51 protein-coding genes and 1 pseudogene (2 of these 52 cut by a window edge) are annotated in these 57,671 nt (G+C 40.2%); 26 read left to right on the top strand and 26 right to left on the bottom strand.

The annotated features are described in order from the left end of the window. Positions 1-660, top strand: partial view of a crotonase/enoyl-CoA hydratase family protein gene (locus tag ABIS04_RS16815; protein ID WP_350431795.1) — the 3' portion only. It extends 147 nt beyond the left edge of the window; the window shows 660 of its 807 coding nt (coding positions 148-807); the start codon falls outside the window, past its left edge; the stop codon is at positions 658-660. A 35-nt stretch (positions 661-695) separates the two neighbouring features. Here the strand turns inward: ABIS04_RS16815 and ABIS04_RS16810 are convergent, their stop codons facing one another. Together ABIS04_RS16810 and rapA are read right to left on the bottom strand one after the other, a co-directional pair. Next, positions 696-1,568 carry a DUF3530 family protein gene (locus tag ABIS04_RS16810; protein WP_350431794.1) on the bottom strand — a complete coding sequence of 291 codons (873 nt, stop codon included), beginning with the start codon at positions 1,566-1,568 and terminating at the stop codon, positions 696-698. A 121-nt stretch (positions 1,569-1,689) separates the two neighbouring features. Next, a complete protein-coding gene (gene rapA / locus ABIS04_RS16805; protein WP_350431793.1) occupies positions 1,690-4,596 on the bottom strand; it encodes an RNA polymerase-associated protein RapA in 2,907 nt (968 codons plus the stop codon). Positions 4,597-4,923: 327 nt separating this feature from the next. On the opposite strand from rapA, the gene ABIS04_RS16800 reads away from it, so the two are divergent. From ABIS04_RS16800 to ABIS04_RS16790, 3 genes are all read left to right on the top strand, one after another. Next, complete coding sequence (locus ABIS04_RS16800) at positions 4,924-6,318, top strand: PhoH family protein (protein WP_140235173.1); 1,395 nt, start codon at positions 4,924-4,926, stop codon at positions 6,316-6,318. 291 nt (positions 6,319-6,609) lie between these two features. Continuing rightward, on the top strand, positions 6,610-10,335 hold the full coding sequence (locus ABIS04_RS16795) for a response regulator (protein ID WP_350431792.1): 3,726 nt from the start codon (positions 6,610-6,612) through the stop codon (positions 10,333-10,335). A 71-nt stretch (positions 10,336-10,406) separates the two neighbouring features. Then, positions 10,407-12,803: a zinc-dependent metalloprotease gene (locus tag ABIS04_RS16790; protein ID WP_350431791.1), complete on the top strand. Its 2,397-nt coding sequence runs from the start codon at positions 10,407-10,409 to the stop codon at positions 12,801-12,803. A gap of 125 nt (positions 12,804-12,928) precedes the next feature. Here the strand turns inward: ABIS04_RS16790 and ABIS04_RS16785 are convergent, their stop codons facing one another. Next, complete coding sequence (locus tag ABIS04_RS16785) at positions 12,929-14,746, bottom strand: protein kinase (RefSeq protein WP_350433465.1); 1,818 nt, start codon at positions 14,744-14,746, stop codon at positions 12,929-12,931. Between the two features lie 296 nt (positions 14,747-15,042). On the opposite strand from ABIS04_RS16785, the gene ABIS04_RS16780 reads away from it, so the two are divergent. Together ABIS04_RS16780 and ABIS04_RS16775 are read left to right on the top strand one after the other, a co-directional pair. Further along, the gene (locus tag ABIS04_RS16780) at positions 15,043-15,390 is read left to right on the top strand and encodes a hypothetical protein (protein WP_137225182.1); all 348 of its coding nucleotides are present in this window, start codon (positions 15,043-15,045) and stop codon (positions 15,388-15,390) included. A 98-nt stretch (positions 15,391-15,488) separates the two neighbouring features. Further along, positions 15,489-16,148: a thiopurine S-methyltransferase gene (locus tag ABIS04_RS16775; protein WP_350431790.1), complete on the top strand. Its 660-nt coding sequence runs from the start codon at positions 15,489-15,491 to the stop codon at positions 16,146-16,148. 77 nt (positions 16,149-16,225) lie between these two features. On the opposite strand, the gene ABIS04_RS16770 is transcribed toward ABIS04_RS16775, so the two are convergent. Continuing rightward, positions 16,226-16,483, bottom strand: coding sequence for a hypothetical protein (locus ABIS04_RS16770; RefSeq protein ID WP_350431789.1), 258 nt, complete (start codon positions 16,481-16,483; stop codon positions 16,226-16,228). Positions 16,484-16,640: 157 nt separating this feature from the next. Here ABIS04_RS16770 and ABIS04_RS16765 point away from each other — a divergent pair, with 157 nt between their 5' ends. Together ABIS04_RS16765 and ABIS04_RS16760 are read left to right on the top strand one after the other, a co-directional pair. Next, positions 16,641-17,519, top strand: coding sequence for a radical SAM protein (locus ABIS04_RS16765; RefSeq protein WP_350431788.1), 879 nt, complete (start codon positions 16,641-16,643; stop codon positions 17,517-17,519). Positions 17,520-17,631: 112 nt separating this feature from the next. Beyond that, positions 17,632-18,606, top strand: coding sequence for a nucleoside hydrolase (locus ABIS04_RS16760; protein WP_350431787.1), 975 nt, complete (start codon positions 17,632-17,634; stop codon positions 18,604-18,606). Positions 18,607-18,775: 169 nt separating this feature from the next. Here the strand turns inward: ABIS04_RS16760 and ABIS04_RS16755 are convergent, their stop codons facing one another. Further along, positions 18,776-19,609 (bottom strand): mechanosensitive ion channel family protein, encoded by an 834-nt coding sequence (locus tag ABIS04_RS16755; RefSeq protein WP_137225196.1) that lies wholly within the window; start codon positions 19,607-19,609, stop codon positions 18,776-18,778. A gap of 357 nt (positions 19,610-19,966) precedes the next feature. Between ABIS04_RS16755 and ABIS04_RS16750 the strand changes: the two genes are divergently transcribed. Together ABIS04_RS16750 and udp are read left to right on the top strand one after the other, a co-directional pair. Next, positions 19,967-21,142 (top strand): type III PLP-dependent enzyme, encoded by a 1,176-nt coding sequence (locus ABIS04_RS16750; RefSeq protein ID WP_137225198.1) that lies wholly within the window; start codon positions 19,967-19,969, stop codon positions 21,140-21,142. Positions 21,143-21,474: 332 nt separating this feature from the next. Next, complete coding sequence (gene udp, locus ABIS04_RS16745; RefSeq protein WP_137225200.1) at positions 21,475-22,233, top strand: uridine phosphorylase; 759 nt, start codon at positions 21,475-21,477, stop codon at positions 22,231-22,233. A 128-nt stretch (positions 22,234-22,361) separates the two neighbouring features. Here udp and ABIS04_RS16740 read toward each other — a convergent pair whose 3' ends face one another. Then, the gene (locus tag ABIS04_RS16740; protein WP_350431786.1) at positions 22,362-23,114 is read right to left on the bottom strand and encodes an outer membrane protein OmpK; all 753 of its coding nucleotides are present in this window, start codon (positions 23,112-23,114) and stop codon (positions 22,362-22,364) included. 462 nt (positions 23,115-23,576) lie between these two features. Here ABIS04_RS16740 and ABIS04_RS16735 point away from each other — a divergent pair, with 462 nt between their 5' ends. From ABIS04_RS16735 to ABIS04_RS16725, 3 genes are all read left to right on the top strand, one after another. Beyond that, positions 23,577-24,038, top strand: coding sequence for an NfeD family protein (locus ABIS04_RS16735; RefSeq protein ID WP_137225204.1), 462 nt, complete (start codon positions 23,577-23,579; stop codon positions 24,036-24,038). 123 nt (positions 24,039-24,161) lie between these two features. Continuing rightward, positions 24,162-25,091, top strand: a complete 930-nt coding sequence (locus tag ABIS04_RS16730) for a slipin family protein (protein ID WP_137225206.1) — start codon at positions 24,162-24,164, stop codon at positions 25,089-25,091. Continuing rightward, the gene (locus tag ABIS04_RS16725; RefSeq protein WP_137225208.1) at positions 25,091-26,029 is read left to right on the top strand and encodes an SPFH domain-containing protein; all 939 of its coding nucleotides are present in this window, start codon (positions 25,091-25,093) and stop codon (positions 26,027-26,029) included. The genes ABIS04_RS16730 and ABIS04_RS16725 overlap by 1 nt, the downstream gene beginning before the upstream one ends. A gap of 97 nt (positions 26,030-26,126) precedes the next feature. Here ABIS04_RS16725 and ABIS04_RS16720 read toward each other — a convergent pair whose 3' ends face one another. Then, complete coding sequence (locus ABIS04_RS16720; protein WP_350431785.1) at positions 26,127-26,999, bottom strand: LysR family transcriptional regulator; 873 nt, start codon at positions 26,997-26,999, stop codon at positions 26,127-26,129. 353 nt (positions 27,000-27,352) lie between these two features. Here ABIS04_RS16720 and uvrD point away from each other — a divergent pair, with 353 nt between their 5' ends. From uvrD to ABIS04_RS16700, 4 genes are all read left to right on the top strand, one after another. Beyond that, a complete protein-coding gene (gene uvrD, locus ABIS04_RS16715) occupies positions 27,353-29,536 on the top strand; it encodes a DNA helicase II (RefSeq protein ID WP_137225212.1) in 2,184 nt (727 codons plus the stop codon). A 37-nt stretch (positions 29,537-29,573) separates the two neighbouring features. After that, the gene (gene ubiA / locus ABIS04_RS16710; protein ID WP_350431783.1) at positions 29,574-30,434 is read left to right on the top strand and encodes a 4-hydroxybenzoate octaprenyltransferase; all 861 of its coding nucleotides are present in this window, start codon (positions 29,574-29,576) and stop codon (positions 30,432-30,434) included. A gap of 33 nt (positions 30,435-30,467) precedes the next feature. Beyond that, complete coding sequence (locus tag ABIS04_RS16705) at positions 30,468-31,385, top strand: alpha/beta hydrolase-fold protein (RefSeq protein WP_350431782.1); 918 nt, start codon at positions 30,468-30,470, stop codon at positions 31,383-31,385. Between the two features lie 231 nt (positions 31,386-31,616). Further along, positions 31,617-32,636: a hypothetical protein gene (locus ABIS04_RS16700; protein WP_350431781.1), complete on the top strand. Its 1,020-nt coding sequence runs from the start codon at positions 31,617-31,619 to the stop codon at positions 32,634-32,636. A 95-nt stretch (positions 32,637-32,731) separates the two neighbouring features. Here ABIS04_RS16700 and ABIS04_RS16695 read toward each other — a convergent pair whose 3' ends face one another. The 3 genes from ABIS04_RS16695 to ubiD form a co-directional block, all read right to left on the bottom strand. Then, entirely contained in the window at positions 32,732-33,310 is a 579-nt protein-coding gene (locus tag ABIS04_RS16695; protein ID WP_137225220.1) for a nucleoside triphosphate pyrophosphohydrolase family protein, read from the bottom strand. A 128-nt stretch (positions 33,311-33,438) separates the two neighbouring features. Next, positions 33,439-34,137 (bottom strand): NAD(P)H-flavin reductase, encoded by a 699-nt coding sequence (gene fre, locus ABIS04_RS16690; RefSeq protein WP_350431780.1) that lies wholly within the window; start codon positions 34,135-34,137, stop codon positions 33,439-33,441. Positions 34,138-34,215: 78 nt separating this feature from the next. Then, on the bottom strand, positions 34,216-35,697 hold the full coding sequence (gene ubiD, locus ABIS04_RS16685; RefSeq protein WP_350431779.1) for a 4-hydroxy-3-polyprenylbenzoate decarboxylase: 1,482 nt from the start codon (positions 35,695-35,697) through the stop codon (positions 34,216-34,218). A gap of 158 nt (positions 35,698-35,855) precedes the next feature. Between ubiD and ABIS04_RS16680 the strand changes: the two genes are divergently transcribed. Then, positions 35,856-36,449, top strand: a complete 594-nt coding sequence (locus ABIS04_RS16680) for a hypothetical protein (RefSeq protein ID WP_350431778.1) — start codon at positions 35,856-35,858, stop codon at positions 36,447-36,449. Here ABIS04_RS16680 and ABIS04_RS16675 read toward each other — a convergent pair. Next, positions 36,446-37,744: a diguanylate cyclase domain-containing protein gene (locus tag ABIS04_RS16675; RefSeq protein WP_350431777.1), complete on the bottom strand. Its 1,299-nt coding sequence runs from the start codon at positions 37,742-37,744 to the stop codon at positions 36,446-36,448. The two genes, ABIS04_RS16680 and ABIS04_RS16675, sit on opposite strands and share 4 nt — an antisense overlap. Positions 37,745-37,747: 3 nt before the next feature. After that, the gene (locus ABIS04_RS16670) at positions 37,748-38,731 is read right to left on the bottom strand and encodes an ABC transporter substrate-binding protein (protein ID WP_175405866.1); all 984 of its coding nucleotides are present in this window, start codon (positions 38,729-38,731) and stop codon (positions 37,748-37,750) included. A gap of 866 nt (positions 38,732-39,597) precedes the next feature. Between ABIS04_RS16670 and ABIS04_RS16665 the strand changes: the two genes are divergently transcribed. Then, positions 39,598-42,063, top strand: coding sequence for an EAL domain-containing protein (locus ABIS04_RS16665; RefSeq protein WP_350431776.1), 2,466 nt, complete (start codon positions 39,598-39,600; stop codon positions 42,061-42,063). A 910-nt stretch (positions 42,064-42,973) separates the two neighbouring features. Here the strand turns inward: ABIS04_RS16665 and ABIS04_RS16660 are convergent. The 14 genes and pseudogenes from ABIS04_RS16660 to ABIS04_RS16595 all read right to left on the bottom strand — a co-directional run bounded on the left by ABIS04_RS16660 (position 42,974) and on the right by ABIS04_RS16595 (position 54,080). Continuing rightward, positions 42,974-43,225, bottom strand: a complete 252-nt coding sequence (locus ABIS04_RS16660) for a transposase (RefSeq protein WP_137225234.1) — start codon at positions 43,223-43,225, stop codon at positions 42,974-42,976. A 19-nt stretch (positions 43,226-43,244) separates the two neighbouring features. Further along, entirely contained in the window at positions 43,245-43,397 is a 153-nt protein-coding gene (locus ABIS04_RS16655) for a hypothetical protein (RefSeq protein ID WP_167496051.1), read from the bottom strand. A 933-nt stretch (positions 43,398-44,330) separates the two neighbouring features. Beyond that, positions 44,331-45,695, bottom strand: a complete 1,365-nt coding sequence (gene mgtE, locus ABIS04_RS16650) for a magnesium transporter (protein WP_137225236.1) — start codon at positions 45,693-45,695, stop codon at positions 44,331-44,333. A gap of 498 nt (positions 45,696-46,193) precedes the next feature. Beyond that, on the bottom strand, positions 46,194-46,469 hold the full coding sequence (locus ABIS04_RS16645) for an HPr family phosphocarrier protein (protein WP_137225238.1): 276 nt from the start codon (positions 46,467-46,469) through the stop codon (positions 46,194-46,196). A 20-nt stretch (positions 46,470-46,489) separates the two neighbouring features. Then, positions 46,490-47,353, bottom strand: coding sequence for an RNase adapter RapZ (gene rapZ, locus ABIS04_RS16640; RefSeq protein ID WP_137225241.1), 864 nt, complete (start codon positions 47,351-47,353; stop codon positions 46,490-46,492). Further along, a complete protein-coding gene (gene ptsN, locus ABIS04_RS16635) occupies positions 47,350-47,793 on the bottom strand; it encodes a PTS IIA-like nitrogen regulatory protein PtsN (RefSeq protein ID WP_137225243.1) in 444 nt (147 codons plus the stop codon). Before ptsN ends, rapZ begins: the two co-directional genes overlap by 4 nt. A gap of 2 nt (positions 47,794-47,795) precedes the next feature. Then, positions 47,796-48,050, bottom strand: a pseudogene (hpf, locus tag ABIS04_RS16630) (ribosome hibernation-promoting factor, HPF/YfiA family). Beyond that, on the bottom strand, positions 48,047-49,531 hold the full coding sequence (locus tag ABIS04_RS16625) for an RNA polymerase factor sigma-54 (RefSeq protein WP_137225245.1): 1,485 nt from the start codon (positions 49,529-49,531) through the stop codon (positions 48,047-48,049). The pseudogene hpf and the gene ABIS04_RS16625 overlap by 4 nt, the downstream one beginning before the upstream one ends. Before the next feature lie 142 nt (positions 49,532-49,673). Continuing rightward, positions 49,674-50,405, bottom strand: a complete 732-nt coding sequence (lptB, locus tag ABIS04_RS16620; RefSeq protein ID WP_137225247.1) for an LPS export ABC transporter ATP-binding protein — start codon at positions 50,403-50,405, stop codon at positions 49,674-49,676. After that, positions 50,402-50,983, bottom strand: coding sequence for a lipopolysaccharide transport periplasmic protein LptA (gene lptA / locus ABIS04_RS16615; protein ID WP_137225249.1), 582 nt, complete (start codon positions 50,981-50,983; stop codon positions 50,402-50,404). The genes lptB and lptA overlap by 4 nt, the downstream gene beginning before the upstream one ends. Further along, on the bottom strand, positions 50,970-51,530 hold the full coding sequence (lptC, locus tag ABIS04_RS16610) for an LPS export ABC transporter periplasmic protein LptC (protein WP_137225251.1): 561 nt from the start codon (positions 51,528-51,530) through the stop codon (positions 50,970-50,972). Before lptC ends, lptA begins: the two co-directional genes overlap by 14 nt. Then, a complete protein-coding gene (gene kdsC, locus ABIS04_RS16605) occupies positions 51,527-52,093 on the bottom strand; it encodes a 3-deoxy-manno-octulosonate-8-phosphatase KdsC (protein ID WP_137225253.1) in 567 nt (188 codons plus the stop codon). Before kdsC ends, lptC begins: the two co-directional genes overlap by 4 nt. 2 nt (positions 52,094-52,095) lie before the next feature. Next, positions 52,096-53,073 (bottom strand): KpsF/GutQ family sugar-phosphate isomerase, encoded by a 978-nt coding sequence (locus ABIS04_RS16600; protein ID WP_140235153.1) that lies wholly within the window; start codon positions 53,071-53,073, stop codon positions 52,096-52,098. A gap of 44 nt (positions 53,074-53,117) precedes the next feature. Beyond that, the gene (locus ABIS04_RS16595) at positions 53,118-54,080 is read right to left on the bottom strand and encodes a calcium/sodium antiporter (RefSeq protein ID WP_137225257.1); all 963 of its coding nucleotides are present in this window, start codon (positions 54,078-54,080) and stop codon (positions 53,118-53,120) included. A gap of 188 nt (positions 54,081-54,268) precedes the next feature. Between ABIS04_RS16595 and ABIS04_RS16590 the strand changes: the two genes are divergently transcribed. The 7 genes in view from ABIS04_RS16590 to murA are tightly spaced (at most 41 nt apart) and all read left to right on the top strand, a layout consistent with a single transcriptional unit that may run on beyond the window. Further along, positions 54,269-55,093: an ATP-binding cassette domain-containing protein gene (locus ABIS04_RS16590; RefSeq protein ID WP_137225259.1), complete on the top strand. Its 825-nt coding sequence runs from the start codon at positions 54,269-54,271 to the stop codon at positions 55,091-55,093. Continuing rightward, complete coding sequence (mlaE, locus tag ABIS04_RS16585) at positions 55,080-55,865, top strand: lipid asymmetry maintenance ABC transporter permease subunit MlaE (protein ID WP_137225261.1); 786 nt, start codon at positions 55,080-55,082, stop codon at positions 55,863-55,865. The genes ABIS04_RS16590 and mlaE overlap by 14 nt, the downstream gene beginning before the upstream one ends. A 41-nt stretch (positions 55,866-55,906) precedes the next feature. After that, positions 55,907-56,380 carry an outer membrane lipid asymmetry maintenance protein MlaD gene (gene mlaD / locus ABIS04_RS16580; protein WP_137225263.1) on the top strand — a complete coding sequence of 158 codons (474 nt, stop codon included), beginning with the start codon at positions 55,907-55,909 and terminating at the stop codon, positions 56,378-56,380. Positions 56,381-56,390: 10 nt separating this feature from the next. Further along, positions 56,391-57,059, top strand: coding sequence for a phospholipid-binding protein MlaC (locus ABIS04_RS16575; protein ID WP_137225265.1), 669 nt, complete (start codon positions 56,391-56,393; stop codon positions 57,057-57,059). Continuing rightward, a complete protein-coding gene (locus ABIS04_RS16570; protein WP_137225267.1) occupies positions 57,056-57,349 on the top strand; it encodes a lipid asymmetry maintenance protein MlaB in 294 nt (97 codons plus the stop codon). The genes ABIS04_RS16575 and ABIS04_RS16570 overlap by 4 nt, the downstream gene beginning before the upstream one ends. Positions 57,350-57,382: 33 nt before the next feature. After that, the gene (locus tag ABIS04_RS16565) at positions 57,383-57,634 is read left to right on the top strand and encodes a BolA family protein (RefSeq protein ID WP_140235151.1); all 252 of its coding nucleotides are present in this window, start codon (positions 57,383-57,385) and stop codon (positions 57,632-57,634) included. A 15-nt stretch (positions 57,635-57,649) separates the two neighbouring features. Continuing rightward, a protein-coding gene (gene murA / locus ABIS04_RS16560) for a UDP-N-acetylglucosamine 1-carboxyvinyltransferase (protein WP_350431774.1) crosses the window boundary here: on the top strand, positions 57,650-57,671 show its beginning. 1,238 nt of this gene lie beyond the right edge of the window; 22 of the gene's 1,260 nt are visible here — the first part of the coding sequence; its start codon is at positions 57,650-57,652; the stop codon falls past the right edge of the window.

Below are 57,671 nucleotides of genomic sequence, written 5' to 3'. Positions count from 1 at the left end.
AATGCCGTCATTTTATCCGGAGCCGATGGGAATTTTTGTTCAGGTTTAGACGTAAAGAGTGTGGCCAAATCCCCAGTTAATGCCCTAAAACTGTTATTCAAGTGGTTGCCTGGCAATGCAAACTTAGCTCAACGGGTATCTTTGGGGTGGCAACGTTTACCTATTCCGGTCATTGCGGTGTTAGATGGGTGTTGTTATGGCGGTGGCACTCAAATCGCATTAGGTGCTGATATTCGTATTGCATCGCCAAACTGTAAATTGTCAATAATGGAAGCCAAGTGGGGGTTGGTGCCCGATATGGCGGGGTTAGTTGCGTTAAGGCAAGTCATGTCAAAAGACCAAGCATTGATACTGACTTATACTGCGGATATTTTAACAGCGGATCAAGCGCTTGAATTGGGCTTAATCACTGAAATCAGTGAGACAGCCTATGAGAGTGCGACTGTGCTGGCGCAAAAAATAATTCGAACTTCACCGGATGCCAATGCAGCAATTAAACGCAGTATTAATCAGAGTTGGACCGCTTCTGTGCGCAGCTTATTGGCCCGTGAGTCACTGAGCCAAGTTAGGTTGTTATTAGGTAAAAACCGTGTGATAGCGGCAATAAGACAAACTAAGAATCCAGATAAAGCCTATCGTTCTCGTCAATCTTGGTGGTAAACAAACGGCTTAGCGCTATGACATAGACGCATACATTATCTACCGATAACCGTTCTGGAAAAGCCTTCGATTTGATTGAGGGCTTCTTCCCACCCGCTCGGACTGCTTAAATCTAAGCTCATTTGGTATTGGCGGTAATATCGAGCCGGTTTAACTTGATTATAATTAAGCCGAGTTGATGCCTGTTCAATTGAATTTGGATTTGCATCGGAAGATTGAATATCGAGAATGGGGATAGACATTGTGACTAATTGTTCAGCAATTGATTTACGCTGACTTTGTAGGTCAATTAAATGCTCAAATTCACGATAAGGATTGACGATAACTAACACATCAGGCGTAGGAATTTTTTTGTCATAAAGAAGATTGGTGACCATACCGGCACTATCATCAATCACAATCAGGATGTTTCCACCAGGGAATAAACTGATGGTTGAGGTTAATTGATTCAGTGCTTCACTCAAACTACTTTGTTGAAAGTTTCTCAGTTCAAGTAACTGAGATGAATCATATTTTGGCGTACTTTTATTACTACTTAATTGCAGTTGTTCAGTACCTGCTTTAGTAATTTCTTCAGGCTTTGTTGCATAGTTAGGGCGGTATAGTCCTTTTGCCGGCGTTAAGCTAATACTCGCCCAGCCACGTTGATTAATATTAGTTCTTAGGTAACTGGCTAAGCCTGCAGCATCTGCATCGGTATCAGAAGCGGCAATAATAACGGCGGAACCAAAGTGTTTTTTACTCTCCCAAGACCTAACGAGAACTTCAGTTTGCTTACCATCAATAGAGATAAATTTGATTTCATCAGTAGGCAGGTAAGCATAGGGTTGCTGTGCTTTTACGCTAGGCATGGTGGCCAATATGCTTATTGTTACGATTAATAACTGACTAAGTCGTCCTAATTGCACCCTAACCCCTAAGTGAAATGCATCATAATGTGATTAGCTTAATGTATAACGATGACTAAAAACAATGCCCTGATATACAGGGCATTATTTATTCAACATTATTCACATTTCTTGTTAGCTATTATACGTGGCTGACAAGTACCATACGAATTGCATCAAGCTGTAATTGACTGTTGTCCATGTAGCCTGTTAACTCAGCCATTTGATTACGAATATATTCTAGTTCGTCTTCACGAATGTTCGGGTTTACTGCTTTTAAGGCTTCAAGTCGTTCCAATTCGCTAGTTAATTGTTGAGTCATTTTGGCGCGAGCCTCCACGACTAACTGCGTTAGCGATTGTTTTGCATATTCTTCACCTTTAGCCAATAACGGGTGCAAAATAGGTTGAGAGGCGTTTACAAGCTTGCTGGCGATATGACGGTTAACTGCACTGAGCTGTTTATCAAAACTGGCATAATCGACTTTATCAGCCATATTTAACCCGTTTTTATCCAGCAATACTCGAATAGGCGTTGGTGGTAAATAACGGTATAACTGAGTCGATTTTGGTGCAGAGGCATCGGCCATGTAAATCAACTCTAAAAACAAAGTACCAGCAGGTAGCGCCTTATTTTTTAGAATCGCCACACTAGTGGTGCCTGTTTCTGAACCCGTGATTAAATCTAAACCGGTTTGTACCAAAGGATGTTCTTGGGTGATAAATGCAATGTCATCACGAGACAAAGCCGTTTCACGATCAAACGTTACAGTAATACCGTCTTCATTTAACCCAGGATAAGTAGGGAACATCATGTGTTCACTAGGGCGCAGGATAATCGAATTTTCACCACGATCTTCTTGATCTACACCAATAATGTCCCATAAACGAATGACTGAACCGATGAGATGAGTATCGTTATCGCTTTCTGACAAACGTTTAATTAAGGCATCGGCACGTTCGCCGCCGTGAGAGTTTATCTCTAACAGTTTATCTCGGCCTTGCTCCATTGCCTGTTTGAGTTCTTTGTAGCGATGCTGGGTATGATTCAACAGTTGAGTCATCAGATCTTCATCAGCATTACACAGTACGTTAATCAGTTCGTCAGCAAATTCGTTAAACAACACATGGCCACTTGGGCAGGTGAGTTCGAACGCATTGAGTCCTTGATGATACCAACGCATTAATCTTTCTTGAGCGGTATCGCGCAGATAAGGTAAATGAATTTGAATGTCGTTTTGTTGGCCAATGCGATCTAAACGCCCTATCCGCTGTTCTAATAAGTCAGGGTTCAGTGGTAAATCGAATAATACTAAGTGGCTCGCAAACTGGAAGTTACGCCCTTCAGAGCCAATTTCAGAACAAATTAATGCCTGGGCTCCACCTTCTTCTTGAGCAAAATAAGCACCTGCTTTATCGCGCTCAATAATTGACATGTCTTCATGGAATACCGTTGCTTGAATACCTTCGCGGGTACGTAGTGCTTCTTCAAGGCTTAACGCTGTTTCTGCTTGGCTGGCAATAATCAGTACTTTTTTACTGCGATGAGACTTTAAAAACTCAATTAACCAATCCACTCGTGGATCAAATTTCCACCAACTAGCACTGTCGCTTTCAAAGGCTTGATACAGTTTTTCAGGGCTTAATGCCTGTGCAGCTTTTGCCAACGGTGGTTTAGATCCACCCATCATGCTGTTAACACGATCTGCGGTAATATATTGATCAGGCATTTCTTGTGGGTATGTATTAAAGAAACGCTTCGGAAAGCCTTTTACTGATGCGCGACTATTACGATATAGCACTCGGCCTGTACCGTGACGATCGAGTAGTTCTTGAAGTAATTCTTGGCGTGCAGCCTGCTGTGCTTCGGCATCTACATCTTTTGACTGGATCAAGCGAATGCTTGGTTCTATGTCTTTTTCACTAAGCAACTCGGTTAAACTGTTAATGGCACTGTCGGGTAACTTTTTATCCTGACTCAATGCTTCAGCTGCTTCTGCCACATCTTTGTAGCTTGCTTCTTCAGCTAAAAAGGCATCGTAATCATAAAAACGATCCGGATCGAGTAAACGTAAACGGGCAAAGTGACTTTGATGACCGAGTTGATCTGGTGTAGCTGTTAATAGCAATACACCAGGGACCACTTTACTTAAGGCATCAACGATTTGATAAGCTCGACTTGGTGCATCTTCAGACCATTCTAAATGATGTGCTTCGTCGACAACCATTAAGTCCCAATCAGCATCTAAAGCTTGTTCAAGACGTTTTTTCTTTCGCAATAAATCAAGTGAGCAAATGATCAATTGTTCGGTGTAAAACGGGTTGTCATTGTCGGCATAGGCTTCTACACAACGATCTTCATCAAACACGGAGAAACGCAGGTTAAAGCGGCGCAACATTTCAACTAACCACTGGTGGCGTAAGGTGTCAGGCACTATCACTAAAATCCGTTCTGCACGACCAGTCAGTAACTGTTGATGAATAATTAAGCCTGCTTCAATAGTTTTACCTAGACCAACTTCATCAGCAAGTAATACTCGTGGCGCATAACGACGACCAACTTCGTGAGCAATCCATTGTTGATGGGCAATCAAACCGACGCGCGGGCCTTGTTGGCCGAGTAAATCTGAGGTGGCTAATTTGTGGCGCAATAACTGACATTGATAACGCACACCAAAGCGTTCTAAGCGGTCAATTTGTCCAGCAAATAAACGATCTTGTGGCTTGTTAAAGCGAATATTGTGGCTCAGCATTGTCTCACGAAGACTGACTTTTTCTTGAGTTTCGCTATGGATACCATGATAAATCACCAATTGATTTTTTTCTTCAAGCTCTTCAATGGTAATACTCCAACCTTCACCGCTTTCGACAGTGTCACCTGGGTTAAAGATAACCCGAGTTAAGGGAGCTTCACTGCGGGAAAACATCCGGTTTTCTCCAGTGGCAGGAAATAGCAGCGTAACCATGCGGCCTTCAACTTGAACGACTGTCCCTAATCCGAGTTCTGACTCGGTATCACTAATCCAGCGTTGACCTAAGGCAAACGGCATTTTCTACTCTCATTTATTTCGTGAAACAAAAAAAGGGGGCGTATGTTAAACCAAACCCATCCAGATTGAAATTCTAGCATTGATTTATCGTTCACATGGTCGTTTTTACACCATATTGACATGTGAATGTCACATTGACCCCATAGTGTGAAACAAAGGCGATGAAGATGGCATTGAATTTTGTTCGACTTGTGCCATATTTTATTGAGCAAAGCATTGCTAAATGCAATGGCTTGTTATCAATAGAGACTTTGTTTATCCCTTTAATGTTATACGTGTAGCTAAGAGATACTGACATCTAATCATTGAGAGCACTCTGGAGGCGCCATGCAACAAAACGACAAAAAGTTGTTTGTACTGGATACCAACGTGTTACTACATGAACCTTTAGCGATATATTCGTTTAAAGAACATGACGTAATTATTCCCATGACTGTGTTAGAAGAACTCGACAGTATTAAGGATCGTAAACGGGATGTGAGTCGCGATGCACGAGTCGCCATACGAGGATTAGAAGATATTCTTGGTGGCCCCACAACACCAGAGCAAATCTTAAAAGGCGTTGCACTACCGACACACCAAGAACATTCTGAAGTCTCTGGCCATTTGTCGATTTTCCCAGATCACCAAATTGACTTTATTATCGGCTCCCTGCCTGGTGATAATAACGATAACCGCATCATCAACACCGCCCTACATTTACAAAAAATCCATTTTCCTCGTACCGTAGTGTTAGTCACTAAAGACATTAATATGCGCTTAAAAGCCAAAGGTGCAGGTATTGAGCGAGTAGAAGATTATCGTACCGATCAACTGATTGATGATGTGCGTTTTCTTGCCAAAGGCTTTTATCAATTCCCCGGTGATTTTTGGCAAAATGTTGACAAGGTATCAACTGACCGCAAAGGTTTGCATACCGTTCATCAAGTGCCACTGGAGCATCTTGGTAATGAAAAATTCTATCTTAACCAGTATTTGATTGATGATAGTTCTGACTTTTGTGGTCGTGTTATGAGTACAACGGATCAACATTTAGAGATGATCGATCGCGGACGTGATCGTTTATTGCATCATGACGCATGGGGCGTTACCCCTAAGAATATTTATCAAGGTATGGCGCTCGATGCTTTGCTAGACCCTGATATTGAACTGATTATTCTGACCGGTCCTGCTGGGTGTGGTAAAACACTATTAGCCATGGCTGCAGCATTAGAGTTGGTAGTTGAACGTAAGTTGTATGACAAAATCATTGTTACTCGTAACACACCCGAAATTGCAGAATCGATAGGTTTTTTACCGGGTAGCGAAGAGGAAAAAATGACCCCTTGGCTCGCTGCGATTACTGATACGTTAGAAGTGCTGCATAAAAATGATGTTAACCCTACTGGCAGTGTTAATTACATTATGGAAAAAGCTAACATTCAGTTTAAGTCGATAAACTTTATGCGTGGCCGTTCTATTCAAAATTCCGTGGTCATTTTAGATGAATGCCAAAACTTAACCGCATCACAAATTAAAACCATGATCACTCGTATGGGTGAGGGCACTAAGTTGATTTGTAGCGGTAACTTAGCCCAAATTGATTCAACCTACCTAACGGCTGTAACTTCTGGATTAACCTATATAGTGGAGCGTTTTAAAGACTTTGAAGGCAGTGCCAACATTTATCTTAATGGGGTGGTGCGTTCTCGGTTAGCAGAATTTGCTGAGGAACATTTGTAGTATGTTCACTGCCTAAGCGAGTACGCACAAGGGCATATATATCCCGTTACATAAATAAGGTTACATTGCGTAACCTTATTTATTATTCATTGACTAGAATAAGTTTGTATCTTGGTTTTATGTATCTTGCTTTTACATATTAGGCAGGTTGGACAAGTGCCTTTGATTCTATTAATACATGTGCTTGAGCTTATCTTCCTGATATCATAATCATTACTGTTTTTACTGCCGATTTTTTTTGGTGTTAATTGTTCGACAGCGAGTTTGTTTTACGCTGTATCAAGGGTGTTAATGAAACCGACTGAGCCAGATTTACAACTAAAATCTCCTATTCAACGCAATTATAACCGTGCGGTGTTTTACACCTATATTGGGGTTATTGTGATGGCTCTTTTGTCGGCAGGCATAATGTTCGAACGCCAAAAAGAACAGCAAATTCAACAGCGTGAAGAGCAAGTGGCTCGTCATGTGATGCAAATCGATTTATTGCTTGAGTCAAGTATTCGTGCGGTGAAAAGTTTGCGTGATGTGGCTGTTGACCATTTACGTTTAGGTGAATTGGTTCGTAAAGACAGATTGCCTGAGTATGAAAAATTTAACGAAGATGGTCAATATTTTACCCTTGAGCCCAACTACGCCAAAAGTGGCATTCCGTTTACCAACATGGGGCGGATTACTGGAGCTGGCTCATTAGATAACCGCAGCGAGAGTTTCTATCAAGAGCTAGAAATGTTGTTTGAGCTGTCATTGTCTTTTCCTGTCGCTAAAGAAGCAGCGCCCAAAGCCTCGTCGATTTATTATATTTCTAAGCGTCGAATGATGTCGTTTTATCCTTGGGAAGATAACGATCTGCGTTTTAGAGATGAACTGCTTAATAAAAAACAGTTTCAGTTAGCAACGCCTTCAATGAACCCGCAACGTAGCGTATTTTGGAGCGAAGCATATATTGATTCTGCTCATCAAGGCTTGATTACCACGCTTGGCTTACCTGTCTATTTAGAGGACGAGTTTATTGGTGCGATTAATTTAGACATGACCTTGTCGTCATTGGATAAACAAATTCGTACCTATTTTAAAATGCCGGGTACAGTGATTTTGCTTGATCAGCAAAATAATATCTTATCCCACAGCGATTTTGATTCCAGTGAAATGAATAAGGTGTATCACATTAGCCAGCGTATTCCGGCAGAGTTACATTCATTATCTGAATCTGAATTGTTCGATGCCCATGACGGCATGTTACGTAACGGTTATTATATTCATAGTGTTGCGCTACATAACGCGCCTTGGCGGTTACTGTATCTACAAGATGAAGATGATTTATTTAAGGATTCGTGGGACAAGCTACAACTGAGCTTTGTATTAGTGGTTTTGGCCTTATCACTGCTAGTGACCATTGTGCATTGGCAGACTCGCCGTGCGTTCGTCAGCCCTGCTTCACGCTTGTTAACGCATCTAGAGGCGTGTTCACAAACACCTATTCGACCACCAGAAAAAATTACCCGTGGTTGGGAGCCTTGGTTTGCGTTAGTTAGCCGTATTTTTGAAGAGAACCTCCAATATACACATCATCTTGCTGAGCAGAATAAACGCCTCGACAACTTAGTTGCCCGGCGTACTCAACGATTGCGTGAAACCACTGAGCGCCGCGAACGAGAATTTGCGCTATTACGTTCATTGATCGATTCGATCCCAGAAGCCATTGTGTTTAAAGATAAAGAAGGTAAATACTTGGGCTGCAATAAGTCAGCAGAAAGAATGCTGGGTTATAACGAAAATGAGATTATTGGCTTAACGTCATCAGAAGTCGTGAGTCCAGAAAAAGGTGAACGCATTGGTGAAGAAGACAAGAAAGTACTGACCCAACAACATTCGTTACGCTATCAAGAACGGGTGAATGTTGAAGGTAAAGTGGTATTGCTTGATACCTTTAAACTGCCTTTTTACAATCGCCGTGGTGAACTCTTAGGCTTAATTTCTGTATGGCGAGATATCACTCGAGAATTCGATGCCGCAGAACAATTACGTTTATCTGAGCAGCGTTACCACCTTGCTATGGATGCAGTAGAAGATGGTTTATGGGATTGGTATATCGATTCAGAGCAAATTATTTGTAATCCCGCTTTTTATTCCATGTTGGGTTATCAAGCCAATGAGTTTCCACCGTTAATAGAATCATTTGATGAATTGTGTCATCCAGATGATCGTGATCGGATGCAAGAATATCGTTCTCAATATGTTCACGATCCAGTAGGAACATATGAGATAGAATTTAGAATGCGCGGGAAAAATGGCGAGTATTATTGGGTACTATCTCGTGGCCGAGCGGTCGAATTTTCTGATGACGGTAGCAGTAAGCGGATGCTCGGTACTCATAAAGATATTACCCGCCAGAAAAGTAACGAAGTGGCCTTACTTGAAGCTAAGCAAGAAGCTGAATTAGCCAACATGTATAAAAGCGAATTTTTGGCCAATATGAGCCATGAAATTCGCACTCCAATGAACGCTATTATTGGTATGGTGCAATTGGCTCAGCGGACTAACTTAACCGCACAACAACAGGATTATCTTAGTAAAGCTGGGTTTTCAGCACAATCCTTGCTGCGAATTATCAATGATATTTTGGATTTTTCTAAAATTGAAGCTGGCAAATTAGAGTTAGAGCGTGTTGCATTTCCACTCGACAAAGTGCTTGATCATGTTATTGATATTAATGCTATTAAAGCGCAAGAAAAAGGCGTTGAGCTACTGCTTTATGCCCCAGTAACAGCAGGGTTGATCTTAAATGGTGATCCACTGCGTTTAGGCCAAGTATTGGTTAATTTATTGTCTAACGCTGTCAAGTTTACCCAAATTGGTGAAGTTGAACTTGGCTGCGAAGATGTGGGTGAGCGCGATGACCGCATTACCCTGAAATTCTGGGTACGTGATACTGGTATTGGTATTAATAAAGATCATCAAGCCATGTTGTTTGATGCATTTTCCCAAGCCGATGGTTCAACTACGCGTAAATATGGCGGCACAGGTTTAGGCCTGTCAATTAGTAAGCATTTGGTGTCAATGATGGGCGGCACCATGCACGTTGAGTCGCAGCCGGATGCTGGGAGTACCTTTAGTTTTACGATTAGTTTTGAAATTGCAGAAGAACAAGTGGTCGAGCCGTTAGTGGTGCCAGATCAATTAAATAATCTCACCACACTAGTGGTTGATGACAATCCAAGCGCATTACAAATTTATTCTACATTGATGAAAGACTTTAGCTTTGGTGTGAACACCGCTGACAGTGGTCCAAAAGCACTGGCGATGTTACGTAACAAACCAGTAGATCTATTGTTGTTAGATTGGATGATGCCAGAAATGAATGGCTGCGAAGTGATTAAAGCTATTGATGAGATGGTTAAAGATGGCAGTTTAGCCAAACGTCCTATCATTATCTTAATGACCGCTTATGCCGCAGGGCCGTTAGATAATGAACTAGAGCGAACATCCGTTCACGCTGTGTTACAAAAGCCATTTAAAGCGTCGGCATTATTTGATGAAATTATTAGTGCCTTTGCCAAAGCACCTAAACTAAATGTTATGCCAGTTGTTGTTGAAGCTGAACCCACAAAGGCATCTGGTTTAGTCCTACTGGTTGAAGATAATTTTATTAATCAACAAGTGGCAGCTGAATTACTGAAAAGTGCAGGATATGAAGTGGTGATAGCCGATAATGGCCAAATCGCATTAGATTTGATTGATACTAAACCGTTTGATGCGGTGTTAATGGACATTCAAATGCCGGTAATGGATGGCTTAACCGCCACCGCTGAACTACGCAAACGTTACAATACTGAACAGATGCCAATTATAGCCATGACTGCGCATGCCATGTCGGGTGATAAAGAAAAAAGCTTAGCCGCAGGCATGAATGCACACATTACTAAGCCAATTGTGCTTACTGAATTATTTGAAACGTTGTCTTATTGGATTACCTATAAAAATAATCATAAAGACAGTAATACTCCAGATAGCTGAATCCTGAATTTTTAGGCGGTTTGGTTATAGTATTTATCGATAATAGGATATTAACAACAGGGAGATTAATTATGATCCGCCGTAGTATTTCATTGGCATTGTTGCTGGTAATTACGCCCGCAACATTACTTTCTAATGCAGCATTAGCCGCAAGCGATCCAGCCCAAAAAATAATTAACAATGCTGAAGCAGCCAAAGGCTTTATTAATCTGTTTTATGACACAAAATCCGCAAACTTATACCTGCAAGCCAATAAGCTTAACCAACCATTTTTATTACTTACAAGTTTACCTCATGGTGTCGGTTCAAATGATATAGGCTTGGATCGTGGCCAGTTAGGCCAAACTCGAATGGTACAGTTTGAGCAACACGGTCCCTACTTAATGTTGAAGCAGCTTAATACTCAGTATCGAGCGACCAGCAATAATGTTGCAGAGCGTCAAGCGGTAACACAGGCCTTTGCCGAGTCGATTTTATGGCAGGGTAAATTGGTCGAAGGTAAAACGGCAATAGTCGCAATTAACGATTTAGTGATTAATGATTTACATGGAGTTTCTGCGGTATTAGCGGCAACCAAGCAAGGTCAGTACAGTTTAGATCGTAATCGTTCGGTTATTTTACCGCTAGGAATTAAATCCTTTGAACGTAATGCCGACATAGATGTTAATTTAACATTTAACGCTGACAAAGCGGGCAAGCAAGTTGCAGAGGTCACCCCTGACGGTACAGCTATGTCTGTTCGTGTGCGTTATTCGTTTGTACAACTTCCCGACGACGGCTATGAGCCTCGCAGTTATCATCCCATGAGCGGTTATCTTTCCGATCAGTATGCCGATTATTCTACCTCGGTTGATCAACCACTGACTCAGCGTCATTTATTGCGCCATAGATTAGAAAAAGTGACTCCAGGTGACGCCCCCAGTAAAGTGGTTAACCCTATTGTGTATTATCTTGACCCAGGGGTGCCAGAACCTATTCGTAGTGCATTATTAGCAGGGGCTCGCTGGTGGGAAAGTGCATTTACCGATGCGGGCTTTATTGATGGCTTTAAAGTTGAATTATTACCCGAGGGCGCAGACCCTCAAGATATGCGTTACAACATGATCCAATGGGTACATCGTGCCACGAGAGGCTGGTCATATGGCGCTGCAGTTACCGATCCTCGTACTGGTGAAATCATTAAAGGCAATGTCACGCTAGGTAGCTTAAGAGTTCGACAGGATCATCTTATCGCTCGCGGACTGACGGCTGGTTGGCCAGACAGAAAAGCCGCAGATGATGCAGCGATGGGGTTATCACTTGCACGTATTCGTCAACTGGCGGCGCATGAGGTTGGCCATACGTTAGGGCTAGATCATAATTTTGCCGCCTCAACAAACGATAATGCTTCAGTGATGGATTATCCACATCCTTATGCCAGTATTGAAAGTGATTATATCGATATTAGTCATCCATATCGTGAAGGCATTGGCGAGTGGGACAAATACACTATCGCCTATGGTTATGGCGATGCTAAGCAGGCTGATGCATTGTTAACATCGACCATAAGCAAGGGCTTTCGTTATATTGGCGAATCCGACTCACGTAGTGCAAGCGCCAGTAATGCGTATGCCAGTTTATGGGATCGCGGTAATGATGCTGTCGCAGAATTAGTGCGCTTAGAAACGGTGCGCCGTAAAGCCATTGACGATTTCAATTCAGATGCCTTATTGGCAGGTGAACCTAATGGTGAACTAGCCGATGTGTTTGTGCCTATTTACATGCTTACACGTTTTCAAATAACCGCCGCCGCAAAATGGATTGGAGGCACGGATTATAGCTACCAACAAGTTGGCGCAGGCGTTCGTTGGAATTATGTTCGTCCTAAAATGCAACTTGCTGCAGTTGATGCCCTTCTGGCAAGTTTGCAAACTGAAAGCTTGTTGGTGCCCAATAATGTGTTACAAGCTTTAGTGCCTAAAGCAGGAAATTATCGTAAAACTCGCGAAAGCTTTGGCTCTAATTTAGGGGTAATTACTGATCCTGTCGCGATGGGTGAAGTGATGAGTCGTCATATTGTGTCACAGTTATTAGCTCCAGAGCGTTTAAACAGAGTCAGTCAGGAATATATGGAAGACAGTCAGCAGCTGTCGGTGGTTAAATTAATCGATAAACTTGCTGCTGCCACCTTATATCAAGATTTACCCAGTGGCCAAGGTCTAGCATTGCAAATGCGAGTCAACACTGTGGTTGTTGATAGCTTATTAGCGGCTTATCATAATCCTACAACGGCTCCTGAAGTAAAAGCACAGTTGGCTGCAAGAGTTGATTATATTATTAAGCAACTTAAACGCCGCAGTAATCGTGGTAGTGATTATCAATCAGCACATTATGATTGGTTGTTCCAAGGCATTACCAAAGGCATGGATGATGCAACTTATCGATTAATCACCAAACCGATTGAAATGCCACCCGGTTCACCAATATAAATGCAACTTATGTTCAGCTCATTAGATTGAAAATACGCGACCTTAATAGGTCGCGTATTACTTTGTATCGAACAGCGGGCATCGTTATCATTTGAGCATTGGAAGGACTGTATTTCTATCTTGGTTTATCTTGGTTCACTACTCATGATTTTAGGATTTTTTGGATAAAAATGATCTGCTTTGCGATCGATATGATTAAATTGGCGGGTGTTTTTGTAAGGCAACTTCATAAATCCTGAAATGCCATAACCTTGAATTTTATTCGCGTGAGCAATAATGCGATCCAAACTCGCTCTAAATGAAGCCTGTTTACGTGGGTTTAATAAACGTAAGTAACTGTGAATTTTTAAGTGATTAGGTAGAGCTTCAAAAATAATACAACCGGTGTGATGGATTTGATTTAACGAAGCCAGTTCAGTCATTATTTCTGCTGGGAGTTCTAGGTTTTCTTCCGGATCCTTACCATCTTCAAAATATGAATGTAAGCGAGATTTATCTTCTAAATTGGGTACATCACCGACTTCAAATGGCAGTTGTAACTCACCGGTTATTTCATATTGGTGTTCAGTACTTTTTCGTTCGAGATGTAATGTGTCTTTGGCATTAAAGAAGCAAGCTTTAAATACCCCAATTCGTTTAATGCCCCGTGCCATAGTGACCATATTATTAACCGCTAATATTAACGGTGCTTTACTGTCTGGATCGTAAATCGCTAAGTTTGAGTCAATAAACACCCCTGACTCTCGCCAATGGATCACCAGTCCGCCGACGATAGGGTATTGTGCCAAACGACCTACTGCGGCAATAAAGCCTTTTTCCGTGTCAGCCATACCCACCATAAAATTACGGTAATATTTTTCTAGTTGCACATCATCCATTTTGGCGATGGGATCTTGAGTGTTGTGCTCTTTTAAAAATGATTTACGCGAGCTGTAACTCACGGTTTCGACGGTTTTAGATCGCGGTTGCGCCCACACTGGAATGTCGGGTTTCAATGGTGAGGTATGCAGAATAGGTAAATGCATCCTATGGCTGTGCCGAAAGCTTTTAAGAAAATAATCACCAGCAAGGTTACGTTTTTCAACATCATCACTGAGCATTGCGTCGAGTGTTCTTGCCAACTCAATGGGTAAGCCGATGCTGGTGGCTGGAATGACTTTTGTGCCGAAACGACTGATTTGTCCAGATGCAAGTGCATATAAGGTAGCAGCAGCACCTTGCTCGTCAAATCTTGGGCTTGATAACGCACCGCTCAGTTGTTCATCACCAATAAAATACACATCGCCCATACGCGCATTAGTGTGTTGTTGATCGCTTGATAATAAAGACATGACATTGTCATCAACTGCGCGGTTGTGTTCATCTCGTTGAGCAAATACTGCCGACCCCCAATCGATCAATGATAACTTGTCGGCATCAATATCATAAACTAAGTTGGAGGGTTTAATATCGCCATGTACTAAAGGTTTTCCCTTGCGAAGATAATATAGAATATTCGCCAATTGCCTCGCTATACTCACTATCATTACTGGTGGTAAAGCGCCTAATCGTTGGCAAATTTTGTCGAGATCTTCACCTTGAGCTCGCTCCATCACTAAAATACCTTGCTTACCAACGCGCTCAAATTTAATTGCTTCTGGGATGTTAGGGTGCTTCACTTGATTAAGCATGTAGGCTTCTTCTTCAAGCCTATCCTGGACACTTTGGGGTAAATTAATTCTGGAAAATTTAAACACATGTGATTGGTTAAATTCATTGATACCCGCAAATACAAAACCATAGGCTCCTTTACCAATAAATTCTATTTGTTGATATCCCAGCTTACTTAACTGCTGCTTACACAAGCGGATCCAAGCTTTATGCTTACGTGCATCATTGGCACTTAGCAAGTAGATAGACTGCTCTTGATTGATATAAAAGTGTTGCAGCTGCGGTGTTTGCAAAGGTAAGTCTCCGTTTGTTAAGCTCATTAAACCTTGATTAACCTTACTGCGGCAAGCGCTTCTTATTTAAAATAAACCATTTTATTCATGCATCAACGTGATTTATTTAAATTTGATATCTGTTTCGCTAAAAATCACCCTAATATCTCTTTCTAATCAGCACATATTATAAGCAAATGATAGCTTCCTATCGAAAAAAATCTGATATGTAAACCTTGACCTATATCAAATCAAAATGAATCAACACTCGGTACTATGACAGTAAGAGTTATTTAATGGTTTAACCAGAGGTTATTATGCCCAATGTCAATAAAGCTGATTTAATTCCGCTATTTAGGTTCCCGCGGCAGCGAATTTTACAATCAATGGAAGTGACCCATTGCCCACATGCGGTGTTTTTTAACAGTAGTGATGAAGAATGCATTACTTGTCATCAAGGGGAAGAATGTTTATGGATTAATCGTAATGATGAAATGGTTGCTCTTGAGATGAAATCTGTTGATGAGTTAAAACAGCAATTATTAATTGCTGTAGATTATATCGATTCTAATTTAAGTCCGCATCATATGTCACGTCGACAGTGTCAATGTGAAAATTGTCGTTGGTTAAGGCTGGTACAAATGACCTTGGACGGTAAAGCCTAGTCGGCTAAACAGCAAATCTTTATCGGAGGTTGCATCCATTTTTTTTAGTCTTTAAAGTAGCTTGTATCTCAATAGCAATTAGACTGAAGAATAGCATTATGGAACCCAGCTTTTGGCATGAAAAATGGCAATTACAACAAATCGGTTTTCATTTAAACCAAGTGAACCCTTTTTTAGTAAAATATTGGCCGCAGTTAGGCTTAACTGAAAATAGCGAGGTGTTCGTTCCTCTATGTGGTAAATCGTTAGACATGTTTTATTTGGCCGAACAACGTCACACTGTGTTGGGCTGTGAATTAAGCGCTATTGCTGTTGAAGATTTTTTTACAGATAATGAACTTGCTTATCAAGTGACTCATATTGATGATCACGCGGTATTTTCTGCCGATCAAGTTGCCTTATATCAAGGTGATATCTTTACTTTACCTTCCAGTTTAACATCCTCTATTAGTGGTTTTTACGATCGTGCGGCGTTGATTGCGTGGCCTGAAGAAATGCGTCAACAGTATGTTCACGCGCTAGCTGCGCTGGTTCCTGCTAACGTGAGAGGATTATTAATTACCCTTGATTACCCACAAGAAACCCTAAAAGGCCCACCATTTGCTGTCAGCCCAACTTGGATTGAAACCTATCTAACGCCATATTTTAACGTCGAATTACTTGAATGTGTCGATGTGTTGGCTGATAACCCAAGGTTTGTGAATAAACAAGTTCCTTGGCTTAATGAAGCTGTTTATAAATTAACTCGAAAGTCATAAATTGAATCTAAAGCTTACTGAGGAAATAAGTAGGTTTTTATAAAAATATCATAAGGTTGAATGGATTTTTTAGACTTCTAATGAGATTCTCTAAGGGTTATTTTGGGGCGTAAATCGACTTCTCCGTCGGCATAAATAGCAGCAATATCATCTTGCTGGCAAATGACGGCTACTGGCCCTTTAAGCATATGGCGAACAAACAATAATCGATACCCATAGCGATGCAAGTCATATAATGCGAGTTTTTGATCTGCTGTGGTTAAATCCCAATACTCATCATGATGAAGTACATCCTTGTTCCGTCGATTATTTATTTGGTATGCAACTTGAATCATAAGTCTTTTCACCTAAATCTTTTGAATTGTATATTTATTGTTAACTACATGACTATAACAATAATACTTTTGAATGATAGTTTTTTGAACATTTTTTGTAGTAAAAAAAATCGAATTTCGTTAACTAACTCACATTATCATCAATTTGGACACTCGGATGCTTAATTACATTGAACCAGTATTTCGCCCTCCTTCAGAGGGGAAGTCATTAATTTTACAGGTTAGCAATGGCTGCAGCTGGAATCAGTGTAGTTTTTGTAGTATGTACACCCAACCGCAAAAGCAGTTTAGAGCACAGAAACTTGATAAAATTGAAGATGATATTATTACTGCTGCAGCTTCTGGTTATCCGTTTCGTCGTGTTTTTTTAGCTGACGGTGATGCAATGACATTACCCTTTAATCGTTTGAAAGCTATTTGCGAATTGATTAATACTCATCTGCCTCATGTCACTCGGATCAGCAGTTATTGTTTGCCGCGCAATCTTAATAATAAAACCGTTGAGCAACTTTCTGAATTACAAAAAATGGGTTTATCCATTTTGTATATTGGCTGTGAAAGCGGTGATGATGAAGTGCTTGGACGAATTAAAAAAGGCGAAACGTTCGTCTCATCTTTAGCTGCGCTACAGAAGATTAGCCAAGCAGGCATAAAATCATCAGTGATGATTTTAATGGGATTAGGTGGTGTGCAGCTATCTCATCAACATGCGATAGCTTCAGCTGAATTAATGAATGCGGCTCAGCCCGATTATTTATCAACATTGGTGGTGACGTTACCATTGGGAACAGAGCGAATGGACAGTGTTTTTGATGGTAAGTTTGTATTGCCAGATCAAACCGGTTTACTGACAGAGATGCACACTTTATTGAGCCACCTTGAACTCGATAAAACGATCTTTCGTTCTGATCACGCATCAAATTACCTAGTGTTAAAAGGTGTGTTAGGTAAAGATAAACCAGCATTAGTCGCTCAAGTAGAACATGCATTACAAGGCATTATCCCACTAAGGCAAGAATGGCAACGCGGCTTATAGTCACGTTTGTAATGAACTTAAAATTTATTTTTTAATCAGTGGCTTAAACTAACTCACACTATAAAATCCGATAGAGTATCAATTTATTTAATTGAGTAGGACAGTGATCCCCATGAAAACTAAAATTATATTAGATACCGACCCCGGCATTGATGACGTATTTGCCATTTTGTTTGCCGAAGCGCATCCAGGTATTGAGCTAAAAGCCATCACAACTGTTTATGGCAATGCAACCATCGAAAATGCGACCCGTAATGCCCTCTATATTAAGCAAAAATATCAATTAAAAGCCGATGTCGTTATTGGTGCGAGTAAGCCCATTATTCGACCTCCAGTAGGACCCACTGTGGTGGTTCATGGTGAAGGGGGTCTTGGTGATGTGATTGTACCTGCAAATGTTGAGGGCAAAGCAGATCCTCGTCCTGCATATCAATACATAATCGATGCTGTTAAGGCTGAGCCTGGTGAAATCACTTTGGTGGCTATTGGTCCGTTAACTAACCTTGCTCTAGCACTTCAGGCTGACCCCAGCATTGTCGATTTGGTTAAAGACGTCGTTATTATGGGCGGCGCCTTTGGTGAGAATAATCACCACGGTAATGTGACTCCGTTTGCAGAAGCAAATATTCATGATGATCCTCATGCTGCTGATATTGTGCTCACAGCCTCTTGGCCTGTGGTGGTAATTGGTTTGGATGTGACCGAGCAAAGCTTTTTTACTCGCGAGTACCTTGACCAATTGCGTGATGATGCCGGCGAAGTTGGGCAATTTATCTGGAATATCAGTCGTTATTATTTGAGGTTTTATAGTGAGAAGGTGGGCTTAGAAGCTTGCCATGTGCATGACCCATCGGCTATTGCCTATGTGATTAATCCTGCATTGTTCACTCTTAGAGAAGGACCAATAAGGGTTGTTACCGATGGCGTAGCTGAAGGAATGACTATTCAGAAATGTGGTAGCCGTATTTATCCGCATGATGCATGGAAGGATAAAACACCACAAAAAGTTGGCGTTGCGGTGAACGATACTGAGTTATTGGCATTATATCGAAGCAGTATTATTGATTATGCTGCTAGTTTGAAATAGTCAAAATTAGGCAGAATAACGACAAATTTACTCATAACAGTATGTTTGATGATGGTTTTATGCTTAAGGTAGTTGCCGTTAAAGGGCCGTGATAGTTTTTACTGCCCCCATATAAGCTAACGTTATGAGGGCAGGACTATTAACACTAAAAATATTACACCCGTGAAGATTAGTGTTGTAAATGAATTTCCTTTACTGGACAAGGAATAGTGATGTTTGCTGCCGTTAGCGCTTTAATAATAGCTAGGTTGGTTTGATACTTTTCTTCAAAATAACTTGTTGTAGGCACCCAATAACGCACGCCTATTTCCATGCCGATAGAATTAAACCCATTGATTCCTACCAATGGTTTCTTGTCTTTATAAATTGCAGGAGCTGCAGCAAGTACGTCATTAACTAATTGGATAACATGATCGGCATCAGTTTGATAATCAATATTAAATTTGTTTTCAACCAGTTTATAAGCAAATGAGTTATGTAAAATCTCCCCGACAATGTGCTTATTGGGGATACTGATTTGTTCGCCTTCTTCATTGGTTAAAATGGTTTGCCCTAGTTTAATGACTTCCACTACGCCGCTGACATCCTTTACTTCAATGGTGTTTCCAACCACAAACGGGCGAGTCACAATAATCGTTATACCAGCTGCATAGTTAGATAACATACCTTGTAATGCTAAGCCTGCACCGAGTGAAGCGGCGCCAATAGCGGCAACCATAGGTGTCACGCTAATACCAAGTTTACCTAAACAGATCACTACGACCATCACAATAATAATGATTTTAATTAAGTTGGAGGCAAAGTTACTGAGGGTGATATCAATGTTATGCTTTTTTAGTTGTGCGGCGACAATGTTGGCGGCTTTGTTAGCAACCCAAAGCCCCAATAAGAAAATAATAAGTGCACCAGCAATTTGAAAGCTGTACTCAACAACAAACTCAGTGATGACGCTATAGACATTTTGTAGTTGTTGGAGCTCTTGATCTAAACTGGGTTCGTTCATCTATATTCCTTGTTGAAGCATTTTTAGTTGTTATCAATTTGGATGATAACAACTTTTTACACATAGGGGAAAATCTTAGCCTGCAGTTAAGAGTCATTAAGCTGAAAATTTTTTTTATCAACTTAACGCGCATTTTTATTGTTGATGTCTATACTTTATTGCGGATAGGCGAATTATTGATACGGGTAATTAAGTGGATAATATGCAGAACGTCACAGAATTTTATTGAAGAATAAAAAAGTAAACTTTTTGCATAAAAACTCATTGCGTATTGTTTAAAAATATCGTTTACTGCGCGTGTTCTTACAGATTCGTAATAACACTTTTATCACCCCACTAACTGGAGGCACCGGCCTAATGAGCCAATTTCAATCGATTGATGTTGCAGATTATTATGACAAGGACACGTTTGACCGCATTGAAGCATTTGCTAAAGATAAGCCAACACCATTTGTAGTTATTGACACCCAAATCGTTGCGAAACAATACGATGATATGGTTAACAATTTTCCTTTCGCCAATATCTATTATGCGGTTAAGGCAAATCCGGCCAAAGAGATTTTAACCTTATTGCGAGATAAAGGTTCAAACTTTGACATAGCCTCTATTTACGAACTTGAAATGGTAACGTCTATAGGTGTTTCAACTGATCGTGTTAGCTATGGTAACACCATCAAGAAACGCGTAGATGTGCGTTCGTTCTATCAACAAGGTGTGCGCATGTATGCTTCAGATTCTGAAGCTGATTTACGCATGATTGCTGAAGAAGCTCCAGGTTCAAAAGTGTACTTACGTATTTTAACTGAAGGCACACATACCGCTGATTGGCCTTTATCACGTAAGTTTGGCTGTCAAAATGAAATGGCATACGACTTATTAGTATTGGCTAAAGAATTAGGCTTACAACCACATGGTATTTCATTCCATGTCGGTTCACAGCAACGTGATATCGGTGCGTGGGATTCTGCCATCGGTAAAGTGAAAAGTATTTACGACCGTTTAAAAGAAGAACATGGCATTGTGTTAAAGATGATCAATCTAGGTGGTGGTTTTCCTGCCAACTATATAGACAAAACCAATGAACTGGGTGTTTATGCGCAGCAGATTAAACATTTCTTGGAAGAAGATTTTGGTGATGAATTACCTGAAATTATTCTAGAACCTGGTCGTTCATTACTTTCAAATGCCGGTGTACTTGTATCTGAAGTGGTATTAATTTCGCGTAAATCACACACAGCGTTAGAGCGCTGGGTATTTACTGATGTAGGTAAGTTCTCAGGTTTGATTGAAACCATGGATGAAGCGATTAAGTTTCCTATCTACACTGAGCGTAAAGGCGAGTTAGATAAGTGTGTTATTGCCGGCCCAACCTGCGACAGCGCTGATATTATGTATGAACATTACAGCTATGGTTTGCCGGTCGATTTAGCCATTGGCGATCGTTTGTACTGGTTAACTGCTGGTGCTTATACCACTACATACTCAGCAGTATGTTTTAATGGTTTCCCACCGTTAAAAGATTATTACTTGTAATCCATCAGTATTGAGTAAAAATGGACGCTTAGCGTCCTTTTTTGTTATTAACGGTATGACTAATACCCTACCCAAATTTTTTAAGGTTAATTTGATGTAAATCACGTTAATCGTTTTTGATTTAGATAAATAGCTTGTTGTTTTTACTCCCTCTCAACTATGCTGAAAGCTGTGTATTTGGTGGGATTTTGACATATATTAGTAATAATTTAACGAAAGCATATTAACTATTATGAATTTATATGTGATCAAGTTAACCTTATGCGCCTAAAGACTCAGTTAAAGTCTGGATTATAAGAATTTAATATTCAAAACTGAAAGGGGTTTTCATAATGTCCGATGTATTTCACTTAGGATTAACTAAAAAAATGTTAGATGGCGCTACCTTAGCAATCGTACCTGGTGATCCAGAACGTGTTAAGCGTATTGCCGAGCTAATGGACAACGCAACGTTCTTAGCCAGCCATCGTGAATACACCAGCTATTTAGCTTATATCGATGGCAAACCTGTTGTTGTTTGTTCAACGGGGATCGGCGGACCATCAACATCTATTGCAGTAGAAGAGTTAGCACAACTGGGTGTGCGAACTTTTTTGCGTGTCGGTACAACGGGTTCAATTCAACCACATGTGAATGTGGGTGATGTCATTGTCACTCACGCATCAGTGCGTTTAGACGGTGCCAGTTTGCACTTTGCTCCGTTAGAGTTTCCTGCTGCTGCTGATTTTGTTTGTACTACAGCAATGGTTGCAGCGTGTAGAGATGCAGGCATAGAGCCACATGTCGGTATTACTGCCTCTTCTGACACCTTCTATCCAGGCCAAGAACGTTACGATACTGTTTCTGGTCGCGTAACTCAGCGCTTTGTTGGTTCAATGAAAGAATGGCAAGCAATGGGCGTGCTGAACTATGAAATGGAATCATCAACACTATTTACTATGTGTGCAACTCAAGGTTGGCGTGCAGCGTGTGTAGCGGGTGTTATTGTAAACCGTACCGAGCAAGAAATTCCTGATGAAGCTACAATGAAGAAAACTGAAGTTAGTGCAGTGTCTATTGTTGTCGCAGCAGCGAAAAAATTGCTAGCGTAAACTCATGCTGTTGGCCATCATATTTTAACAAGCGATTTTGTTATAACAGATTGGGTTAACACGTAAACATTAAAAAAGGTGCCTAGGCACCTTTTTTGTTATCTAATTTTTATAAGGGGCAGCCTAGATTAGAAATGATATTTCGCAATGATTGAGTAGGTACTTTGGTCAATGCCCGCAACACCATATTTACTTTGCCAATAATCATATTCAATACCCACTAACAGCTTGTTTTGTTTGTGATCGCCAAATAATGATTTGCCTAAGTCATATTTTATTTGCGGATTAAAGTGTAGGTTTTCGTCATAGCCGTTGTTGTCTGCAGAAAATACCCAATCAATATAGCCATCGATAATAATATTGGCATTGCCCACTGGCATGTCGATTCTAAATACTGGAGTAAACTGCCAACCATCGCTGTTGTTGCCACTACTAATAGCGTCACGACGGTATGTGTTCAGTTGTAAGTAGCTAAAAAATGGCACGTCAAAGTCTAAACCGATACCATAAAGCATACTGTTAACAGGGCCTTCACCTTCTTCGTAAGTGAGTGCTAAAGAGATATCTTTTACCGCACCAAAGCTAACAGGCTGACCCAATATTTTACTCGCACTAAACCGAGGTGAAATTTCACCATAATTTGTGCTATCAACACCGTTATTATTACCATTAAAATTAATAAAATCTTGGAATACAAACCAATCGCCATACTTCCAGGCACCAGCCGTTTCTAGGGTAATCGTTGTTTGTCTTTCTGATGGTGCTAAGTCATAGTTTTCACCATGCAAGACAGTCGCGCTAACATCCCACCATTGAACTAAATCGTCAGCAAAAACATTTGGTGAGAGGAGAAGTGTCGCTAAAAGGTAGATTCTTTTCATGTTTCTTCCGGTTAATTAAGTATTCAGGTTGATCAGTAGTGACAGTTTAGGCGTAAATTTTAAATCGATCGAGTACAACTTTGCGATCTATTATTCTGGATCATGCACAATGGGCGCAATATATTCAATATTTTGCTAGATCACAATTAAAACTGTTAAGAATGTGACGATTTCATTGTTTTCATGGTCGATATAATCGCTAACGCGAGTATATAAATTGTCAATGTGATGCAATGCATAACGACTAATGCTGGCTCTGTTATGTTATAAATGTGGGTAAATATCCTGTATCACTTAACGAAAATGTCGGCGTCATTAATAATGACGCACTGTTTAGATCATGTAAGTCGATCAAGCGTTTATAACGCAGAACATAATGTGCATGTTTGACATAATATGTCGCATTAATAAATAAAGATGTTATAGTGAATTAAAGGACATTCTCATATTATGGGGGAGTATATGGAGCTTTCAAACCCGCTCACTGTTTGGCTAGTGCTAGGACTGTTGTTGATGTTAGCGGAAATAATTATTCCGGGTGGTATTGTGATTTTATTAGGTGCAGCATGCCTTCTTGTCGCATCTGCACTGGCTGTTGGCATTATCGATGGATTGGTACAAAGCCTGACATTATGGTTTATGGCCTCAATGGTACTATTACTGAGTTTTCGTCATATAACCCAACGGTTAGTGGGCGGCGACTCCCATGTTGATAATACCGACGAAGAAACCGATTTGTATAACCAAGTCGCCATCGTTAAACAAACCATTGGTCCTGGACAACAAACGGGGCGAATTAGTTGTTTAGGTTCAGATTGGACCGCTTTGGGTGATGGATCAGTAATAAAAGAGGGCACTAAAGTGAGAATTATTTGTCGGGATAATATTGCTTTTGTTGTTGAACCCATTATTGATTCGGTATAGTGATAATCTGGTGTTATTATAAAAACAATTTATTATCAATGCTTTAAAATAGTTTTATTAGAATATTAGGTAGTGATTACCGTCCAATGTTATTTAGGAAAGTCAGTTTAAAAGGGAGTAGATATGTTTGTGTTAACAATCGTTTTTTTATTTGTAATGTTTATTTTGTACAAACTCATGTTAATTGTGCCAATGCGTGAAGTGCATGTGATTGAGCGTCTGGGTAAGTTTCGTGTTGTGTTACAGCCAGGTTTTCATTTTCTGGTTCCTTTTGTTGATCGTGTTTCTTATCGACACGACACTCGTGAAGAAGTGCTTGATGTTCCGCCACAGAGTTGTATTTCAAAGGATAACACCCAATTAGAAGTTGACGGTTTAGTCTACCTTAAAGTGATGGATGGTAAATTGGCCAGTTATGGTATCGAAAATTATCGTCGTGCGGCGGTAAATCTGGCTCAAACAACAATGCGCTCTGAAATTGGTAAATTGACCTTATCACAAACATTTTCAGAACGTGACAGTTTGAATGAGTCGATAGTCCGTGAGATTGATAAAGCCTCTGATCCATGGGGAATTAAGGTGTTACGTTACGAAATTAAAAACATTACGCCATCGCGTAATGTTATTCACACCTTAGAAAAACAAATGGAAGCTGAGCGTCGTAAACGTGCGGAAATTACCTTAGCTAATGCAGAAAAAGCCGCGATGATTAATATGTCACAAGGTGAGCGTCAAGAGGCGATTAATCTATCTGAAGGCCAAAAGCAAAAACGAATTAACGAAGCAATCGGTACCGGACAACAAATTTCAATAGTTGCTAATGCCAAAGCAGAAGGCATGGCAATGATTTGTAAGGCATTGACCATCAATGGTGGTAATGATGCGATGAACATGTTGCTCAAAGAACAGTTTATTGGGCAAGTGGGCAAAATTCTATCCGAATCTCAAGTGTCTGTGGTGCCAGCTGAAATGGCTAAACTGGAAGGTTTTTTTGAAGGAATGGAACAAGTGACTCACGCCGTAACCAATTCATCAGTAAAAGGAGCACGCTAATGTTGATTAACGGAATTGATACTGATTTTATTGTTATGGTTATTTGGGGCGCTATTTTTGCCATTTTTGTGCTCAAATTATTTCAGTCTATTCGCCTCGTTCCAACTAAGTCTGCTTATATCGTTGAACGGTTAGGCAAATATCACAATACCTTAGATGCTGGCTTTCATGCGCTGATCCCTTTTGTTGATAAAGTCGCTTATATTCATGACTTAAAAGAAGAAACTATCGATGTGCCACCGCAAGAGTGTTTTTCAAGTGATGAAGTGAATGTCGAAGTTGATGGCGTGATTTATATTTCGGTAACCGATCCAGTAAAAGCCAGTTATGGCATAACGGATTACCGTTATGCAGCCATTCAATTGGCGCAAACTACCACTCGTTCAGTGATTGGCACGTTAGACCTTGACCGTACTTTTGAAGAGCGTGATTTAATTTCGGCCAAAGTGGTTGAGGTGCTTGATGAAGCGGGTTCAATGTGGGGTATTAGGGTTCACCGCTACGAAATTAAAAACATCACCCCTCCTGAAACGGTTAAAAACGCCATGGAAATGCAGGTTAATGCCGAACGTGAACGTCGGGCATTATTAGCCAAAAGTGAAGGTGATAAACAAAGTAAAATTAACCGTTCAGAAGGTGTCATGGCGGAAACCATCAATCGTTCTGAAGGTGAAATGCAGCGTCGTATTAATGAGGCCGAAGGTAAGGCTCAGGAAATTCTAACGATAGCTAAAGCGACATCTGAATCAATAGAACGATTGGCTGTGGTTATTTCGTCAGAAGGTGGACAAAGTGCTCTGCGGATGCAACTTGGTGAACAATACATGAAGCAGTTAGATGGTTTAAGCAAACCTGATAGTCGTATTGTGTTACCTGGTAATTTAGTTAATTTTGAATATTGGATGGACAGCATTGGTTTAAAAGACGATAAGAAATAAATCGACTTTTATCCAACCTGTTTTTCTGGGTTGAGGTTAATCATTAAATAGGCCAGCATTGCTGGCCTAAATGTTACTTACTTATCCCGAGTTCAGGTTACTTAACCATTTGGGTTAAGTGTTCAATAAATGCTTTAGTCGCCGCCGATATTATGTGGTCTTTAGGATAAAGGATATTAATATCTTTGAATCCGGCACTTAGTTCGGGTAATACATTGATTAATTGTTGGTTTTCAACAGCCGCGATTGCAATGACTTGAGGCAATAACGTAATCCCAGCACCGCCTAAACAAAAGTGGTATAAAGAGTTGTAATCACTGCAAATGACTTTATGATTTGCGCTGATTTCTGTATGTTGAAATATCCAGTTATCTTCTAATATACCTTCTGCAGACCGATAGCCCAAAAGTGAGTGATAATGTAAATCATCAATGGTTTCAATAACCGATGAATTTTCAAGATAAAGTGTACTAGCATACAATTTTCGTTCAAAGGTCATCAGCTTTTGGCTATGGATATTCCCTTTACTGACCTCACCGACATTGAGCATGAAATCTAAATCTAAACGTTTTAGATCTTGAATTTGCCCCGGCACAATAAACACTTCTAACTGTACTTGTGGGTAAGCATGAATAAAATTGGCAATGTGTTTATCCAACAGCTTATCAACAAAGGGTTGTAAGCCTATTCTTAACTTACCTTGTACATCGTCGTGACGATGTTTAAATACGTCTCCAGCATGTTTGAGTTGGTTAACTAACGGTGTTATTTGGCTAAGGTAACGTTGGCCAGAAGTGGTTAATTTCATTACTCGGGTCGTACGGGTAAACAGCGGTGCGCCGAGCTGTTTTTCTAAATCTGCAATGCGGCGACTTACTAGTGCTCGGCGGGTATCAAGTGATTTAGCCGCTTTGGAGAAGCTGCCTAGTTTTGCTACGGCAATAAACAGCTCTAAATCTTTGATATTCAATATGACAACCTAAGTAACTATCTTAATTTGTATAGTAATTTTCATGCGTATCTTTGTCAATTTAGGCTGATAGGGCCATTAAGACATTCAAAATATGCTGTTGTTATTCTAGCGAACCCCTCTACCTCTCAGCAAACGTATACGGTAAACCTAGCAAGGATCTCAATTAAACTTGTTTTGCTCTTTATTGTATGGAATATGGCTAAAAGTTGCATGATATATTCTTAAAATACTAGGTGTCACATATTGCACCATGATTAATAAGTGTTTATTTAGAACCATATCGGCCCACGAAAGGTAAACAGACCCTCGCTATTTGATATATAATGCAATGCAGATTTCTGGGAGGAAAAATGGACGTATCATCATTATTAGACGGCCTAAACGATAAGCAGCGTGAGGCAGTTGGCGCACCACTTTCAAATATGTTGGTGTTAGCGGGTGCCGGCAGTGGTAAAACCCGAGTATTAACCCACCGTATAGCGTGGTTAATGCAAGTTGAACAACAAAGTCCATATTCTATTTTGGCAGTCACCTTTACCAATAAAGCCGCGGCAGAAATGCGTGAACGGGTGGAAAAGGTCGTGGGTACTAACATGGGACGCATGTGGATAGGTACCTTCCACGGTTTAGCCCATCGGTTATTACGCACTCATTATCAAGATGCCAATTTACCGCAAAGCTTCCAGATTATTGATTCTGACGATCAGTTGCGTTTGTTAAAACGTATTCTAAAAAGCCTTAATTTAGATGAGAAGCAGTATCCTCCGCGTCAAGCTCAGGGTTATATCAATGGTAAGAAAGATCAAGGTCTTCGCCCTAAGCATATCGATGCAGGCGGGTTTCCGATTGAGCAAAACTTACTGAATATTTATAAAATCTACCAAGAATCTTGTGATCGTGCAGGTTTGGTCGATTTTGCTGAAATCCTATTACGTGCGCATGAGTTATGGTTGAATAAACCGCATTTATTGGCACATTATCAAGAGCGTTTTCGTCATATTTTAGTAGATGAGTTTCAAGATACTAACGCGATACAATATGCGTGGATCCGTGTGTTAGCGGGCAAAACGGCTAATGTGATGATTGTCGGTGATGACGATCAATCCATTTATGGCTGGCGTGGTGCGCAAATTGAAAACCTCCATCGTTTCTTAAAAGATTTTGACGGTGCAACAACGATTCGTTTAGAACAAAATTACCGTTCAACGGCGAATATTTTGAATGCCTCTAACGCTGTGATTTCTAATAACCCAGATCGCTTGGGCAAAGAGTTATGGACTGAAGACAAAGATGGCGAGCCCATTTCTGTTTATTGCGCCTTTAATGAGACGGACGAAGCCAAGTTCATTGTGGGTCGCATTAGCGATTGGCAGGAAAAAGGCGGTAGTTTGAGCGAGTGCGCGATTTTATATCGTTCAAATGCGCAATCGCGAGTATTAGAAGAAGCCTTTTTACACAAAGGGTTAGCTTACCGTATTTACGGTGGTCTGCGCTTCTTCGAGCGTCAAGAAATTAAAGATGCAATGGGCTATATGCGTCTTATCAATAATAAAGATGATGATGCCGCATTCGAACGTGTGGTGAATACCCCAGCTCGTGGTATTGGTGATCGCACTTTAGATATTGTGCGCTCAACAGCCAGACAGCAACAGCTAACACTTTGGCAAGCCTGTGTGCATTTAGTTGAAGAAAAAGTACTAGCTGGGCGTGCAGCTAATGCCATCAATGGCTTTATGGAACTGATTATCTCGATGCGTACTGATACTGCAGATATGTTGTTGTATCGGATGGCTGATGATGTGATTGACCGTTCAGGTTTGCGTACCATGTACGAGGCTGAAAAGGGCGAAAAAGCCCAAGCGCGAATTGAAAACTTAAATGAGTTAGTTACTGCAGCGCGCAGTTTCGAAATGCCTGAAGAACTTGAAGACATGGGCGAGCTTAATGCCTTTTTATCTCATGCAGCATTAGAAGCTGGCGAAGGTCAGGCTGATGCCTTTACCGATGCAGTGCAATTGATGACGTTACATTCGGCCAAAGGACTTGAGTTTCCAATGGTGTTTATGGCGGGTGTTGAGGAAGGATTATTCCCGAGCAAGATGGCACTAGATGAAGGCGATCGTTTAGATGAAGAGCGTCGTTTATGTTATGTCGGAATGACCCGTGCAATGCAGAAACTGTACATCAGTTATGCTGAGTCCCGTCGTATTTATGGCCGTGAAGATTATGCTAGCCCATCACGATTTATTAACGAAATTCCTGAAAAATTCGTTGAACAAATTCGCATACGTGCTCAGGTGAAGCCATCGATCAGCAAACGCTTTGCTGCTCGTCCTGCGACGGTCACTACCAAGCCGAATGGTTTTAATGATACTGGTTATAGAGTTGGCTCTAAAGTGAAGCATTTTAAGTTTGGTGAAGGCAAGGTGATTAACTTTGAAGGCTCTGGTGAAAAAGGCCGTGTGCAGGTTGATTTTGTCGATTTCGGCTGCAAATGGTTGTTGGTGTCGTTAGCAAAATTAGAGCACTGTTAATCTGTATAACTTGCTAAATCATGGAGATACGACACCAATGTCATTGCAAGATAAGTTGCGTGCATATGCACGATTAATGCGGATTGACAGACCCATTGGCACCTTACTTCTGTTATGGCCTTGTTTAATGGCATTGGTGTTAGCCGCTCATGGTATGCCTGATATCAAGGTGTTACTCATTTTCATCGTGGGTGTGATTATTATGCGGGCTAATGGCTGCATAATTAATGACTTTGCTGACCGTAAATTAGATGCTCATGTCGAGCGTACAAGTATGCGACCGTTGGTGTCGGGTGAAGTGTCTGTTAAAGAGGCACTGACTCTATTTACTCTTTTAGGGTTGGCTGCTTTTAGTTTAGTGTTATGGCTTAATCCTCTCGTGGTGCAGTTATCTGTAGTCGGGATAGTATTAACTGTGATGTACCCGTTTATGAAACGGGTGACCAACATGCCACAAATGTTTTTGGGTATTGTGTGGAGTTGGTCAATTCCGATGGCCTATGCTGCTCAACTTGGTGAAGTGCCAGTTGAAGCTTGGTGGTTATTTATGGCTAATTGGTGTTGGACGGTAGCGTACGACACCATGTATGCCATAGTCGATCGTGACGATGACTTAAAAGTTGGCATTAAATCAACCGCTATCTTATTTGGCCGCTTTGACCGACAGATTATCGGCCTATTTCAACTTGCTGCGTTAGGGTGTTTTGTGATGGCTGGGCTGGTGGCCGACCGAGGGGTTATTTATGGCTTGGGTATTATCAGCTTTATTGGGTTTGCGATGTATCAGCAACGATTAATTTTCCATCATGAACGTGCCCCATGCTTTAAAGCCTTTTTAAATAATAACTGGGCAGGGATGATACTGTTTATCGCACTCGCACTGGATTATATGATTTAACGTTTGTGGTTTATTACCATAGGGCAGGGATGCATGAAAACAACTTATTGGTTGTGCTGCGCGATAATGTGTTGTTGGTTATCTATTGTCAGTGTGTCAGCTAACAATGATGTTGCAGTGGTTAGTTTACCAAGCAAGACTGTCGATGTGTATTCCACAGCTGCGGTTGTCAACATTCCTCGTACCCGTCAATTTATACTCAAAGATGGCGATCGTGACTATCAAGTGATGATCAAGCTCCCCAAAAAATACCAGCAAAGTAGTTCACATCAATATCCAGTGATATACATGACTGATAGCATGTACAGTTTGCAAGTGGTGTCTGGTGCAACGCGATTTCCGATGAACAGCAACATAATGCAACAAGCTATTTTAGTCGCTATTGGCTATCAAAAGCCAAGTAAAGGCTCTGCGAGTCGGATTAGAGATTTCACTCCAAGTCACGATCCGAGTTGGACATTATCGACGGGTGAGGCTAAACGACATGTTAGCTTTATCAGTAATGTTGTTATGCCCTTTGTTGAAACGAATTTTCGGGTAAATAAGCAATATGATACTTTTATGGGAAATTCGTTAGGCGGCTTGCTGGGTGCATATATATTGTTAGAACGACCAAGGCTATTTGATTATTATGTATTGGGTAGCCCATCTCTGTGGTTCGATAATAAGCAATTGTTGCAGCAGTTTTCTCAGCGTTTTAGTCACACACCAGCAATATCTGCCAAGGTTTTTATTGGTATTGGCGAATTAGAAAAGCCACCTCATACTAATGGTAATCATCATATGGTGGCAGACGCTCAGGCTTTTTGTCAAATACTTCAATCTCATCCATCTGCTAAAACCGGCGCTTTACAACTCAAGCTGCTGGTGATCCCAGAGGCCGAACATTCGATGGCTTTCCCAACTACTGCAATTCATGGTTTAACTTGGTTGTTTAAACGCAGTATTTAACTCAAATCACCTATTAGCCCTATAAAGTCGCTTAATTATAGTGCAACTCTTTGTCGTGTTGCGTGATAAAGCTATATCAATCATTTCCTGTAACAACTTTTGAGCTAATCAATTTCCATAAGGCGTATTTTTGCTGATATGTTAATAACTTGTTTTATTTTTATCTGCCCCCACATCCATTTCTACAGCGCGTCAATAATTGAATAGAGATTACCCAAGGAAGAGTATTGAATGAGAGCAACAGTTAAATATCGGTTAGTCTTTTTAGTCTTAATGATATTCAGTTTTGTTATCGGTGTTCAGTGGACGCCTGAGTCGTTAACGAGCGATGCTGATAAGTGGTCGTTATACCTTATTTGTGTAGTGTATTTTTTGTTACTGCCTCTGAGCTACTGGTATTGCATTATCAAAATGGGCGCTCAGAAACTGTGGAAATTGATTATCGTTTTCAGTTTAAGCAGCCTGGTTGCTCGGTTAAGTTTCCCTGCCGAAGTCGCGCACTATTTTGAGTTTGTTGCATGGTTACGATATCCGATTATTGCAGTGTTGCTGGTTATTGAATTGTACTTGGTGGTGAGTGTTGTTCGTGGATTGATTAAGGTGCGAAAGCTTAAGGGCGATCCTAGAGTTGGTGCGGTAGAAACGTATCGGGATGGCGATGAAAAAAGTTTAACTATCGCACTTATTCTGGCCAGTGAAGCGACCAACTGGTTTTATTCAATCCCTTGGTTTTCACGTCATCATCCGGCGGCCATCGCTAATATCAATCTCAATAGTGCAACGCGCTGGCATGTATGGCTAATGCTAATAGGTTGTATCACCGCATCTTGTAGCAGTTATTTATTATTGGTCTCATGGAGCGAGTGGTTGGCAATTATTGTCTCGAGCATTATTGCCTATACCTTGATGTCTATTGTGGCTAATCATCGGCTATCACGTTATTACTCTTTGTATTTAATCAGAGATAACTTAGTGATCAATAATTCATTGTGGGGATTTATGGTCGTGAACATTGCGGATATTGCCAGTGTTGATAATCAAGAATCAGCTGAATTAAATAAAGATGAACCAGAAACCATTATTATTGGTCGTGGGCAGAGTAATGTCACTATTACGCTAAATCGTCCGGTCATTTATCATGGTGGTATGGGCCAGTTACCGGAACCCATGAAAGTGATTCATTTGAGTGTGGATGAGCCGCAGCGGTTAATTCAGGCGCTGAACAATAGCAAAATTTCGGTGGTTGAATAACTGAAAGCAGTCATAAAAAAATGCGCTAATGAAAGCGCATTTTTTTATGAGTAAACCAGTACTACTAAGTAAAAATCGAGTAGCTGATTTACTGATTAATCTCGCACTAACGTGGTTAAGTCTGCAGGGCGATAGTAAACGGATTTTAAGACTTTGCCTTGGCGTACCACTTTACCTGCCATATCAACATCTTTAGCGCACTTGGCAATAATAAACTCACCTTTAGTGCTACCGACTATTTCAACACCTTGTTTAGCGTAAAAGGCGATGGTTTCATCTAACTCTTGTTGATTTCGGCACACTTTACTCATGTTGCTTGAGTGCACCTCATCCCAGCATTGGATAAAGTCTATTTCGCGGTTTTTAGCCACGTTTAGCAATAAATCGATAAGGTAGCTGATCTCTAGACTATCACTTATCTGGGCTGCACCTAAGTGCACTAAGCGGCCCATTAACACATAAACTGAGTCAACAATGGCATCAGCTTGTTCAATACGCGAGTCGGCTTCTGCAAGCTCGGTCATTTCTTCAATAATTAATGATGTATGCAAAGTGTCTGCTTTATCGTCTAGGCTAGCACTATCGTTAACGGGCAGGTCAAAGGTGTTGCGAAACTCAAAAATGTCGCGGTATAAATGATCGTAAATGGATTGGGTTAATTGACTGAGTTTCATTGGAATACCTTAATAATAAATGTGGGTTAATTTTAAAGAAATGAGCCATGGAATACAAAGCAATCAATCGATTTACCTATAAAAAAACCGGCAAGATAGCCGGTTTTAATCGTTTTTATTGAGAGAGCTTATTTAATAAATGCGAAGGCATCACCATATAGGTGGTCCTCTTCTACTCCAAGTTCACGGAACAACTCTCGTGCAGCTCCTACCATGTCAAAGCGGCCTGCAATGTATATGTCGTAACCGTTTAAGCTGACAAAATCCTGCTTAATCTGTTCGAGCAGGTTTGCTTTTTTACCTTTCCAAGCGCTATCTGCAAGTTCAACGACAGGAATAAACTCTAACCACGAATGATCGGCCTGCCATTGCTTGGCGATGTCTTGGTAATACATCGCGTCTTCATTGCGGCAACCCCAATACAGTTTAGTGTGAATGGTTTCGCCATTAGCAATTTGTGCTTCAACGATACTTTTTATGTATGAGAAACCTGTGCCACCCGCAATCAAAATACGGGGTCTGTGGCTATCGCTACGCAAAAAGGCATCACCTGCGGGCGCTTCTATATCGATATGCTTTGAGGTTTGTAGACGTTCCACAACCTGCATAGGGTAGCTTTCGCTGACTGCTGCACCAATGTGTAACTCAATCAATGCCGCATTAGGAGCCGAAGCGATAGAGAAAGGACGTTTGTCTTTTTCACCCATGACCACAGATAAGTATTGGCCGGCTTTAAAATCGAAAGCTGCTTCGGGTTTAAGGAACACTTGATACACAGCGTCATTAAACGGGGTGATTTTTTCAATCTGACAACGAATGGTTTTCATCTAACGTCCTTTAGGGCCTTTTTTATTTTTATCAATGCGTTAATTATAGCGACTTGCGCCTTAATGAGAGCACTGTAGTTATAATGTTGGTATATCGTCTATGCCGAGCTCATCCCAGATTTGATCGACTTTTTGTTTAACTTCAGGATCCATCACAATAGGGGTTCCCCATTCACGAGTAGTTTCACCTGGCCATTTATTTGTTGCATCTAAGCCCATTTTCGATCCTAAACCAGCAACAGGAGAGGCAAAATCTAGGTAATCAATCGGAGTATTATCTACCATCATGGTATCGCGAATAGGATCCATGCGGGTGGTAATGGCCCAAATAACATCTTGCCAATCTCGACAATTAACATCGTCATCAACGACAACGATAAATTTGGTATACATAAATTGGCGTAAGAATGACCACGCCCCCATCATTACGCGCTTAGCATGACCGGGATATTGTTTCCGAATTGAAATTATCGCCATGCGATAAGAACAACCTTCCGGCGGCAGATAGAAATCAATAATCTCTGGGTACTGCTTACGTAGAATAGGCACAAATACTTCGTTTAATGCTACGCCTAACATGGCTGGTTCATCAGGTGGACGACCGGTGTAAGTGCTATGATAAATAGCATCTTTACGGTGAGTAATATGCGTCACGGTAAAGACCGGAAATGAATCCGTTTCATTATAGTAGCCAGTATGATCGCCGTAAGGGCCTTCTACTGCTGTTTCATCAGGATCGATGTAACCTTCCAGTATAATTTCGCTAGTGGCTGGCACTTCTAGATCGCAGCTAATAGCTTTACAGACTTCAGTACGTTCACCTCGTAGCAAACCAGCAAAAGCATATTCGCTCATTGCATCCGGTACAGGGGTAACAGCACCTAAAATAGTCACGGGATCGCTACCTAATGCCACTACTACAGGGTAACGTTCACCCGGATGCAGTTGTTTAAAGTCTTTAAAGTCTAACGCGCCGCCGCGGTGATCAAGCCAACGCATGATCAGTTTATTTTTACTTAATAACTGTTGACGATAAATGCCTAAGTTTTGTCTTTTTTGACGTGGTCCTTTGGTGATGGTTAACCCCCAAGTGACTAAGGGAGCAACATCTCCAGGCCAGCAATGTTGGATTGGCAACGAGGTTAAGTCGACTTCATCGCCGCTTTTAACCACTTGCTGACAAGGTGGATTACGGACAGTTTTAGGCGGCATATTTAATGCCTGTTTATACATAGGAATTTTGGCTATGGCATCTTTAAAGCCACTTGGAGGCTCTGGCTCTTTTAAGAATGCCAACAACTCACCAACCTCACGCAGCGCTAAAGGGTCATCTTTACCCAATGCCATTGCTACACGTTTAGGGGTGCCAAACAAGTTAACCAAAACCGGCATAGTGTTATTAGTAGGATTTTCAAATAGCAAAGCGGGGCCACCCGATCGTAAAACACGATCCGCGATCTCCGTCATTTCTAAGTGAGGATCAACAGGGTGCTTAATACGCTTTAATTCGCCATTTACTTCTAAATGATCGATGAAGCTGCGTAAATCTTTAAAACTCATGTTACCGCCTGTTAATCATATCCAAACCCTTATGAGGCGCACTATAGCATTTTTCTAATATAGGGTTAAGCCATTTGATAGCCCTTATATTGTTGATATCGACTTTAACCTTGCTTAGCGTAAACTAGTGTAGGTATTCCATTTTGTGGAGGTGACTTATGCGAGTAAATAAATATTGGGCTTTATTGCCTTTATTAGGGCTTGGCGGGGCTATAGGGTTAACGATGGCAGGTTTTGCTAATGCTCAGCCGCCATTATCTAATGAGTATTCTCCTCGAGTTTCACATTCTGTTGGTTCTCAAACTAATAATAACCGTCAACATAATCTTCATCGCCAACATAATAACCATTATCGCAATATCGATCCTTGGCGTTTAGGCTGGGATCAAGGTTGGGGAGTCAATCAGCGTTGGGGGCCAAGCATTGGGTTTAGTTGGAGCAATAGTAACAACTGGCGCTATGGTTTTGGATGGGGATATGATAATTATCGTCTTGGTCGTTATGGTTATTATCCTTATCAGAATCAGTTGGGTACAGAATACCGATCACGACAAGTTGAGCTTGATGACACAGTTGTGGTTACACCGCCACAGCGTACTACAACCAGTATTCAATATGCTTCGGGTTTACATCATTTACCTGAAAATGCCAAAGTTATTCAACGCGACAACGGTACTGTTTATGAATGGCAAGGTGTCGAATATTATTTTGATTGGAACACTCAAACCTATAAAGTGGTTAAAGCAGATTAGCCATGATAATAGCAAAACTCAATGCTATTATCGGCTTTAGCTTGATACATTGCTGTATCTGCAGCGCTGATAAGCTCCCGACTAGTTAGACCATTTTTAGGTAATATACTAATGCCGATACTCGCTCCAACGTGCAAGGTGTGTTGATCGATAATAATGGGGTGTTTAATTGTTGCTAATAGTTGATGTATTTTTTGTTCAAGATCGATTGGCTCACTGAGCATATCAAGCCAAATAATAAACTCATCTCCACCCAATCGACCTACAATATCGGTCGATCGTAAATTTTTCACCAAACGCTTCGCTATGACAATTATCACTTCATCACCAATGCTGTGACCTAAGGTATCGTTAATATCTTTAAATTTATTAAGGTCAATGAATAATAATGCGGCTTGATTGGTTCCGCGTAAATCCCTGGCAATGGCAGAATCAATTTGTTTTATAAATGCTCGACGATTGTAAATACCTGTTAGATCGTCATGTTCGGCTAGGAAGATAAGCTTGTCTTGTTGTTCAAATAGCTTACGGGTTTGGCTATCGACTTCTTGTTTTAGTTGTTCTTTTTTAATGGTTATTTGAGCTAGTGACTGTTTCATCTTATTAAAATTTTCAGCCAGTGCCGATAATTCATCAGTGTCTTGGATATTAATTTGACTGATTAAATCTCCAGCAGCCAAAGCCTTCATCCCCTGATTCAGTGAGGTAAGTCCTTTCTTAAAGCGAATGAGTGTCATAAAAGACCAAACTGTTACCAGAGTTGCTAACAGTAGTAACACCAAGCCTATCATGGCTAATAATCGTTGTTGTGTTTGGTTTGCTTGCTTAATTGATAATTGATGAAGATGAAACATTTCTTCGGTCATTTCTTCAATAATCATACTATATTTGGCTTTAAATAATCGTTCTGCAGTGAGTGTTGATGAAATATTGACTTGCTTATTGTGGAAATTATTTTGGGTATTAATTAATGTTCTAACATTAGTATTAAGCCTATTTAGGTTTTCAATGACCAATTTTTGCTGTGCGTCCCAGTTGATTTGTTGAGAAAGATCTTTGGCCAGTTCTGCTTGGCGATTATTGAGTTCAGATAACCCTTGGTCGTCGGTATATTCCTGGTAGAGCCACAGCTGACTTCGTAAGCTATCGATGCTAATTTGCAATTTCATTGAATAATTAAGTTGGTGATATATTTTTTGTTGATAATAGTGAGCTTGTATTAAGGAGAAACCAACAATGAGCGTAAGCAGTGAACAAAGTGTAGCAGTGAGTTTAAGGCGCTTTGATAACATCATAAATTACCATCCAGCCTCTAAATTCATGAATTTTTCAAGTAATTGTCTATCGAAAACCTGTCGAAAATCTAAGCTATTTTGTTCAGCAACTAATTGGTTGTCGATAGCCCACTGACTCTGGGTTTGAATGTTAGAAAAGAGTGCATTACTGAGTGATAACCGAAAAGTATAATCATCCCAAGAATAATGCAGCTGAGAAGGCTCGATAAGTAAAGTGTTACTGATGATCCCTTGAGCAAGTTTTGAGTGGCTGTGAATATAATCTGTCGCATCGTTAATGGCTTTTAGTATCGCTAATTTTTCAGTTGTTGTTAAAGATGTGTCTTTTAGTTCGAGTAAATTAAAGGATAAATGATGTAAGCCTCGGCTATTAATCACTTGTGGATTTGAGGATATTTGTTGTGTTAATAAATAACCGAAAGGTTCCCATGCCGAAATCATATCCACTTGATGATTTAATAGTGCTGGAATGAGTTGTTCTGCAGGTAAATATACTCGTTCAATAGGTTGCTGAGTTTTATTATACATAATCAATAAACTATCAAAAAAGAACTCACTGGCGCTACTTTTGACTATACCTACGCGGGCGTGGGCTAGATTATCCAGTTGATGATATTTTTGCGGGGTTAAGCTTAGTAATTTGAGATCATTATCTGATTCGACAAAACTGGCTAATACGGTAAAATTTGCTTGTTTAAAGCTATTAAACATCACAACTGTTTCTGATGCAGTAGCCAAATCGACTTGTTTATTCTTAAGAGCGTCAAAGCATTTTACCCCGCTGTCAAATCTCACTAGTTCAACATTTAAACCATTTTTTTCAAAGTAACCTTGCTGCTGAGCAATAAAAAATGGTGATGAAAGCGGGGTGCCAGATACCGCTATTTTTATGAGATCCTTTTGAGCGGAAGTGGTAAATGATTGGCTTGCGCCAAGATCACAACTGGTAACCCCAATTAACATAAAAGCCAAGAGAAAAATGTTCAACACTTTGATCATAAAATACTTCAATAAAGATATTTAGTAATATCAAGTGTAGTGAATGTATATTTTTTTGGATAAAAATTTAGAAAAAAACGCATGTTTTAATCGTATTAATTAATGCAATTAGTACTAAGGTATGACATTAGAGTGCAATTAACTTATTAAAGTGATGAACGTAAACCGAAACCAAACGTGATTTAATAGGCTCTTATTGATTTAGATTGTTTTCTGACTCTAGCGATTGTAACTGAATTAATAAGGGGCAATCTCTGCCAATAATTTTTCTTCTTATGGGAGTTTTCATTGGTTTAATGAAAGCGATAATAACGTTATATGAAGTGGGGCAATGAGGTCGATATTTTCGGATGTTTTCATAAAGATTTTGTGGAATTCATATTGTTTTTATTGGATTTATTACTACGCAGAGTGTGTTTGTTAGTTATACCCGTACCCATATAATACTAGCGGATCATCGTGGCCCATATTCTGATACATTGTAATGTTTTGGGGATCCTCGCTGCAGCTAGGGCATCACCCATTATCTAGAGAGTTCTCTTTCTTCTATAGACATATTACTAACTCACTATGGCGATGAATAATTGTCATAGTGAGTTAGTTGTCTGGATTGTTATTTTTTTAAGAGTAATTTCGTTGATCTATTAACATAATTATTCATATTTATAGCAACTAATTTGGTATAAAGTCTTTATATTAGGTATTATTTTATTTAATAGCATCGCGAATGTCGATGATGCGCCTCGTTATCCAGACATGTAAATATTAACAAAGCGATTATAAAACGGATATCAGTTACATAAGCTCAAATTAAATGGATGTTATGTATTTAAAAGTAAAGGAGTTATTTTGCTATGTTGTTATCAGGCTTAACCAATACCGTTTATAAAATCCTCATTATCGACGATAATATCCAAAATATCTTTGTGCTAGAAGATATTTTATCCCCTCTTGGCAATGTTTATTTTTCAGAGTCTGGAGCTAATGCATTAGCATTAATAGATAAAATTAAGCCGGACGTGATTTTACTCGACATTGAAATGCCTGATATGGATGGTTGGGAGGTGTGCCGTACACTTAAGGCCAATCCGCTATTTAGTGATATTCCTATTATTTTTATTACTGGTCACACCGACCCAGAATTTGAAAAACTTGCTCTAGAAAGTGGCGGGGTTGATTTTATCACCAAACCATTTAATGCCTCTATTTGCTGTTTACGAGTTCATACACAGCTCAAATTCAGACAGCAAAATCAATTGATTATTAAAGCTAAGGAAGAGCTACAACAATTAGTCAATCAAGTTCCTATGTTAGTGACTTATTGGGATGATCAAGGCCAAAACTTATTCAGTAACGATAACTCAGGCTTGTGGTTTGAGAGTTTACTCGGAGATGTTAAAGGTAAGCATATTTCGGCTATTTTCCCTGATGAACTCAGTAATGCCATTTTAAACCATCACCGTCATATTACCTCTGATGCATTAAAATATATTGTCACAGTACCTCATCGCATTGGTGCGAGTTTCTATGAAGTCTTTCAATCTAAAATGAAATCAAGTGCAGGAGTCGATGGTTACTTGGTTACTGTCGTTGACGTTTCTGAGGTCAAACATGCAAGGCAAGCGTTGTACTCCGAGAAAGAACGTTTAAGAGTGACACTTAATTCAATTGGTGATGCTGTTATTGCAACCGATACTAAAGGAATGATTACCTTTATGAATCCGATTGCAGAGCGTATGACTGGCTGGCGCTTGAAAGATGCATTACATCAGAAAATTGAGGATGTGATGTTTTTGACAGATTCAAATACTCAGCAGAAATTATTAAATCCGTTATATTTAGCATTACGAGAGCATCGAATAGTCGCGATGGCACTCAATAGTCAGTTAACATCACGTGGCGGGCATGTATTTTTTGTTGAAGATTCTGCAGCCCCGATCCGTAATGAAAACGGTGAAGTCATTGGTGCCATTATGGTGTTTCATGATGTGAGTGAAGCGATGGCAATGGCGATGAAAATGAGTCATTTAGCCAACCATGATCAGTTGACTGATTTGCCAAATCGAATTTTACTTCAAGATAGACTTTCCGTAGCGTGTTCGGCTGCCAAGTCCTATGGCACTAAAGCGGCGGCATTGTTGATTGATATTGACCACTTTAAATACCTTAATGATTCATTAGGCCATCAATATGGTGACGAACTGATTTGTTTGATGGCGAAACGAATACGTTCATTAATACCCACATCGTATACATTAGCTCGATTAGGCGGTGATGAATTTGTCATTTTAATGAGCGAGACTCGCTCTGTTGAAGCCTCGTCAAAATTAGCCTCTAAATTAGTTGATGCAATGCATGAACCATTTGCTCTTGATGGTCAAAAGTATAATGTATCCGTTAGCATTGGCATTAGTGTATTCCCCAATGATGCCGCAGATGCTGAAGAGTTAATGAGACATGCCGATGTTGCTATGTATCGCGCCAAGCAGGAAGGTCGTAATCGTTTTTGCTTTTTCTCGCATGATTTAGAGCATTCTATTATGGAGCGCCACCATTTAGAAACTCGCTTAAGAAAAGCATTAATCAATGATGAGCTCTTTGTCCATTACCAACCTAAATTTGATTTAAAAACTAATGAAATTGTTGGTGCTGAAGCACTTGTTAGACTGGTTAACGATGAGGGCAAGTTTATTTCTCCGGCAGAATTTATCCCATTAGCGGAAGAGTCTGGTTTGATTATTATGTTGGGTAAGCAAGTGCTAAACAAAGCCTGCGCAGAAGCTAAAAGTTGGCTGGAAAGGGGATATATTATTCCTGTTTCTGTTAATGTCGCCGCGGCACAGTTTGCCGACCCTGACTTAGCTAGTGTGATCAAAGAAGCGTTATTAAATAATGACTTTCCCGCTCATTTACTTGAACTAGAAATTACCGAAACAGCATTAATGCTTGATGCTGCTGACATGCAAAACAAATTGAGCGAATTAACCTCATTAGGCATTAAGATTGCGATTGATGATTTTGGTACCGGCTATTCTAGTTTGGCTTATTTAAAGAAGTTTAATGTTGATGTTATGAAGATTGATATGTCTTTTGTAAAAGATATGCTCAACAATAAACACGATTATGAAATCGTTAAGACTATCATTTCATTAGGTAAATCGATGGGGTTAGTGTTAATTGCTGAGGGTGTTGAAACGGAAGCACAACGCCACGCATTAATCGAACTGGAATGCTTTATGGGCCAAGGTTATTTGTTTAGTCGTCCTTTAAGTTCTTGTGATTTTGAAGAATTTATCATACAAAAAAAATTACATGGGTAAGTGTTGTCGAGCAACAATAGTTTATTGAGTTATACTTTTTACTAATTTATGTTCATAAAAAAGCCCCATTGCATCCTTTGCGTTGGGGCTTTTTGTTTGCATTGTTTGTTGTTATTTTGAGTATTTCAGCCAAAGGCTTTAATAAAAATGACGTTATTGGATGATAAAGTCTGGGGACCCTATAACGCCTTAACTGTTATGTTAGCTGCCTTCCTAACGGCTAACGATGGGACAATAAAGTGGCAAGGATGCAAGTTATGTTGCGCTTATTATTAGAATGTTTGTTGCTGTATATTATCAACTTGCTGGGGAACGAGTTGATAATAAAGTCAAACATCCTTGCCAAAACGGTTTTGATATTTAGCTCTGCTAAGGGCGACAATAGCGCCGTCATTGTGAAGCTAAAATACCTTAATAAAAATGATGGTATTGGATAATAGATCCTGGGGATCCAATAACGCCTTAACTGTAATGTTAGCTGTCTTCCTTACGGCTAACGGTGGAGCAATAAAATGGCAAGGATGAAGATATTTTGCGCTTATTATTAGTATGTTTTGTTGTTTGCTGGTGTTTATCTCATCACTGGGGAATGAATTAATAAAACGATCAAACATCCTTGCCAAAACGGTTTTGATATTTAGCTCTGTTAAGGACGACAATAGCGCCGTCATTGCGAAGTTAAAATACCTTAATAAAAATGACGGTATTGGATAATAGATCCTGGGGATCCAATAACGCCTTAACTTTAATGTTAGCGGTCTTCTTAACAGCTAACGGTGGAGCAATAAAGCGGCAAGGATGCAAGATATTTTGCGCTTATTATTAGAATGTTTGTTGCTGTGTATTATCAACTTGCTGGGGGACGAGTTGTTAACACGGTCAAACATCCTTGCCAAAACGGTTTGATTCCCTAACTTGCCATTGTGTGTAACTGTTGGCTGAGTTGGGTGATTTTTTGTTGTAAATGCTCTATTTCTGACACGATAGCGCTTTTACTTTCGGTTTTGTGAGCATCATTATGTCTTACCCATTTGTAAACGGTTTTAGCTGATACACCGTATTGCTTTGCTACGTCAGACAACAGTCTATTATGATTTTTGACTTCATTAATCACTTGTTTTTGTAAGTCTATTGGATACTGTTTCGCATTTGATATATTCATTAGAAACACTCCCTATTGGTTATTGATGCTTACCTGAACGAGTTTCTACTTCATCCCATTGACTACAACCAAGATGTGCTAAGAAAAAAATATTTTGACGACACTGTTTAATGACATTTTTCGCCATGAAATGTATCGACTTAATGTTACTATTTAAGTTTATCTTATTCATCGCCATCTCCTACAACTACTCTGATTGCTCAAAAATCAAACTACTACTTAGTGGGTATATATTCTTATATGGAAAGCTTGTGCCAACTTTATGAATTAATTTTACTTGTTGTTTATCAGTGCTTTATAAAACCCTATGAATTCATGATTTTATTTTGTTTATCTTGTTTGGTGCAATTGCACTAATTTGGTGAAAAATATTCTTTTAAGCATTACGATGTCAGCACAATTATTGGCTTGGAGTATGGATGATAAATATGGCAAAAATAGGTCATGTTAATGACAATATGGGGACAAGGGTTATTAGGTTAATAGGGGACCAATTATTAACGGTTCAAAAACAAGATTTACACTGGTTTATGCATGACATTAAGTGTTTAATCTCAACTCAGCCTAATAAAAATGAGTTCAATAGCTGTTTACTTTGCTAACTGTCTAGGGACTGTTGTTCTTTCAAGGTTGTTTTTACAGAGAATTGTTGGACCATGACTGAAACTGTGAATGACAAGGCAGAGGCTTTGTTGTGTGGTTATTCTACATAAAAAGTCGATAACGCTGTCGAAATAGTCAGAAAATACTGCCCGATAGGCTCGACTAAAAGCGTTTTACTCTTTGTTGAGCGAGTGGTGCTTAGATTACTAGGGTGCAATGCACTAGCCTCGACTAAAACACTTTTATCTCGAACAAAATATAACCTGCTAAGATCAACAGATCCTAGTATCGGCTGACAATAGTCTCGTTATTAATGCGGATTTTAATCGCTGAAGTAGCATTGTTAGCAAAATAAATGACAATCTTTACCCTGCTTACTTTCAAGGTTTTGTATTTATTTATCCTATCTCTTACCTCTAATTGAGCTTGATTCAGACTTCAATAGCAGCGATTGAAGTCTGAAATACCGCGACAGAGCATTTCATATATTGGACTATAAGCGCTAGTGTATTAAAAACAGTGTGGCTAGACCTAAAAATGCAAATAAGCCAACTACATCTGTCACCGTGGTGAGTACCATGCCACCCGCCAGTGCAGGATCGATGTTTAACTTTTTCAACATTATTGGGATCGTGGCACCAGCAAAGCCGGCTACCGTCATATTAATCAGCATTGCACTGCCGATTAACCCGCCTAACACTATGTCATCTTTCCACAACCATACCGCAATAAATACCAATATAGACCACATTAAGCCGTTTAATAATCCAATACTTAATTCTTTACCTATCAACCAACGGGAGTTACTTTGACCAATATGTCCCAGTGCAATACCACGGATCACCAGTGCTAAGGTTTGATTACCGGCAACCCCACCCATACTTGGTACTATGGTCATTAAAATCGCAATGGTGGCAAATTGCTCTAAGGTACCTTCAAACATGTTGCTAACTGATGAGGCAAGCAGTGCAGCGAATAAGTTAATCATTAACCATAGAGAGCGTCTCAGGGTACTTTTAAGCACTGGGCCAAAGGTATCTTCATCATCATCCATCCCCGCCATGCCCATCATTGAATGTTCGGCATCTTCACGGATTACATCAATAATGTCATCGATAGTGATCCGTCCAAGCAATTTTGCTTGTTTGTCGACCACAGGAGCAGATATCCAATCGAGTCGTTCAAATTTCTGCGCTACGTCTTTATCAGACATTTCAACGGGAATGCTTTCTAGTTCGGTGTCCATAATACTGCGGACAGTTACACTGGGGTTACATGTTAATAAATCGACCAACCTTACTCCGCCTAATACATGATCTTGGCGGTCGACCACATATAAAGTATCGGTAGAGTCGGGGAGATTTCCTCGTTGACGTAAATAGCGTAATACCACTTCGATATTGACATCTGGTCGTAACGTGACGGTATCGGTATTCATGATACTGCCAGCGGTATCTTCAGGGTAACGCAGTGCTTGTTCAACTCGATCTCGGTCTTGGCTTTTCATCGACTTGAGTACTTTTTTGTAAACTGTGTCAGGTAAGCTACGAAGAATATAGGCGAGATCGTCGGTGTCCATGCCGATTGTGGCTTGAGCAAGCTTTTCTGGAGTCATGTTGCTAATAAGTGAATCCTTTAGCTCTTCACCTAATTCGTCTAGAATTTCGCCTGTATGTTGCTGGTCAATTAATTGCCATAGCACTTGTCTATTTTTTGGCGGAGATGATTCAAGAATAAGGGCGACATCATTAGGCGACATGGTATGTAACATGTTGCGAGCGTGGACAAACATACCGCTGTCGAGTGCTTGGGCAAGTTGATTGAGGCGTTGTTCGGTAATTTCATTGTCTAGGTACTCTTTACCCATATATCTACTTCCTATTCATTACACCGCAATCATTTGCTTCTCAGATTTTTCTGGCTCAAGGTTATTAGTTACAAAGTTGAAACCTATGCAATTAAAAATGAAATATCTGAAGGTTTCTGTTGGGCGAGTTTCTATATCGCCGTATTATTTAATTAAACAATAGAGGTGTGCTTTCCGGATATCAAGCAACACCGGAGGTTACTATAACGGGTATATTTTCGTCATCTTAAGCGTTAAATATTCACAGAGTAAAACAATACTTAATGTGATGGTATTGACTACTTGAGGTAAACATAAAGGCTATTCTTGTGAGGTGAATATGTAAATAATATTGTTGTGGCTATTGCGTTAGTATGAGGCTGAGGAGTTCAAGGCGCAACATCTAATATAGGCATATGGTTTGTGAGCATTAGAGAATAGAAGCTAGTGTTACTGACATATTTAGCGCTAATCTTACATTTTGCGACTCTCTATTGCCGAGCTGCTAAGCGTACAAATTTAGCAACATTCATCAAATTTGGCATTAATGAGATCGCACACTGCGCTTAGGGCCGCTTCTGCATCTGGTCCTTCAGCTGTCACTGTGATCATTTTTCCAATTCCACTTTCGAGCATTAACAACCCTAGGACACTTGCTGCACTGGCACTTTTTTCATCTTGAATTAAGGTTATATTGGCATCAAAATCAGCGACTAGAATGGCTAACTTTGTCGCTGCGCGGGCGTGTAAACCTAATTTGTTTGAAATACTAACTTGGCGTTCAAGTTTGATCATTGATTCGATCCTATTTTCACTTAGCTGTTACTGCCATTTAAATCCAATTCTCTGTGGCGAACATTCACTGTATGTTTACTGCCTTGTCTAAATCGTTTTGCCAATTGATCGACAATATACACTGAGCGATGTTGACCACCAGTACAGCCAATGGCGATAGTAAGGTAGCTGCGATTGTTACGTTCTAGGTGAGGCATCCAAGTTTCGAATAGGTTTTCAATTTGCCAGATAAACTTATTAACTAATGGCTGGCGCCCTAAAAACTCTTGTACAGGTTCGTCTAAACCAGTAAATGGACGCAGCTCTATTTCCCAGTGTGGGTTGGGCAAAAAGCGTACATCAAACATAAAGTCCGCTTCTGTCGGCATTCCGTGTTTAAAGCCAAAAGATTCAAAGTTAATCACTAACTCTTTATCAACACTGCCTAATAATATTTGCCTAACCTGGTCACTTAATTCGTAAATATTCAGTGCTGATGTATCAATATAATGGTCAACAATTTTTGCGATTGGTTCAAGTAAGCGTCCTTCTAGTTTGATCGCTTCTTGCAGTGAAATATGATTTTTAGATAGCGGATGTAATCGACGAGTTTCACTATAACGTTTGAGTAGAACTTTATCATTGGAGTTTAAAAAGAAGCTGATAATTTCAGTGTCGTGCTCAAGCAGGGCTAATTGATTTTGAAGCACTTTACTTTGCTCATCAATGTTGCGTACATCAACACTGATTGCCACTAAATCATTACTACCTTTGAGCTGTGCTAATAATGTGCCAATAAGAGCTAAAGGCAAATTATCAACACAATAATATCCTAGGTCTTCCAATACTCTTAAGGCTACTGATTTTCCTGAGCCTGAACGTCCTGATACTATGACAAGTTTCATGCAGTGATAACCTGATAAAGTTCTGTTGAGTCGTGAGTTTTACGAAGCTGTTTCAATATTTGCTTGTCACTTAGTTTTTGGGCCATGTTCGATAACGTGCTTAAGTGTTCTTGGCACTGATCTGCCGGCACTAATAAAGCAAATAACAGATCAACTGGTTGGTTATCGATTGCATCAAAGGCAATGGGTTCTTCACACTTAATAAATATGGCAATGGGCTGATCGATAGACGTCAATCGACCATGAGGTATCGCGATGCCATTTCCTATACCTGTGCTACCCACTTTCTCTCTCGCTAAAAGGCTTTCAAAAACCTCTTGCGAAGATAGGGGTGGGTACTGGGCAGCGACTAAGTTGCTGATGAGTTCCAGTACTTTTTTCTTACTGCCCGGGGTGGCACAGGTAGTGCACTCCGGTCGCAGAATGGTACAAAGTTCCATCGTTAGTGTTGTGTATACTTCTGTTGGTGTTTAATTACCTGACGGTTGAGCTTATCGATCAGGGCGTCTATTGCAGTATACATATCAGTACATTCTGACATGGCAAACATCACTATGCCATCTGTGATTTTACTGGCTTTTGATCTTTGTTGTAACTTTTATACATTGAGCGCAACGTTTGCATTATGGCTCTGATCGGAGTGTCGTTCAAGCTTTGAAAATTTATCATGAATATATTCCGTTGCCTTGTAGGTTATAAACTCTTACGTTGGTTAGACGGTGGAATCATCATTGCTTCACGATATTTTGCAATGGTACGACGAGCAACGTTTATGCCCTGTTCAGCCAGAAGTTGGGCCATTTTACTGTCACTCAGCGGTTTTTGCTGGTTTTCTGCAGCAACTAATTTTTTGATAAAAGCACGAATTGCAGTAGATGAACATTCACCGCCATCGTCAGTGCTGACATGGCTAGAGAAGAAGTATTTTAGTTCAAACAGTCCTCGTGGGGTGTGCATGTATTTTTGGGTAGTCACCCGTGAAATGGTTGATTCATGCATTTCTACAGCTTCAGCGATATCATTTAATACCATTGGTTTCATGGCTTCTTCGCCATATTCAAAGAAACCTTGTTGAAATTGTACAATGCAATTGGCCACTTTGAGTAATGTGTCGTTACGGCTTTCAATACTTTTAATAAACCATTTAGCTTCTTGCAAGTGGCCTCGAATAAATTGACTATCCGACGGATTTTTACTGCTTCGCGCCATGGCGGCGTATTGTTGATTAACGCCAATTTTTGGCATGTTGTCAGGATTTAACTCTACAACCCATCGGCCATTTTTCTTTAGTACCGTAACATCGGGTATGACGTATTCGTCATCTACGGCAGTAATTAATAAACCTGGACGAGGATTAAGTGACTGGATTAGGGTGATAGCGTCACGCAACTCGTTTTCTTTTAGCTTTGTTTTACGCATTAACAATCTAAAATCACGCCCGGCAATTAAATCTAAATAGTCTTTAATCAGCAGACGAGCATTATCAATATGGGGGGTTGTGTTGGCATATTGCGCTAATTGGATGAATAAGCACTCGCTTAAATCTCTAGCCGCTACACCAACAGGATCAAAGTGTTGAATGCGCTTTAATACGGCTTCAACTTCATCTAGTTCAACGGTTTCATCGCCCATTGCTTCGAGAATATCTTCGGTACTTTGGGTTAAATAACCTTGTTCATCAACAGCATCAATGATAGCGGTGGCAATTGCTAAATCGGTCTCAGAAAAGGGAGTAAGATTTTTTTGCCATTCTAAATGCTCATACAGACCTTCGGTGGTTTCACCTTGGAATGGCATGTCATCGTCGCGCATGCTCGCACTGCCTGAACCTGACATTGGGGAGGCGGTATACACTTCGTCCCATGTCGTATCCATGGCTAGATCATCCATGGTTTCTTTGGTTATAGACTCTGCAGTGTCAACTGTAGAGGTGTCTTTTTCTTTATTAACGCTGCTGTTGTCACTAAAGTCGGTATCAGCTTGGTCTCGATTTTCTTTTGCGGAGTTTTTTGCTTCTGAAAACTCATCTTCTATTTCAAGCAATGGGTTTGAATCCAATGCTTGTTGGATTTCTTGCTGTAGCTCCAATGACGATAATTGCAGTAAGCGAATAGCCTGCTGCAATTGTGGGGTCATGGTTAAGTGTTGACCCATTTTTAGTTGGAGTGACGCTTTCATTTACCGCTTATCCCTAGATGATTTCCATAAAAATGACAATCTAAAATACTGTATTGATTGTTACATACATCAATGACATTTAACGTTATTTAGTTAACGTTCAACAAAACGAGTTAGATAGTTTAAAAGACCCGTAACTTAACTATAGCTTGAATTGTTCACCTAAGTACACAGCTCGAACTTGTTGATTGCTCAATACTTCATCAGGTGTACCTTCAGCAATTAAATTACCTTGGCTAACAATATAGGCCCGCTCGCAAACATCTAACGTTTCACGAACATTATGGTCGGTAATTAATACCCCTAAACCGCGACTTTTCAGTTGTTGGATAATTTTTTTAATATCAATAACTGAAATAGGATCAACACCAGCAAAGGGTTCATCGAGTAAAATAAATTTTGGATTAGCAGCTAATGCGCGTGCAATCTCAACGCGACGACGTTCTCCACCCGACAACGACATGCCTTGATTATCGCGAATGTGGGTAATGTGGAATTCTTCTAGCAAATGCTCAAGTTGTTCAATTCGTTGGTCGTTGTTGAGCTCTTTGCGAGTTTGCAACACGGCCATAATATTGTCGTGTACAGTGAGCTTACGAAAAATGCTGGCTTCTTGCGGTAAATAACCAATACCTTTACGGGCTCGAAGATGCATTGGATCGGCGGTGAGATCGTCATTATCAATTAAGATCCGACCTTTATCGCTTTTTACTAAGCCGACAACCATATAAAATGTGGTTGTTTTACCCGCCCCATTAGGGCCTAAAAGACCCACTATCTGGCCAGTTTTAACCGTTAAACTAACATCTTTAACAACTTGACGAGCTTTATAGCTTTTAGCTAAATTTTCAGCGGTTAAGGTTATTTGGGTCATTGTTTGTTCTGCTTGTTAACAGGGATTTCAGGGAGTTTTTGCTTCGGCGCGGTTTCATCTTGGAAGTTTTCAGGTTGAATAATCGTGATGACCCGATCTTGTCCCTTACCTGTACTTTCAGCTATCAACTCTTGTGCATTGATATTGTACTTAATTTTGTTACCAGTAACTTGGCTTCCTGATTGCTCAAGCTTGGCATTGCCTATTAATGTGAGCGTGGTGCTGGCAAGATCATAAGTAATTTCGTCGGCACTGGCGGTACCTATTTGGCCGTCATCTAATTCTTGTGAAAACGTTGCCGGCGAACCAGTGGCGATAAGTCTTTTACTGGTGCTGTTTTCGGGGGTAAATGCCCGCAGCTGATCAGCATTGATATTAATCGAGCCTTGAACAATGGTAACCGGGCCATTAAAGACAATTTGATTGTTTTTAATGTCGGCAGACTGGCTTACTGCGGCAATTTTTAACTCCTGCATAAGATCACCTTGTTTAGCCATGGCAGGCAAACTCAGTAGGCAAAGTATGCTACTTAATAACATAACATTGGCGCGAGTGTGGAGACGATTAATGTGGCTCATATTTCCCTTCTACCTGGCTGAGTAGCGATAATTTTTGCGAATTCAAGTCTGCATGTAGGCCTAAGCCTTGAATAATAAACCCTTTTCCTTTGATATACACCATCTCCTGCGAGGTACCTATCATAGTGGTTAAATCCACAGTAATGGCTTGGGTGCTCAGTGATTGTAGGGGTTCTTCTATATCAATAGCATCAATAATAACATTATTTTCTAATATTACTTTGCTGGTATTTTTATTTAATCGTCCTCGGTCTGCACTTAATTGCCACTGTGCTTTACCATTTTCAGGATAAATGAGGTAGATAGGTTTGGTAAAGTGAGTGACGTCAGTAGAAGCATAATGTTCCATGTGCTCGGCACTGACTCGACTTTCTACAAAACCGAGTTGATTAAATTCAGTGGTTTGAAGGTTATTTGCAATAAAATCTGGACGCTCAATTCCGCGAACTTTCACGGCCTCCATTTCACTGCGCTTTATTTGTGCTTGCCAGTATAGTATTAAAGCAAGGCCAAAAAAAACTACAATACCTAGCGTGACTCTATTCATATACTCATACCATGAGCAGTGGCAAATTTATCTTGGCTTAATAGTAATAAGTCGGTCAGTTCACGTAGTGCACCGTGTCCGCCATTTAGGGTCGTTGTCATATGGCATTGTTGTTTTACAAACGGATGGCCATCACCGACACATACTGCTAGTCCTACGGCTTTCATCACGGGAAGATCAACCATGTCATCACCAATGTAAGCGACTTCGTCGGCGCTCACATTATACAAAGACATAAGTTGCTCAAAAGGTTCGGATTTATTGTCAATCCCCTGGTAAATATGCGTAATACCTAATGCCGTCATGCGGTTTTCTACTATTTTGGATTTACGCCCAGTGATCACAGCTACATGAAATCCACTTGTGATGATAGAACGCACTCCGTAGCCATCGCGAGTATGAAAGGCTTTCAGTTCTTCGCCAGCATTACTGAGGTAAATACGGCCATCGGAAAATACACCGTCGACGTCACAGATTAATAGTTTAATTTTTTGAGCGCGTAACCACACATCATTACTGATGGGACCGTATAATCCTTGGCGAAACGAGGTTGATTCTGACATGATTAAATGACTCCAGCTTTAACCATATCGAGCATATTTAATGCCCCGATCGGTTGGTGTTTTTCATTGACGACAATCAATCCGTTGATGCTTTTTTCATCCATAATTTGCAGTGCTTGTGCAGCTAAAATACCAGCAGGACTGGTCACACAGTTTTTGGTCATTACGTGTGCTATCGGAGTGGTTCTCAGGTTCACTTCTGCATCGATGACACGACGTAAATCTCCATCGGTAAATATACCCACTAGCTTATTATCATTATCGACGACTGCGGTCATGCCAAGACCTTTTTTGGATATTTCGTAAAGTGCTTCAGTAATACAAATATCATTATGGACTATGGGTAAATCATCACCTTTATGCATGACATCATCTACTTTCAACAATAATTTTCTTCCCAAAGAACCGCCTGGATGTGACAAGGCAAAATCATCACGAGTAAATCCTTTTGCTTGCAATAATGCAATGGCTAATGCATCACCCATTGCTAACGTTGCAGTGGTACTTGAGGTTGGTGCTAATCCAAGTGGACAAGCTTCTTCTTGAACCTGAATACATAAATGGATTTTGGATAAACGCGCCATGTTGGAGTCTGGCTTGCCCGTTACCGCAATAACCGGAACCCCCATGCGCTGTATCACAGGCATCAAGGTGAGTATTTCACTTGATTCACCAGAATTGGAAATGGCGAGCACAATGTCATTTTTTGCTAATGCGCCCAAATCACCATGACTGGCTTCTCCTGGGTGTACAAAAAATGCCGGTGTACCAGTACTGGCAAAAGTTGCTGATATTTTATTACCGATATGACCCGATTTCCCCATCCCCATAACAATGACTTTGCCATTGCACTGTAGGATGAGTTCACACGCTTGGCCAAACTCAACTGAGTCCACGTATTGATATAAATTATCTAAAGCAGCTTTTTCAATATCAATGACTTTACGGCCCCATTGACGAAATTGAGTTTGATTTACCATGTGAATCTCTCTTTTAACTTAATACTTTACCTTAATGCTCCAATCTAATGAGATTGAAATACAACAATTTGGTACGCAATAAAGGTGATTAATAATAGTGCACCATGCCAACGGGTTAGTTGTTGTTTGGCACCACTAGATAATACTAAAACGGCTAATGCAGTACTGGTACCTAAGACCATATAGAAGTCTCTTCCACTGGCTGAGGCATCTATTTCACCAGGGGAAATTAACCCTGGCAGTGCCAACACTGCAAGAATATTAAATAAGTTGGATCCAACAATATTACCAATGACGAGGTCGTCTTCTTTTTTTAGCACCCCAGCAATACAGGCTGCTAATTCTGGAAGGCTTGTTCCCACTGCAATAATGGTTAGGCCGATGACCAGATCAGATAACCCATAAAACGTTGCAATACCCACAGCGCCATCTACCATCCAACTGGCTGAAACCGGGAGTAATATAATACCGACAGTTAGCCAAATGATAGCATGAAAGGTTGGAACATTTTTAGGGATCTCAGATTCAAGTTCTGTATCTAAGTTATCGGGTGTTTTATCTTTAATCGCTTGCCATATGAAATATCCCATTAGCAGAAAAAGTAACACGATGAGCATGCTACCTTCTGTACGCGTGAGCACGCCATCATGTAAGGTGTAACCAGCGAAAACTGTGGCCGCTAGCATAAGTGGTATTTCACGTTTTAAGGTTTTTGATCCTACGCCAATAGCCCCAAATAAGGCCGTTAATCCTAGAATTAAAGTAATGTTTGCAATGTTGGAGCCCAACACGTTACCAATAGCGGTATCACGCATGCCATCCATTGATGCGGTTGCGGCGACAAACATTTCGGGGGCAGAGCTGCCCATTGCAACAATAGTCAGTCCAATTAACATAGGCGGCAAGCCTAAATTGCGTGCAAAAGCGGCTGCGCCGTAAACAAATCTATCTGCACTCCAAACTAAAATAGCAAGGCCAACAATTAACATTAGGATATTAACTAGCATGTGATTCCGATTGTGGTCATTAATTGCTGAGTATTTTCGCTGGATTTTTATCAAATTGAAAGCATTGAGCAGTAATTGTTCTTGTAATGATATGTCGTTACATGGATATAGTTGTCGCTTAATCGACAATTACAGTACAATTTGCGCTTCAACTTAATTCAAGGAAGGCTGTTATCTCCTCAACGCCAATGTCTGATATGAGTAAATCAAATGAAAAACCTTTGGTAGAGGTTAACCATATGGCCTTTAGCCATGGTTCCCGTGTGATATTTAAAGATATTTCTTTATCGATCCCTAAAGGCAAAGTAACAGCAATCATGGGGCCAAGCGGTATAGGCAAAACTACGCTATTAAAATTGATTGGCGGACAGTTAACGCCTAGCAGTGGACAAGTATTGTTTGATGGTCATGATGTGCATAAGCTTAAGCGCAAAGACCTTTTTCAATTGCGTAAACGTATGAGTATGTTATTTCAAAGTGGTGCAATGTTTACCGACCTTAATGTATTCGACAATGTCGCATTTGCGTTGAGAGAACATTCTGGATTACCAGAAGAGATAATCCGCACCATTGTATTGATGAAGTTACAAGCCGTAGGACTTCGAGGTGCGGCGTATATGATGCCGAGTGAGTTATCTGGTGGAATGCAGCGCAGAGCTGCATTGGCAAGAGCCATTGCGTTAGAGCCTGAAATGGTGATGTATGATGAGCCATTTGCGGGACAAGATCCTATTTCTATGGGAATGTTGGTAAAACTCATTCGTAAATTGTCCGATTCGCTAAAGCTCACTTCTGTAGTGGTTTCTCACGATGTAGATGAAGTATTGGGTATTGCAGATTATGTTTATGTGATAGCAGATAAACAGGTCATTGCGCATGGAACACCAGATCAATTACGCCAGTCTGACAATCCACAACTGATCCAGTTTATTCAAGGCGCACCAGATGGCCCTGTGCCATTTCATTATCCTGCTGAGGATTATCAAGAGGAGCTACTTCGTGGGTGTAATTGATTATGTTGCCGATATTGGGAGTTATGTGCTGAAATTAGTGTCGGGTTATGGTCGAGCTGGCATTATGTTATGGCGTGCAATTGTTCGTGTTCCAAACATCAAAAAAGGTACACCATTAATTATTAAGCAGGTTTATGTGCTTGGTGTGCGTTCTATGGTTATCATTTTAGTATCGGGTTTGTTTATTGGCATGGTATTAGCCCTACAGGGATATAATATTTTAGTCGATTTTGGTACTGAAGAAAGTTTAGGCCCAATGGTGGCCTTAAGTTTATTACGTGAACTTGGTCCTGTTGTTGCTGCATTATTATTTGCTGGTCGAGCGGGCTCTGCATTAACGGCCGAAATTGGTTTAATGAAATCAACAGAGCAATTGTCGAGTCTAGAAATGATGGCGATAGATCCGTTAAGACAAATTATTGCACCGCGTTTTTGGGCTGGTGTTATCAGCATGCCATTACTGGCGATAATGTTTAGTTTAGTGGGTATTTGGGGCGGCTACTTAGTGGGTGTTGAATGGAAAGGTATTGATAGTGGTGCGTTTTGGTCTATTCTGGAAGCATCTGTTGAGTGGCGAAAAGATATTGTTAACAGTTTGATAAAAAGTGTTGTTTTTGGTGTGGTGGTGACATGGATAGCCTTGTATAGAGGTTATGAAGTTCAACCAAACCCAGAAGGCATTAGTCGTGCGACAACCTCAACGGTTGTGCAGGCAAGCTTAGCTGTTTTAGCGTTGGACTTTTTGCTTACGGCAATCATGTTCGGAAATTAAGATTTTTTCATTGTTTAGATTAACTAAAGTGGTTTAAGAGTATGTTGACACGGAAAGTAGAATTATTGGTGGGCGTGTTTTTATTGTCAGGTTTATTGGCATTTTGCGTATTAGTATTCAACGTAGCTAATATTGAAGTGAAATCTAATGACCAGACTTATGCATTAGTGGCTGAGTTTAATAATATTGGCGGCTTAAAAGTACGTTCACCCGTCAAAGTCGGTGGTGTAGTGATTGGTCGTGTGACTGATATTACCCTTGATAGTAAGAAACTAGAGCCGATTGTAACCTTAACAATAGACAAACGTTACAATCAATTCCCCGAAACAAGCAGTTTAGCTATTTTGACTTCTGGGTTGCTTGGGGAACAATTTATTGGCTTAACACCTGGGTTTATGGACGATGACATTTCGATGCTTGCCGATGGGGATAAAGTAGAAGACACACACGGAGCATTGGTTTTAGAAGATTTAATTGGTCAGCTTTTATTTAGTATGTCGTCTAAAGGTAAATAGGAACGCTATTATGAAAACGTTTTTTTGTCGTGTTATTGCTTTAGGTCTATTTGGCAGTGCTGTTATCAGTCAAGCTGCGGTAGCGGCTAATGATGAGGTGAACACTCATGATCCTTATGTCATGATCCAGCAAGTCGCGAATATGACTTTTGATCGATTTAAAACAGATAAAGAATTAATCAATAATGATTTAGGTTACCTAAAAGTCATTGTTCGTGAAGAGCTTATGCCTTACGTTGATTATAAATATGCCGCTTATAAAGTGATGGGGCAGTATTTAAAAGATACTACTGTTGATCAGCGTAATCGTTTTGTTGATGCATTTGAAGGATATTTAGTAGCAACCTATGCGCAGGCATTAACAGAATACACAAATCAAACTGTCGCCTTTGATCCGTCAAGTGACTTTAGTAATGAAAAAATTGTGGAGGTTAACGTTCAGGTTATTGAGCAAGGGCGTCCACCGATTAAAATTCAATTTAAAACGCGTCGTTTGAAAGACGATTCTTGGAAAGCATTTGATTTAATCGCAGAAGGTGTGAGCTTATTAGCCACTAAACAATCTGAGATATCTAATTTAATTCGCCAACAAGGTATTGAAGCTGTGATTACCATGCTGAATGATAAAACCCAGCAGAAAATTGATCGCGAACCAAAAAAAGAAGCTGTGGCGGCGTGATTACCTTTAATCAACAAGAGCAACGTTGCATCGTCAGCGGCCGTTTAACGCAAGATGAGGTGAAACAATTGTGGCCTAAACGTCATGAATTGTTTACTGCATCAACTCAAGTGATAGACTTATCATCCTTAGAATATGCTGACAGTGCAGGTGTTGCATTGTTAGTCGCGTTTATCACACTACATGTTTCAGATGGTCATGAAACAAGTGTGTTACGTCAATTGGTAAACCCAAGTGATCAGCTCAAAAAAATAATTGAGCTTTATGATTTAAGCGCTTTTTTTAACTAAATTTTGTATCGAATAGTAAAGGTAATTGATTTCATGGAATGTAACGTTATTGAACAAATTTTAACAGAAGCATTATCGCTTACTGAAGCGCATGTGACCACTGATGGCAGCCATTATAAAGTGGTTGCCGTTGGCGAATGTTTTGACGGCATGAGCCGCGTAAAGCAGCAACAGGCGATTTATGCCCCTTTAGCTGAACAAATTGCCAACGGCGAATTGCACGCATTAACGATTAAAACTTTTACGCCGACTCAGTGGAAGCGTGAAAAACTTTTCAATATGTAACAACAGAGACTCACTGTGGATAAATTAACTATAAAAG

This window comes from Shewanella sp. H8, from assembly GCF_040285065.1.
Lineage (GTDB): Bacteria > Pseudomonadota > Gammaproteobacteria > Enterobacterales > Shewanellaceae > Shewanella > Shewanella polaris.
The sequence above is the reverse complement of the archived record's forward strand: the minus strand, read 5'-3'. Positions and strand labels throughout refer to the sequence as shown.

Excerpts from the sequence above, each read along its gene's own strand:
- ABIS04_RS16740 (WP_350431786.1), bottom strand. The coding sequence starts at position 23,114 with ATGAAAAGAATCTACCTTTTAGCGACACTTCTCCTCTCACCAAATGTT.
- ABIS04_RS16760 (WP_350431787.1), top strand. The coding sequence starts at position 17,632 with ATGAAAACTAAAATTATATTAGATACCGACCCCGGCATTGATGACGTA.
- rapA (WP_350431793.1), bottom strand. The coding sequence starts at position 4,596 with ATGCCGTTTGCCTTAGGTCAACGCTGGATTAGTGATACCGAGTCAGAA.
- ABIS04_RS16625 (WP_137225245.1), bottom strand. The coding sequence starts at position 49,531 with ATGAAAGCGTCACTCCAACTAAAAATGGGTCAACACTTAACCATGACC.
- lptB (WP_137225247.1), bottom strand. The coding sequence starts at position 50,405 with ATGACCCAAATAACCTTAACCGCTGAAAATTTAGCTAAAAGCTATAAA.
- ABIS04_RS16755 (WP_137225196.1), bottom strand. The coding sequence starts at position 19,609 with ATGAACGAACCCAGTTTAGATCAAGAGCTCCAACAACTACAAAATGTC.
- ABIS04_RS16765 (WP_350431788.1), top strand. The coding sequence starts at position 16,641 with ATGCTTAATTACATTGAACCAGTATTTCGCCCTCCTTCAGAGGGGAAG.
- ubiD (WP_350431779.1), bottom strand. The coding sequence starts at position 35,697 with ATGAGTTTTAAAGATTTACGCAGCTTCATCGATCATTTAGAAGTAAAT.
- ABIS04_RS16780 (WP_137225182.1), top strand. The coding sequence starts at position 15,043 with ATGCCCAATGTCAATAAAGCTGATTTAATTCCGCTATTTAGGTTCCCG.
- rapZ (WP_137225241.1), bottom strand. The coding sequence starts at position 47,353 with ATGAAACTTGTCATAGTATCAGGACGTTCAGGCTCAGGAAAATCAGTA.
- ABIS04_RS16700 (WP_350431781.1), top strand. The coding sequence starts at position 31,617 with ATGAGAGCAACAGTTAAATATCGGTTAGTCTTTTTAGTCTTAATGATA.
- ABIS04_RS16565 (WP_140235151.1), top strand. The coding sequence starts at position 57,383 with ATGGAATGTAACGTTATTGAACAAATTTTAACAGAAGCATTATCGCTT.
- ABIS04_RS16795 (WP_350431792.1), top strand. The coding sequence starts at position 6,610 with ATGAAACCGACTGAGCCAGATTTACAACTAAAATCTCCTATTCAACGC.
- ABIS04_RS16660 (WP_137225234.1), bottom strand. The coding sequence starts at position 43,225 with ATGAATATATCAAATGCGAAACAGTATCCAATAGACTTACAAAAACAA.
- ABIS04_RS16775 (WP_350431790.1), top strand. The coding sequence starts at position 15,489 with ATGGAACCCAGCTTTTGGCATGAAAAATGGCAATTACAACAAATCGGT.
- ubiA (WP_350431783.1), top strand. The coding sequence starts at position 29,574 with ATGTCATTGCAAGATAAGTTGCGTGCATATGCACGATTAATGCGGATT.
- ABIS04_RS16705 (WP_350431782.1), top strand. The coding sequence starts at position 30,468 with ATGAAAACAACTTATTGGTTGTGCTGCGCGATAATGTGTTGTTGGTTA.
- ABIS04_RS16675 (WP_350431777.1), bottom strand. The coding sequence starts at position 37,744 with ATGATGTTATCAAAGCGCCTTAAACTCACTGCTACACTTTGTTCACTG.
- fre (WP_350431780.1), bottom strand. The coding sequence starts at position 34,137 with ATGAAAACCATTCGTTGTCAGATTGAAAAAATCACCCCGTTTAATGAC.
- lptC (WP_137225251.1), bottom strand. The coding sequence starts at position 51,530 with ATGAATAGAGTCACGCTAGGTATTGTAGTTTTTTTTGGCCTTGCTTTA.
- ABIS04_RS16655 (WP_167496051.1), bottom strand. The coding sequence starts at position 43,397 with ATGAATAAGATAAACTTAAATAGTAACATTAAGTCGATACATTTCATG.
- mlaD (WP_137225263.1), top strand. The coding sequence starts at position 55,907 with ATGTTGACACGGAAAGTAGAATTATTGGTGGGCGTGTTTTTATTGTCA.
- ABIS04_RS16645 (WP_137225238.1), bottom strand. The coding sequence starts at position 46,469 with ATGATCAAACTTGAACGCCAAGTTAGTATTTCAAACAAATTAGGTTTA.
- ABIS04_RS16590 (WP_137225259.1), top strand. The coding sequence starts at position 54,269 with ATGTCTGATATGAGTAAATCAAATGAAAAACCTTTGGTAGAGGTTAAC.
- udp (WP_137225200.1), top strand. The coding sequence starts at position 21,475 with ATGTCCGATGTATTTCACTTAGGATTAACTAAAAAAATGTTAGATGGC.
- kdsC (WP_137225253.1), bottom strand. The coding sequence starts at position 52,093 with ATGTCAGAATCAACCTCGTTTCGCCAAGGATTATACGGTCCCATCAGT.
- ABIS04_RS16695 (WP_137225220.1), bottom strand. The coding sequence starts at position 33,310 with ATGAAACTCAGTCAATTAACCCAATCCATTTACGATCATTTATACCGC.
- lptA (WP_137225249.1), bottom strand. The coding sequence starts at position 50,983 with ATGAGCCACATTAATCGTCTCCACACTCGCGCCAATGTTATGTTATTA.
- ABIS04_RS16595 (WP_137225257.1), bottom strand. The coding sequence starts at position 54,080 with ATGCTAGTTAATATCCTAATGTTAATTGTTGGCCTTGCTATTTTAGTT.
- ABIS04_RS16800 (WP_140235173.1), top strand. The coding sequence starts at position 4,924 with ATGCAACAAAACGACAAAAAGTTGTTTGTACTGGATACCAACGTGTTA.
- mgtE (WP_137225236.1), bottom strand. The coding sequence starts at position 45,695 with ATGGGTAAAGAGTACCTAGACAATGAAATTACCGAACAACGCCTCAAT.
- ABIS04_RS16790 (WP_350431791.1), top strand. The coding sequence starts at position 10,407 with ATGATCCGCCGTAGTATTTCATTGGCATTGTTGCTGGTAATTACGCCC.
- ABIS04_RS16770 (WP_350431789.1), bottom strand. The coding sequence starts at position 16,483 with ATGATTCAAGTTGCATACCAAATAAATAATCGACGGAACAAGGATGTA.
- ABIS04_RS16735 (WP_137225204.1), top strand. The coding sequence starts at position 23,577 with ATGGAGCTTTCAAACCCGCTCACTGTTTGGCTAGTGCTAGGACTGTTG.
- ABIS04_RS16750 (WP_137225198.1), top strand. The coding sequence starts at position 19,967 with ATGAGCCAATTTCAATCGATTGATGTTGCAGATTATTATGACAAGGAC.
- ABIS04_RS16600 (WP_140235153.1), bottom strand. The coding sequence starts at position 53,073 with ATGGTAAATCAAACTCAATTTCGTCAATGGGGCCGTAAAGTCATTGAT.
- ABIS04_RS16730 (WP_137225206.1), top strand. The coding sequence starts at position 24,162 with ATGTTTGTGTTAACAATCGTTTTTTTATTTGTAATGTTTATTTTGTAC.
- ABIS04_RS16665 (WP_350431776.1), top strand. The coding sequence starts at position 39,598 with ATGTTGTTATCAGGCTTAACCAATACCGTTTATAAAATCCTCATTATC.
- ABIS04_RS16680 (WP_350431778.1), top strand. The coding sequence starts at position 35,856 with ATGCGAGTAAATAAATATTGGGCTTTATTGCCTTTATTAGGGCTTGGC.
- ABIS04_RS16725 (WP_137225208.1), top strand. The coding sequence starts at position 25,091 with ATGTTGATTAACGGAATTGATACTGATTTTATTGTTATGGTTATTTGG.
- ptsN (WP_137225243.1), bottom strand. The coding sequence starts at position 47,793 with ATGGAACTTTGTACCATTCTGCGACCGGAGTGCACTACCTGTGCCACC.
- ABIS04_RS16575 (WP_137225265.1), top strand. The coding sequence starts at position 56,391 with ATGAAAACGTTTTTTTGTCGTGTTATTGCTTTAGGTCTATTTGGCAGT.
- uvrD (WP_137225212.1), top strand. The coding sequence starts at position 27,353 with ATGGACGTATCATCATTATTAGACGGCCTAAACGATAAGCAGCGTGAG.